The sequence below is a fragment of the Polynucleobacter sp. IMCC 30228 genome (assembly GCF_021395205.1).
GTDB lineage: Bacteria > Pseudomonadota > Gammaproteobacteria > Burkholderiales > Burkholderiaceae > Polynucleobacter.
The window spans coordinates 571610-629280 of sequence record NZ_JAJVCS010000001.1 but is presented as its reverse complement, the minus strand read 5'-3'; the positions used below and the strand labels follow the sequence as shown (position 1 = coordinate 629280).

Genomic DNA, 57671 nt, shown 5'->3' with positions numbered 1-57671 from the left:
CTGGGTGGCGGTATTGCTTACTATCTATTTGATAGTCATAGCGCTTTCTTAATCATGTGCGGTATTGCTTTGGTCTTGGGTGTGACACTCATCATTCCGATTGGTGGTGCCGATATGCCAGTTGTGGTTTCCATGCTGAATAGTTATTCAGGTTGGGCTGCAGCAGGCATTGGCTTTACGCTAAATAATCCCGTGCTCATCATCGCTGGAGCATGTGTAGGTTCATCGGGTGCAATTCTGTCTTACATTATGTGTAAGGCCATGAACCGCTCAATCTTAGCAGTCTTGCTCGGCGGCTTTGGCGCCGAAGTATCAGCCAGTGGCGATGATGATGGTGCCCCTAAAAATTATAAAACTGGCTCGCCAGAAGATGCAGCCTTTTTAATGAGTAATGCTGATACTGTCATCATTGTGCCGGGATACGGTCTAGCTGTGGCGCGTGCTCAACACGCACTGAAAGAGTTGACTGAAAAACTGACCCATCATGGTGTTACGGTTAAATACGCCATTCATCCTGTAGCTGGGCGGATGCCTGGCCATATGAATGTGTTGTTAGCCGAGGCTGAAGTACCTTACGATCAAGTTTTTGAAATGGAAGATATCAATAGCGATTTTGGTCAAGCCGATGTGGTGCTTATTTTGGGTGCCAATGACGTGGTTAACCCAGCCGCCCGTACTCCAGGAAGCCCCATTTTTGGTATGCCAATTTTGGAAGCGTTTAAAGCGAAAACCATTATTGTTAATAAACGCTCGATGGCGGCAGGCTACGCAGGCCTCGACAACGAGCTCTTCTACATGGATAAAACCATGATGGTCTTCGGGGATGCCAAGAAGGTCGTTGAAGATATGGTCAAAGCGGTCGATTAGGGCTAATTAATCTGCTATTTAGCGCGTATTTGAGGGTTTTCCCGAGGGTTTTTAACCCCCTAGAGGTCTTATACTGACTCTCTTGTAAGAAGATACAAGTTGTAAAAAAATAATATCTGGGAGAATTCCATGTCTGAAATTAAAAACCAAGTTCCACGTCGTAAATTCTTAAAAGGTGCTGCTGCTGGCTCCGTTGGCGCAGCTGCTCTCGGATTCCCAATGATTTCGAAAGCGCAACAAACTATTACTTTGCGCTTTCAGTCAACCTGGCCTACGAAAGATATCTTTCATGAATATGCCAACGACTACGCTGCCAAAGTCAATGCGATGTCGGGCGGTCGCCTCAAAATTGAAGTGTTGCCAGCTGGCTCAGTTGTTAAAGCCTTTGATCTACTTGATGCGGTTTCAAGTGGAACATTAGATGGCGGTCATGGTGTGTTGGCTTATTGGTACGGTAAAAGTGCTGCGTTGGCATTATGGGGTTCAGGCCCAGCTTTCGGTATGGATGCCAATACCGTTTTGTCATGGAACCAATATGGTGGTGGCCAACAACTGTTAAACGAAATTTATTCTGGCTTGAAATTGGATGTCGTGTCATTCCCTTATGGCCCAATGCCAACTCAGCCACTTGGTTGGTTTAAAAAGCCAATTGCTAAAACAGAAGATATGAAGGGCTTAAAGTACCGTACTGTTGGCCTCTCAATTGAAATCTTTACCGATATGGGCGCGTCAGTTCAGGCCCTGCCTGGTGGCGATATTATTCCCGCGATGGATCGTGGTCTCTTAGATGCTGCTGAATTTAATAACGCCTCTTCCGATCGCTTGCTAGGCTTCCCAGATGTTTCTAAGATCAATATGCTGCAAAGCTTTCACCAAAGTTCAGAGCAATTTGAAATCATCTTTAACAAAAAGAAATACGATTCATTAGCGCCTGATTTGCGTTCAATTCTCTCAATCGCCACCCAAGCTGCTTCAGCCGATATGTCTTGGAAAGCAATCGATCGTTACTCAAAAGACTTTGTTGAGTTGCAAACCAAAGATAAGGTGAAGTTTTATGCAACACCGAAATCCATTTTGGTAGCTCAGTTAAATGCTTGGGACAAAATTATTGCCAAAAAAGCAGCTGAAAATGCCATGTTTAAGAAAGTGCTTGATTCACAAAAAGCCTTTGCTCAACGTGCAGTGCGTTGGCAACTCTTGACGGATGTTGACTTTAAGATCGCCTACGATCATTATTTCAAAGACAGTCAACCTAAAGCCTAATGTTTATCAACTAAATGGTTCATGCTGATGCAAAACCGGACGGTTCACCGTCCGGTTTTTTTATAGTAATTTAAATAGTACTGTTATTTAGTCAAGTTTTATTGGGAGGTAATGAATGAATAAGCTCATGCTTAGAGTCGATGAGATCAGCACCTTTGTTGGCAAGGCGGCTGCGTGGCTCATCATTCTATTAATGCTGATGGTGTGTACCGATGTGGTTAGACGCTATGCGTTGAATTCTCCATCAGCATGGATTGGCGAACTGTCGGTCATGGCCTATGGCACGCTCTTTATGATGTGCGGGGCCTATACATTGGCACAAAATGGGCACGTACGGGGCGACTTCCTCTATGGCTCAATGAAACCACGCACCCAAGCCACTCTTGACTTAATTCTGTACATTACCTTTTTCTTGCCGGGCATAACTGCATTGGTATATGCGGGCTACACCTATGCGGCTGAATCATGGCGCATAGGTGAACACACCACCCAAATCGCCAATGGGCCGCCCTTGTATCCTTTTAAAACCATTATTCCAATTGCTGGTGCTTTTGTACTCCTCCAAGGTTTTGTCGAAATTTTGCGCTGCATTGTTTGTATCAAAACAGGTGAATGGCCAGCACGCTTAAAAGATGCGGAAGAAATTGATGTAATTGAGCAACAACTTGCGGCCTCAACCCACGTTGATGAAGAGGCTCGTCAAATGGGTATGAAAAATGCTAAAGCAATTGATGAAGCGGCACATCACCGCATTGGCCAAACGAAGGAAATAAACCATGAGTGATCCAATACTTGGCCTAAGTATGTTGGGCCTGATTATCGTGGTGATTATGTTGGGATTCCCAACTGCTTTTACCTTAATGGGGCTTGGCATGATGTTTGGTTTTGCCGCCTTTTATGACCCATCACAAAGCTGGACAGCTAATAAGGTATTTACCCTGATGGTGCAAAGAACATTTGGGGGTATGACCAACGATGTCCTGCTGTCTATTCCCTTATTTGTTTTAATGGGCTATGTAATGGAGCGAGGGGCATTAGTTGACAAAATGTTCTATAGCATTCAGCTTGCCTTTCGTCGCGTACCTGCATCGCTTGCTGTCGCAACCTTAATTGTTTGTACATTTTGGGGTATTGCCAGCGGTCTAGTTGGTGCAGTTGTAGTGCTAATGGGCGTTATCGCCATGAAGCCCATGATGAATGCGGGCTACGATACGCGCTTAGCAGCTGGTGTTATTACCGCTGGTGGTACCTTGGGTATTTTGATTCCACCTTCAGTAATGATTATTGTGTACGCAGCGGTCGCTGGTCAATCGGTGGTGAAACTGTATGCAGCTGCGATGGTGCCAGGCTTCTTTCTCGCATTTTTATATTTGGTTTACATCATCGGCTGGGCCTTAATAAATCCTAAAGTAGCGCCTAAACTGCCCCCTGAAAAACAACAGGTGCCTATTCCAGCCCCTATCCGTTTCTTGCGTGAACAGTATTCACCCAATATGTTTGTGGCAACTTTTAAAGCCCTATTTGCACCGGCGAAGTTTTTCGATGCACCTGTTGATGCACGCCTCTCCTTTGGCAAAATTGTCCAAAATGTACTGGCAGTCTTAACTCCATTTATTCTTGCTGCAGTCACTTTATGGGGAGTATGGTGGTACGTCATCATTCATCAGCAAGCTGAACGCGATGCACAAAATGTCCCTGTAGCTACGCAAGTTGCTAAGGTGGCTACAGCTGATAAAGCTGCGCCTGTAGAAGAAGGTTTAGTTTCACTGGATGCCACCTCCAACAACGTAAAAACCAAAGAGCTTGAAGAGGTAGATGTGCCATTAGTAGCGCTAGATGCAGCGGCGGGTGATGCGCCCACTGCTGGGGCTGCCGAGCCTGAAGCGGCTGCTGGGCCGCCGGAAAACTTTGAACTGTATTTTGGGCTTAGCTCTGTTCTACTACTCTTGCTGCTGATTTACTACTACATCAAACTCGATGAAGATCAGTTTGAAATTTTGAAACTGCTGATCGAATCCGTCATGCCCTTGGGTATTCTCACTATTTTGGTTTTAGCTGTGATCTTGCTAGGCATTACCACCGCAACTGAATCGGCAGCAGTGGGTGCTTTTGGTGCTTTTATTCTGGCGTTTCAAGCGGGCACATTAAATTTTGATCGCACCAAGCAGGCGGTTTTTCTTACTGCTAAAACTACCTCAATGGTGTGTTGGCTGTTCGTTGGATCAGCTTTATTCTCTGCTGTATTCACGATTTTGGGTGGTCAATCGATCATTGAAAAATGGGTGCTCATGTTAGATCTGACGCCGATTCAGTTCATGCTGCTTTCGCAAGCAATTATTTTCTTCCTTGGCTGGCCTTTGGAGTGGACTGAGATCATTGTGATTTTTGTGCCGATCTTCTTGCCATTGTTAGCGCACTTCCAAATCGATCCTTTGTTATGGGGCACCTTGGTCTTTGTGAATTTGCAAGCCGCTTTCTTATCGCCACCAGTGGCGATGTCAGCCTTCTATCTTAAAGGGGTATCACCGCCAAGTGTCACTCTGAATCAAATTTTTGCGGGCATGATGCCGTATATGTTCATCGTCATTCTATGTATGTTCTTTATGTATATATGGCCTGGTATGACTCTCTGGTTGCCTAAGTTTCTTTATGGGGGCTAGAAAGCTCGATTAAAAATACTTTTTTTGATAAATAAAAAAGCGCCTCAAAAAGGCGCTTTTTTATTGCTGCGCTGACACCGCCATATGGGTATAGGCCATCTTCACCAATGGGCACGACACCTTAATGCTCATCCCTTTTTGAATCATTTGACCCAAAATATGTTCGTGTTCTGTTTTTTGCTTAGCGATTAGGTCGCGTAACATCGAGGCCGTAAATGGGGAGCCTACCTGGGTCAATAACTCGATAGCTTTTTTACGTGCTTGCTCTGCTATTGAAAATCCGTTTGCTTGCGCTATTGCGCAACATTCTGCATACATCTCTAACGACAACTCTTGTCCATACGGCGTAGCAACTATTTGCCCAACTGAGCCCTGACAAAGGGTTGTCATACCAGCTAAGCTAGCTAAGAAAACCCATTTATCCCACATTGCCTGCTCAATTTGCTCACTATAAAAGTGATCGAAATCGGCTTTTTCACATAGCGCAAAAAATGCTCTCGCTATCGCCTCTTGCTCGGGCGCCCGATGCCCAACCGTCAGAATATGTAAATCGCTTAATTGCTTTACCGCACCTACTTCCGTAATCATTGCGGCAATATGTGCCACGCCCCCCATGACACGGGCTCTTCCAAATTGCTGGTCCAAGGCATCGAGATGCGTAAGGCCGTTTAAAAAGGGTAAGAATAGGGCTTTTGGGCCAACTTTTTCGAGTTCATTTAAACAATTGGCTAAATCAAATGCTTTTGGCGCCAAAATAACCAGATCATAAATAGGCTCTAATTGATCTAAGGTAATCGATTTTGGATGAAGAACAAAACTGCCTCGTGGAGTTTCAATCGTTAAGCCATTGGCTTGAATATACTCATGGCGTTTAGGGCGTAATAGATACGTAATATCGGCGCCCACCTGAATCAGTTTTGCACCAAAGTAGCCGCCAATACCACCTGCCCCAACAATTAATATTTTCATTTTTTTACTCATTTGGCACGCTTAATCCGCAATCTAAGCGTTTTGCTTCAGTAGCTCACTATTTGTTTTACCTAAAGCCAAAGTAAATAGGTTTTGCCAATATTGAAATGCAACGACTTCTTTTTCATGAATTTCCAGCTCAAGAAATGCCGGATGGCGAATTAATGAAAACCAAATACGAACAAACATCTTATCTTCAATTCGCCCTGGCTTAGCAATGAATGTGATTTCCTCTAAATCTGGAATCATTTCATACACCCCTTCTTTGGTAAGCATTTCTGGCTTATCTCTGCTCATGCGCATTAATTCCAGCATCACTCGACCCAATTGGTCGTAATGACCATCCCAACACTCAATCTCAGACTCGGCCAATTTGCGCTGGCCCAAAGATTTCCTTGCGAAATTACTCCAGGCTTGGGCTAAATCAAACTCGGTCTTCACCTTCGCATTCTGAATTGCACTCGGTAATGGCGCTACCTTCATCCGCTCTAATACTGTATCGCCCCCAAAACTGTAATCCACAATCAGCAGGGGTTTGGCCGTTTTTTCAAGTTTTAAGCGATAGTTTTGCGCTTGTTTTTCAGACTTATTCAACGATATCTTCCTTTAAGCAATAGTCTCAAGCGAAGTCTCTAAAGCGCTTGCTGGAACTCCATGCTCCCATGGCACATCAACTGGATAATCGGTTAACAAACAATCGTCCGGCAAACATACGATGGGCTCAAAATTACGATGGGCAATATATTCAGGACGTTTATGCCGACGAATATGATTCGACACCGCACATAAACTTAAATAGACGCTGACCCGATTCCATGGCGATAAATTACTTGTGGAAGCATGGACTAAACAACTGTGAAATAAAATCATTGAACCTGCAGGCCCAGTGGGACTAATAATGCCGCCGTTTTTGCCGCCTGCACGAGCTACTAATTGCGAAATTAAATCGTTGTCTACTGTCCATAATGGATAGCTGGTCGTAGTTAAATCATGTTTGGCAGCGATCACACCACGTTTATGACTTTCTGGAATAAACATCAGTGGGCCATTAAAGGCATTGACATCATCTAAAAAAATTGCCACGTTCATCGCCCGCGCGGTAGGCATCAAATCGTCGTTTAACCAAGTACCATAATCTTGGTGCCACTGCCAAACATCGCCATCGAAAGCCATCTTGCCGTTAATCTTAAATTGATGCATATATAACTGCTCGCCCAATAAATCTTCAATTGGTTGAATCATTCTGGGATGTTTTCCCAATTTAGCAAATGGCCTGCTAATTAGATGCGCGGCAAAATTGGTGCGCACCGATTCACTGTCTTTTTCACGGACGTTATAAGCTTCTTTTCGACTATAAAGCTCAGGGACGGCATCAGTCAGGGTTTTCACTTCACTAGGACTAAATAAGCTGGGAAAGAATAAATAACCTGCTTTATCAAACTGGGCTAGTTGTTCTGGAGATAAATGCATTTTTGACCTCGTCGATTCTTTTTAACAATAGGTGAAAGTGTAATCAATTAATCAGTTAGAGGGTTAAAAGTCAGGCCTGTAATCAACTACCATCAGGGAAAGCCCTAGGCTGACCCGACGCCCTACCTGAACTAAGTCTGCAATTGATAAACCTACGCCAACTAAAAAATGTGAAAATAGCAGCACTCTTATTGAAAGGTTTGTTATGTCCCTCATTCAACAACTCAAACAACGCGCGGCGGCAGGTAAGCCGGTACGAGTAGGCATTATTGGTGCGGGCAAATTTGGCTCAATGTATTTAGCCCAAGTGCCAAGAACCCCTGGCATTCATTTATTAGGTATTGCCGACTTAGTGCCGCAACGGGCGCGTGATTCTTTAGCCCGTGTGGGTTGGAACGCCGTGCAATACAACGCGTCTTCTTTTGAGAATGCGTATCAAACTGGCAAAACATTCATTACTGATGATGCTGATGGCATGATCGCCAATCCGCAAATTGAAGTCATTATTGATGCCACTGGAAGTCCAGCAGCAGGCATTCACCACGCCTTGAAATGCTGCGAACATGGTAAAGACATCATCATGGTGAACGTAGAGGCTGATGTACTTGCGGGCCCCTACCTAGCTAAAAAAGCAGCTGATGCTGGCATTATTTATTCAATGGCATCTGGCGATCAACCATCCTTAATTGCTGAATTAGTTGATTGGGCCGAAACGATTGGTATGGATGTGGTGTGTGCAGGCAAAGGCACTAAATATTTACCGATCTATCACCAAGCCACTCCAGACACAGTATGGGGGCACTATGGATTTACCCCAGAGCAAGTTGGTAGCGGAGACTTTAATGCCCAAATGTTTAATTCATTTTTAGATGGCACCAAGTCTGCCCTTGAAATGGCTGCGGTATCGAATGCCTGTGGTTTGCGACCCCCAAAAAATGGCTTGTTATTTCCGCCCTGCGGGGTTGATGATCTGCCTACCATCTTACGGCCAGAGGCTGATGGCGGCATCTTGCCCTTTAAAGGCACAGTTGAAGTAGTTTCTTCTGTTGAGCGTGATGGTCGCCCTGTCTTTCGAGATTTACGTTGGGGCGTTTATATTGTTTTTGAAGCGCCGAACGAATATGTGCGTAACTGCTTCTTGCAATATGGCCTGAAAACTGATGCGAGCGGCTGGTATGCGGCAATGTATAAACCATATCATTTAATTGGTCTTGAGTTAGGCATCTCGGTTGCGAGCGTGGCCTTGCGCAAAGAAGCCACGGGTGCTACTACCGCCTTTAGCGGTGACGTCGTAGCCACGGCTAAACGTGACTTAAAGGCTGGAGAAATGCTCGATGGCGAAGGTGGTTTTACGGTTTACGGTAAATTAATGCCTGCCACTGATTCCTTGGCAATGGGTGGCTTACCCATTGGGTTAGCACACCGCCTGACGCTCAAAAATGCTGTTGCTGCTGGCAAACCAGTATGCTGGAACGATGTCAATTTTGATATCAACAATGAAGCAATTCGAGTACGACGCGAGATGGAGTCCATGTTTAAAAAATGACTCGATAAATCAGTATTTTGTTACGGCAAAGGCAAAGCAGTTTTGTAAGAAACTTGCTTTAATGCAAAACTGGAGCGAATTTTTTCAATGCCGGCAATGGGAGTTAATTGCTCAAGAATAAATTTTTCTAAATCGCTAATATTGGATACAGCAACTCGAATTAAATAATCACAATCGCCGGTCATCAAATAGCACTCCATTACCGCATGTTGCTCGGCAATACACTGTTCAAATTCAGCGAGCGCAGTTTTTGACTGCTCTTTTAGGCTGATCGAAATAAATACATTTAAATCAAGTCCCAGGGCCTTGGGGTTAGCCAAGGCCACATAGCGCTGAATTACTTGGTTCGCCTCTAGCGCGCGCACTCGCAATAAACAAGGTGAAGGTGATAAATGCACGCGCTTAGCCAAGGCCACATTACTGAGTGAACTGTCTTTTTGCAGTTCTTGCAAAATTCTTAAATCAATGGCATCTAGTTGCATAAAGTTCTATAAAAATGGTTTATTTAGCATTTTATGCTTAATTTAATGGTATTTGACCATAATTTGCAATCCTATTTCAGAGCACTTTTTGTATATTAATACCTATGCAAAACCCTCATGATATCGATCCAACCGAAACGGCCGAGTGGGCAGAAGCGTTTATTAATTCCATTACTGCTAATGGCGAGGAGCGGGGCAAGCATTTGCTCGATATGCTCATCCGCACCGCCCACCAACAGCAAATTGGCTGGTCCCCTGAATTAGTCACGCCTCTTGTGAATACGATTACGGTTGCTAAGCAAGGCGTGTTTCCTGGTGATCTGGCAATCGAAGAAAAAATAGCCTCCCTGATGCGGTGGAATGCACTGGCGATGGTCGCCAAAGCGAATACGGCTTATGGCGAACTTGGTGGTCACATTGCTAGCTACGCTAGTGCAGCCGATTTGTTTGAAGTAGGATTTAATCATTTTTATCATGGTCGTACTTCCGAGCACAAGGGTGATTTAGTATTTTTTCAACCCCATAGTGCGCCGGGTGTATATGCCCGCGCCTATCTTGAAGGTCGCTTAAATGAACAAGATCTAGCCTATTACCGCCAAGAAATTGCCGCCGCAGAAATCGGGGTGCAAGGGCTATCGAGTTATCCTCACCCGTGGCTCATGCCCGATTTTTGGCAATTTCCAACTGGCTCAATGGGCATTGGCCCCATTAGCTCAATTTACCAAGCCCGATTTATGCGTTACTTAAGTCACCGTAATTTACTCGACTGTTCGCAGCGCAGAGTATGGGGTGTTTTTGGTGACGGCGAAATGGATGAGCCTGAAAGCATGAGCGCCCTCACCTTGGCAGCACGGGAAAAATTAGATAATTTAACGTGGGTAGTGAACTGCAATCTACAACGCTTAGATGGCCCCGTTAGAAGTAATGGTCGCATTATTGATGAATTAGAAAAATTATTTCGTGGTGCCGGATGGAATGTCATTAAATTAGTGTGGGGCAGTGATTGGGATGGCTTATTTGCACGTGATCATTCTGGTGCTTTGGTGCGCGCACTATCGAATACCGTTGATGGTCAAATGCAAACTTTTGCAGCTAAAGATGGGCGCTTTAATCGGGAAAATTTTTTCGGACAAAGCCCTGAGTTAGCAGAACTAGCTCAGGGTATGACAGATGAACAAATTGATCGATTAAAACGCGGTGGTCACGATATCGTCAAAATCTATGCTGCTTATGAGGCGGCAGTAAAGCATACAGGTCAACCCACGGTAATTCTGGCGCACACCAAAAAAGGCTATGGAATGGGTCATGCTGGTCAAGGAAAAATGACAACGCATAGTCAGAAAAAATTTGATGAGGAAGCGTTAATTGAATTTCGTAATCGCTTTAACTTACCACTCAGCGATGCCCAAGCAATGAATTTAGATTTTTATCGGCCAAGCGAGGATAGCAAAGAAATGCGGTATTTGCAGCAACGAAGGGCTGAGTTGGGTGGCTATTTACCTAAACGTGTTATCGACTGCGAACGCCTAGCGATTCCACCGCTTGAATCTTATGCCAGCTTTGCGATTACTCCTGACGATAAATCGATGTCAACTACCATGGTCTTTGTACGACTCTTAGGTAATTTACTAAAGACCCCAGCACTAGGTGCACGAATTGTGCCCATTGTGGCCGACGAAGCGCGAACGTTTGGTATGGCGAATCTATTTAAACAAGTGGGTATTTATTCTAGCGTTGGACAATGCTATGAACCAGAAGATATTGGTTCCGTATTAAGTTATCGCGAAGCGTTAAATGGCCAAATTTTAGAGGAAGGCATTAGTGAGGCGGGTGCTATTGCCAGCTGGACTGCAGCTGCTACTAGTTACGCTAATCATGGCTTTGCCATGCTACCTTTTTATATTTATTATTCTATTTTTGGTTTTCAGCGTGTTGGAGATGCTATTTGGGCAGCTGCCGATCAACGCGCACGCGGCTTCTTATTGGGTGGAACCTCAGGGCGCACTACTTTGGGTGGCGAAGGCTTACAGCATCAAGATGGCAGTAGTCATTTAGTGGCTGCTACCATTCCTAATTGCAAAGCCTATGACCCTGCCTTTGCTGGCGAATTAGCCGTGATCATTGATGCGGGGATGAGGGAAATGCTCACCGAACAGCAAGATGTGTTTTATTACATTACCCTCATGAATGAAAATTATGCCCAAACCAATTTGTTATCTGGTAAAGAAAAAGATATTCTAGCGGGTGCATACCTCTATCAACCAGCACCCCCTACGGCGAAAAAAAGAGTTACTCTATTGGGCTCTGGTGCCATCCTGCTCGAAGTAATCAAAGCTGCCGAAATATTAAAACGGGTAGATATTGAAGCTGATATATTTAGCATCACCAGTTGGAGTGAGCTGGCACGCAATGGTCACCAAAAATTGCAGGCCGCTTTTGCAGATGAGAATAAGGATATAGGAGTTGATGGCACCTCTGAATATGAAACTGCCTTTATTAGTTCGCTGTTATCGAATTCAGCTGGCCCGATCATTGCTGCAACCGATTATGTACGCGCAGTTCCAGAAAGTATTCGTGCCTACATCCCCAGCCAGCGCAACTACCTTACCTTAGGTACCGATGGGTTTGGCCGTAGCGATACTCGAGCAGCGCTACGAGACTACTTTCAAGTTGATGCTGCAAGTATCGCTAAAGCGGCACAATTTTGTCTTCATTCAAGCACAAGTGGCAAATTAAAGGCAGGCCTCTAAGAATGTGTTTAATTTTAAGCTTCCAGCAGTTGCTTAAAACTATTCAGCAATACTGCAGATGATTGCGCGCCTTCAATTAAGTGCTGATCATTTAAGATAAATGCAGGCACCCCATGAATTCCTAAGTTTTGAAAAGTCTGTTTTTGTGACTGAACTTCTTGGCTAAATTCATCGCTTTCTAATACTGCCTTAGCACGAGCTTGGTCTAATCCTGCGCGGCCAACTGCAGCAAGCACATTATCTACATCATCCATGCTGACTGCTAAACAAAAATAGGTATTTAATAATTCTTTTTTAAGCGCTGCTTGAGCAGGTAAACCACACTCTTTAGCTGCCCAATATAAAAGGCGGTGGGCGTTAAAAGTATTGTAAATTCTTTTCCTTCCGGCAGGATGAAAATCAAAACCAACTGCCGCAGCACGAGCGCGAATACGCGCTTGATTCACTTGCACTTGTTCTGGAGATAAGCCATACTTTTGCGTTAAGTGCTCTACTGCGTCTTGACCACCTGCTGGCATATGAGGATTTAGCTCAAATGGCTGAAAGTGAATTTCAAAGTCAGCCTCATCAGCCATTGCTTCAATGGCCTTATTAAGCTCGCCATAGCCAACTGCGCACCATGGACAAGCGACATCTGAAACAACATCAATTTTTATTTTTGGTTTCATTGTTTGAATCATTTTAATAATTGAATAATCATCAATATTACAGTCAAATTGAAAAACGCCTGATCTTTTGAACCAGGCGTTTTATTATTGCGGTTAAAGCTGAAAGGGACAGCAATTACATCATGCCGCCCATGCCGCCCATGCCGCCCATACCACCCATATCGCCACCTGGCATGCCGCCGCCAGACTCATCTTTAGGTGAATCACAAATTGCGCAATCGGTGGTTAACAAAAGAGCAGCAACTGAAGCAGCATTAACTAAGGCAGTTTTTGTTACCTTAGTTGGATCAATTACGCCCTGAGCAACTAAATCGCCATACTCGCCAGTAGCGGCGTTATAACCATTATTGCCTTTGCTCGCCTCAACAGCATTGACTACTACGCTAGCTTCGTCACCGGCATTGGAAACAATTATGCGTAATGGCTCTTGCATAGCCCGCAAGACAATACTGATACCAGCATCTTGATCAGCGTTATCGCCTTTCAAACCTTTAATGCCTTGCATAGCGCGAATTAATGCTACGCCACCGCCAGGCACAATACCCTCTTCTACAGCTGCACGGGTTGCATGCAAGGCGTCGTCAACGCGGGCTTTCTTTTCTTTCATTTCTACTTCGGTAGCAGCACCAACACGAATTACTGCAACACCGCCAGCTAATTTAGCCACGCGCTCTTGCAATTTTTCACGATCGTAATCGCTGGTTGCTTCATCGATTTGCACACGAATATTTTTAACGCGAGCTTCGATGGCTTTGGAATCGCCTGCGCCATCAATAATGATGGTATTTTCTTTGCCAATTTCAACCCGCTTGGCTTGACCTAAATGCTCAAGTGTAGTTTTCTCTAAAGTTAAACCTACTTCTTCAGCAATTACTTGGCCACCAGTCAAAATGGCGATGTCTTCGAGCATGGCTTTGCGACGATCGCCAAAACCTGGCGCCTTCACAGCACAAGTCTTCAAAATACCACGAATGTTATTCACAACCAAAGTTGCCAAGGCTTCGCCTTCAACATCTTCAGCAATAATCATCAATGGACGACCCGACTTAGCTACTTGCTCGAGTACTGGGAGCAAATCACGAATGTTGCTGATTTTTTTATCAAACAACAGAATGTAAGGGGTTTCTAAAATCGCCACTTGTTTTTCTGGTTGATTGATGAAATAAGGCGAAAGGTAACCGCGGTCAAATTGCATACCCTCAACGACTTCTAATTCATCTTCGAGTGATTTGCCATCTTCAACAGTAATAACACCTTCTTTGCCCACTTTTTCCATTGCCTCAGCTATACGCTGACCAATGCTATGGTCACTATTAGCTGAAATAGAACCTACTTGTGCAATTTCCTTGGTAGTGGTGCAAGGCTTACTAATTTTTTTCAATTCAATTAAAGCGGCGCTAACTGCTTTATCAATGCCGCGCTTTAAATCCATTGGGTTATGGCCGGAAACTACATACTTCATGCCTTCACGCACAATCGATTGAGCTAAAACGGTTGCAGTGGTAGTGCCATCACCAGCGATATCCGCGGTTTTAGAAGCAACTTCTTTCACCATTTGTGCGCCCATATTTTGCAGCTTGTCTTTTAATTCGACTTCTTTCGCTACGGTTACGCCGTCTTTAGTGATGGTTGGACCACCAAATGAACGCTCAATAACTACGTTACGGCCTTTAGGGCCTAGCGTTACCTTTACTGCATTTGCGAGAATATTTACGCCTTCGACCATTTTGGTCCGCGCGCTATCGCCAAAAACTACGTCTTTTGCTGCCATGATTAAATTCCTTTCGTAAAAGCTCGATTACTTTTGGACAACTGCCATGATGTCTTCTTCGCGCATCACGAGAAGCTCATCGCCGTCAACTTTGACGGTTTGACCGGCGTATTTACCGAACAAAACTCGGTCGCCAACTTTGACATCGGGTGGGTTTAACTTGCCGCTATCGTCGCGCTTACCGGCTCCAACAGCCAAAATTTCTCCTTGGTCTGGTTTTTCAGCGGCTGCATCTGGAATCACAATTCCTGAAGCAGTTTTGGTTTCTTGATCTAAACGCTTGATGATCACTCGATCATGTAAAGGACGCAGATTCATTCCTTCTCCTAAGTTAGTAAGTGTTAACTAAATAAAAACCCTATATACATCATGGAGTTATAATTGCTCTACAACTAAATATAAGCAGTAAAACCTGAATTCCACCAGATTAATGGCGAAACGACTGCTTTAGCACTCGTTTATAGAGAGTGCTGATTATATAGCTCCTTTTCTGGTTTTTTCAAGGGGGTGCTGTTTAAAAAGACTGTTTGTAGGTGAATTCCTACATAAAAATCAGTCTTACCTGCTTATCAACCCCTGCTGACCTGAATAGACTGGACAGTTACCGATTGGAGAACGCTGATGATCCCAAAATCCCGGCTGTATACGCTTGTTAAAAGCTGGAAGAATAAGCCCTTCCAAGCGGTTAACGATGCTAGTGGCTCTACCGTAGGAAGTGAGATCAACAACTCGGTAGGTTTTGAGGCTGAAGCGCTCTGGTCGAAAAGACAATCCATTAGCTATGAGCCCATTTTTAATCAATCTGGAAGCAAGCTTAGCGGAGCGCTTTTTCAGCCCTTGCTGCAGGCTAATGATTCCCAGGTGCTGCGACTCTTCATGGATGGACTCGATGCTATTCAATATTGGCAGAGCTTTAGTAAACCGGTGCCCACTATTCTGCCTATTGCTGCTAAAACACTCTGTCAACCCAGTCAGGTCGATGCGATTAGCGATTTGGTTTTAAATTCCCGTTTACCGGTTGGTCTGGTCGCGCTTGGAATCATGAATCTACCCCCAGCCCAGTTTTGGCATGACTACCAAAGTGGCTTAGCCCGTCTGCGCAGAATTGGCTTAATGCTGCACTTACTCCATTTTTCAGGTTCACCGCAAGAAATAAAACATCTCGATGAGATGCGCTTTGATGGTGTGCACCTATCTGCTCAGCAACTGCGATCCAATCTGCTTAAGCATCAATCTATCGTCGATCTTGCTAGCGTGTGCAAAAAAAACTATGGCGCGATCTATATCGGCGGAATTTCTCTCGTAAGCGATCTCACTGCAGCCCAAAAGCTTGCAGCTAACTTCTGCTACGGCGGCTTAATGATGCCGCCTGTAAGCCGTCATCAATTATTACAAATCAACGATAGTCGCCTGGCAAAAGCCATCTTTTCAGTAAAGCCCCAATAAAACCGTAACGGAGACAAGCTATGAGAAAAAGTGTGATGTTAGTCGATGACCATCCAGCAATGTTGATGGCATTAAAAAGTATTGTGCATGAAAAATTGTTATTTGAGGTTGCTGCACAAGCCCAAAATGGGGAAGAGTGCATGCAAATGATTAAGCAAACAAATCCCAATATTATTATTTTAGATTTAGATATGCCGAAGACCGATGGCTTTGATGTCATTCGGCGAATTGGCTTAATGTATCCCGAAATTCGCATTCTCGTTCTATCTAGCCTCGATGAAAGCGTATACGGTGGCCGCGTACGCTCATTAGGTGCACATGGCTTTGTTAATAAAACTGCGAACGCCGATATTATTATTTCAGCCTGTATAGCGGTTTCTCAAAACTATACGTTTTTCTCCCATGGCAGAAATGGCAATAGTGCATTAACTGATGGCGAGAAACTCAAACTGATTTCAGATCGTGAATTACAAATCATGAAGTATTTAGGTCGGGGTAGTAGCAATCAACATATTTCAGATGTATTACATATCAGCAGTAAAACCGTTGCAACCTATAAGGCACGGTTATATGACAAGCTTGGTATTAATAACATTGCCGATCTTATTTTGTTTTGTCGTAACAACAATATTATTGAAGGTTAATGAAAATTCAAGTATTAATGGGGCGTCAAGGGTTAGTCTGCTTAAGTGCTAACTACGCTTGGCTTATATCACTAGCCTTTCTTTTGCTGAGTAGCGTCACTAGTGCGCTAGCCCACGACCCCTTTAATACTGAGGAATTACAATGGCTTAAATTAAAACCGATTGTGCACTTTAGTATTCATGAGAAAAATGCTATGCATTTGCACCCAGGTGACAGCAAAGAACCTGCAGGCGCCTATCATCAACTTCTTATCCAATTACAGCAACATACCCAGCAGCAGTACTTAGCTGTTTGGCGCAAGGGCGATGATGATGGTCTGAAAGACATCTCCCAAGGCAAGGTCGACTTTATTATTGATCCACCTTATGCCTGGTTACTGCATCATTCTGCTAGCCCTTTTGATAGTATCTTGGCAAAAACAATCCACGGCCCTTTAGTCTCACATTCGGCTGCACCAGCATTTACTGATCAGGCCTTATTGATCGTTGGCTTTACCTTCGTTTTAATTAGTCTCACTCTAGTGTATTGGATTTGGAACCTCAAAAAACAACATCGAGGTCAAGCGGGCATCGTGCAAAATTTAGTAGATCAAAAAAAAATGGCAGAGCATGCGAATGCAGCTAAATCGGCTTTTCTTGCGACCCTAAGCCATGAAATTAGAACCCCAATGAATGCCATATTAGGGGTGCAAGAATTACTCTTAAAAAGTGCGCGCTTTCCTGCGAGCGAAAAGTCTTTATTAAAAAATGCGCATCGCTCAGCTGAAGGCTTACTCGGTATGCTTAATCAAGTGCTTGACTTATCTAAGATTGAGGCAGGCAAACTAATCCTAAACCCTCTGCCGCATTGTCTTAAAAATGTGATAACCGAAATTGATGCGACTTTTTCTACCTTGGCTAGTAAACGCGGCTTGCAATTAATCAGTCGTTTAGATCCGACAATTGCTGAAGTGTTGCTAGTTGATGCTATGCGCTTGAGGCAAGTTTTACATAATTTACTTAGCAATGCAATTAAGTTTACTGAAGTAGGAAGTATTTATTTTGCGGTTAATGTGCTCGCCGACGATCATGCGGGGCAATTAATAGAATTTAGAGTAATTGATACCGGCATTGGCATGACTGATGCAGAAATTAAACGTGCGCTGCAGCCATTTGAGCAAGTTTTACAAGCCACTAATACGACTAATATTAATGTCGACTACGGCAGTGGTTTGGGCTTAGCTATTTCCAAGCAATTAATTGCCTCAATGGGTGGCCACTTACATTTTGAAAGTTACCCCAAAATGGGTAGTGCAATTTATTTTTCCAGTGTTTTTCCGCGCACTACTCAAGCTGCGCAAAATTACCACTATCCTATTATTGAGCGACCGAATGCACCTTGTTTTACTAATTCAATGGGCCAAACGATTCGTGCCTTATTAGTTGAAGATCACCCTGCTAGTCGCGAAATTCTTTCTTTGCAATTGCAAGCACTTGGCATTCAGGTTACGGTTTGCACGAATGGTAAAAATGCCCTTACACATTTTCAAAACACACACTTTGATTTAGTTTTTACTGATCATTCCATGCCCGGTATGAAAGGGGAAGAGTTGGCGCAATTATTACGCCAACAAGGCTATCAAGATCTTATTATTATTGGTGTTACCGCTGATATTTATGCTCTTGAGGCCCGTCAGCGTTTTTTATCAGCTGGCATGAACGCTGTGCTCATTAAACCCATTAGTATTATTACCCTAGAAAGTAAATTAGCCGATTATTTCGAATCGGGTAACAATTTAATTGCGCAGAATTTAAATCGCACCAAACCTTTTTTTGCGCTTGGGCTTCAGCATGGCCATCACTCACCAACTGAATTATTAATTTTGGCTGAAGTACTAAAAGTTCATCAAGAATGTCTACGAATGTTGGATGAAAAAACTTTAGACACTAATGAATTAACTCATTATTTACACAAAATTAAAGGTGGTGCTTTATTGATTAATGAGTCTCAATTTGTTGCAGCCTGTACTCAGCTAGAGCGTGATCTGCAATTAGGTGCGCCAGATATCAACCAAAAACTACAACTTCTTCTGCAGCAGGAAAACATTCTTATCGAGTCCATTGGTCTTGCCCAGGCCGAAAGTCAATAAGTAAAAAAGCGGCCCTAAAAGGCCGCTTTTGATATCCACCATTGCCTTAAAGTAATCAGCGTTTATTTACAGCATCCTTAAAGGCTTTACCAGCTGCAAATTTTACTGTTTTAGAAGCGGCAATCTTAATTGCCTCGCCGGTTTTTGGATTCCGACCCATTCGTGCAGCACGTGAGCCCGCTGAAAAACCACCAAACCCAACTAACTGCACAACATCACCTTTCATAATGGCCATTTTAATGGCCTCTAGGGTAATATTTAATACCTCATCTGCTTTTGCCTTGCTCAGATCAGCGCCTGCTGCGATTGCATCAATTAAATCTGATTTAGTCATGCTATCTCCTCGAATATAAGTACAAATTCACAATTTGCAGGCTTATCAGCCTAATCTCTTTACATTGAATTCTTTATGTCAGTGCTACTGAGGTTTATCCTATCAAATAATTTACCCGAATACAGGAAATTAGCGCATTTTTTTTATTTTGCCCCTGCTTGTGCCAATAAACCACGCCCTCTTCGTCCGTCCAAATCCACTGTTATGGCGCAGAGGTGTTTTAACTCTATTTTTGCTAGTGTTTCTACTTACTATCATTATTTTGCTCTGCAACAATTCCTGGGCTGCCGAGGAAACTGCCGATCCCTCAATTTCTAAGCAAAAGTCAATTCAATTTATTCCCAAAGTAGTCTTAGTTGCTTTAGAAAAAAATCAATTGCCTTTAAGTGCTATCAGTATTGCAGTATCTGAAATACCTAAAAACCAGCAACTCAAGACCCCTGCACCACTTCCAATGCATGAGTTAGTTAATTGGCGGAGTGAGATTGCCATGAATCCAGCATCCACGATGAAAATCTTGACAACCCTGACAGCGCTTGATGTTCTAGGACCCAATTATCGCTGGCGAACGCTAGTTTATAGCGATGGCTTTATACGCAATAATATTTTGAAAGGGAATATTTATTTGCAGGGCACGGGAGACCCCAAACTCACTCCAGAATCTCTCGCAAAACTAATTAAGAATTTGCGGGATTTAGGAATCCAGAAAATAGATGGTAATTTAATTTTTGACCGAAGTGCTTATGACCCGGCATTACTCGACAGTAATTTAATTGATGGTGAAGCGCTACGTTCCTATAACGTTCAGCCTGACCCACTACTCTATGCCTTTCGTACCCTCTCGTTTCAATTGAGTGCGAATAAGGGAGCGCAAACTACAGAGATAAGCTATACCCCTGAATTGGCCCGCCTCAAGATTATTAACCAGTTAAATCTTCAAGCAGGGGCCTGCGAGGATTGGCGTAAAGAACTGAATTTGGATATTAGTCCCGATTCACCGCCAGCAAAAACTGGGGCTCTACCCGCGGACTGGCAAGCAACTTTTTCAGGCTCATTTCCTCATGCCTGCCAGAATGTGCTCTATAACGTCGTTGCTTTTGATCCCAATACTTTTCTTACTCTTGGCTTAACTGCAGCTTGGCAGTTAGCTGGGGGTGAATGGCTTAAGCCACCTCAGGGTAAAAGCGGTTTAGTGCCTAGTGCGTTTAACCCAATTGTGCAATATGAGGGTACTAAGCTCGTTGATGCGATATTTGATATCAATAAATATTCAAATAATGTCATGGCTCGACAACTTTTCCTAACGCTTGCTTTAGATCAAATGGGTAAACCAGCCACAGTAATGAAGTCTGAAAAAGTGATTCAAGGGTGGCTACAGCGACAAGGAATGCAATTTCCTGAGCTCGTATTAGAAAATGGTTCCGGCTTATCGCGCATAGAAGCGATCTCTGCAAAGCATATGAATGATTTATTAATTGCCGCGCGATCTTTACCAAACGGTGAATTATTTTTCAAAAGTTTGCCTATGGCAGGCAATGATGGCACGATGAGAAATCGTCTTTTGAATACCATACGGGGCTGGCTGCATTTAAAGTTGCGCCCAGAAATTCGCGTTAAAACCGGAAGCTTAGTTGATGTAAAAGCGATTGCAGGCTATGTGCTGAGTAAATCGGGGAAGCTGTATGCAGTCAGTTCTTTTATTAATCACCCGAATGCGTATCGCGGACAAGAAGCTCATGATCAATTACTAACTTGGTTAGCCGAGGATGGTCCTGACCCAAAGGCAGCACGCTGAAGTCGATCACGAACGCCGTCCCAAACCTCACCGGCTGGCGGTTCCGGCAATAAAATAATATCGTAGTGCTGCAGGTCCAAATCACGCAAGGTTCGATATAGGCTATTGGCAAAACCCACATGATCGCTTGGCAGGGTAAATGTTTCTAGTTGAATACCGCTTAGAGCGATATTGGGTGGCACAGTTGGTAAGCCTGTAATCGACCCCCAAATACCTAGTGCTATGCGTAGTTTACGAACGTGATTTTGTTTCGCTATTTGCGTATCGAATTCATGGAGAATAGTTTGCCAATTGTCACTTTGATAAAGCTGCAAAGGTGTATTCGGTGCGTAATGCGCCTTCAAACTACCTGATACACGCGGAACCTCAGTTTCCTGCTGTGAAGAATTAAAGGTGTCTATCTGTAAACCTGTTTTGGCATAAATATTTGATGGCGTAATCATGCCTGGCCTTAATAGGCGTATACCATCGGTAGCGCTTAAATCAACAATGGTAGATTCAATACCGAACTCACAATCGCCGCCATCCAAGACCAAGATGTCACTGTCATTACCAAACTCTGCATGCACATCGGCTGCGCGGGTTGGTGAAACTTTACCAAAGCGATTAGCAGAAGGAGCCACTAAAGCCCGACCAAATTCCATTAATAATGCTTGTGCTAATGGATGATTAGGCGAGCGAATAGCAACGGTAGATTGCCCACCAGTAATGACATCTAAAACACACTTATCCTTTTTTAACACCAAAGTTAAGGGGCCCGGCCAAAAAGCAAGAATCAGTTGCATCGCCGCTGGCGGCAAATCGCGCACCCAAGGGCTTACTGTTTTAAGCCACGCATCAGCAAGCACATCTGTGGTGGTTTTTGGATCGGCTAGCAATGTCATTGGCGCAGCAAGATGAACAATTAAGGGATGATCATTTGGGCGACCCTTGGCAGCGTATATTTTTTGAATTGCCAGATTATTGCTTGCATCTGCGCCCAAACCATAAACTGTTTCGGTTGGAAAGGCCACCAACTCGCCATTGTTTAAGCGCCGAACTGCCTCTACAATCAAGGCTCGATACCTAAATCGCCAGCAACAGCTGCAGCAATTTGGCGTGCCTCTACCGGACTAGCGCCAAGACAGTTAATGTGACCCATTTTTCGTCCAGACAACGGTACCGACTTGCCATATAAATGTAATTTCGCGCTATCGTGACTTAAGGCGCTCGCCCAGTCAGGCTCTTGGGGTAACTCGTCAATAGTGCCTGTCTTAAACCATAAGTCGCCTAATAAATTTAACATCGATACTGGGGTTAATAGACGGGTATCGCCTAAGGGTAGGCGTGCCATCGCCCTAACCTGTTGTTGAAATTGACTAGTGACACTCGCGTCCATCGTGTAGTGCCCAGAATTATGTGGCCGCGGAGCAATTTCGTTAGCAAAAATTTCTCCGCTCTTGAGTACAAAAAATTCAATGCATAAAATGCCCACATAATTCAGATGCCTGATTAAAGTCTTTGCTGCCTGTAGTACACGATTTTCTTGATCAGAATTTAGTGAGGGTGCTGGCACTGTACTGGTGTGCAAAATGCCATTGCGATGGATATTTTGCGCAATGGGATAGACCACCACCGCGTCATCGTAGCCGCGGACGACCAAAGCCGATACTTCAAAGGCTAAATCCATGCGCTTTTCAAGTACGCAGGGTACTTGAGCAAAATTATGCCAAGCTTGCTTCAGTTCAGCTAGGGAATCAACAGTAATCTGCCCTTTACCGTCATAACCCAGCCGCGCTATTTTTAAAATTCCAGGTAATAGGGTTTCATCTAGCGCATCGATTGCGGCTTGATTTTCAATCACGCAATAGGGAACCGGGCCAATATGCACTGCTGATTTCCATTTGCTTAAGAAGATTTTCTCTGCAATTCGATTTTGTGCAATCGAAACACTATCACTGCGAGGTGCGACATACACTCCTAAAGCCTCTAACTCATCTAATGTTTGGGCTGGTACATTTTCAAATTCGGTACTGACTGCCTGACAGATAGCAGCCATTTCTTTTAAGGCGGCACTATCAGTAAAGTTTGCTTCCAAGTGTTTTTCGGCAATAGCGCCAGCGGGGCTTAATGGGTCTGGATCAAGAATGCAGACTTTATAACCCATGGCTTGCGCTGCCTGAGTAAACATTCGGCCCAATTGACCGCCACCCAACATACCCAAATACGCGCCGGGTAATATCGGCGTTAAATACTCAAGCATATTGCGTCACCATCTTGCTTCACCATATTTAAGTGCTCCGCGGTAATGTCATTGCGCTTGCTTTTGCAGTTTGTTGAGCACGAAACTCGGTTAATTGTTGACTTAATTCAGGATGATCTAAAGCCAGAGTGGCAATTACATATAAAGCTGCGTTCGCCGCTCCTGCCTCTCCAATAGCAAAAGTGGCAACTGGAATACCTTTAGGCATTTGCACAATAGAATATAGTGAATCTTCGCCACGTAAATATTTACTCGGTACAGGAACGCCACAAATAGGTACCTGTGTTTTGGCTGCCAACATACCCGGCAAATGTGCGGCGCCGCCTGCGCCAGCAATAATGGCCCGTAAACCACGGGCTTGCGCTTGTTCTGCATAACTAAACAGCGCATCTGGCATACGGTGTGCGGAAAGCACTTGGCATTCAAAGGGTACAGCAAATAGCTCCAAAATTTGTGCCGCAGCCTCCATGGTGCTCCAATCAGAATCAGAGCCCATCACAATACCAATTAGTGGTTTTTTAGTGCTCATTTTCTTTCCTCTCGCCCAATACCCTCATCCATTTAGTAACATTAATTTAGTTTTTCTTAGTTACGCTGACTAAGCGCGCTAACACTTCTCGATATTTTTCTGCGGTTTGATTAATCACTTCATCGGGTAAATCGGGAGCGGGCGCTTGCTTAGACCAAGGCTTACCATCAATTGAAATTGCTTCGAGCCAATCGCGAATAAATTGTTTATCGTAAGAGGGCGGATTAATACCAAGCTGATAAGTTTCCGCGGGCCAAAATCGTGATGAATCTGCAGTTAAAATTTCATCCATTAAAACCAGTTGATTATTTGCATCTAGGCCAAATTCGAATTTCGTATCAGCAATGATGATGCCCCGCTCCGCTGCAAAAGCGGCAGCCTCTTGATACAGTTGAATACTTACCGCACGAATTTGCTCAGCTAAAGGTGCGCCAATGCGCTTAACCATTTCAGCAAAAGTTATATTTTCGTCATGGTGACCAGCAGCTGCTTTTGCAGCAGGAGTAAAAATGGGTGCCGGCAATTTCTGGGCATTCTGTAAGCCTGCCGGTAAAGCAATGCCGCACACACTACCGCTCGCCTGATATTCTTTCCAGCCACTACCTGCTAAATAGCCTCGCACTACGGCTTCGACCAAAATAGGTTGTAGGCGCTTTGCAACTACCGCCCTCCCCTGTACCTGGTCTACCTCATTTGGGCTAACGACGGATTCCGGATTGATGCCCGTTAAATGATTTGGAATCAGATGCGCAAGCTTTTGAAACCAAAAATTGGCCATTTTATTGAGCACAATTCCCTTTTCAGGAATCGGTTTACCCATGATGACGTCAAAAGCCGATAAGCGATCAGTCGTAATCATCAGTAATTTATCGTCGCCAATTGCGTATACATCTCGAACCTTTCCTTTGGACAGCAAAGGTAAAGATTGAATCGAACTAGTATAGAGAGCAGCCATGTTATTTAACGATCTGCGCCAACTCACCAGCTCGATAGCGCGCGGCCATTTTTTCCAAGGAGATGGGTTTAATTTTACTGGCCTGCCCTGCGGAACCAAACTCGGTATAGCGTGCAATACAAATCAGTTTTGCAGCTTCACGGGCAGGCTTTAAATAATCCCGTGGATCAAACTTACCCGGGTTTTCAAATAAATAACGGCGAATGGCAGCTGTCATCGCCAAACGAATATCAGTATCAATATTGATTTTGCGTACACCATTTTTAATACCAATTTGAATTTCTTCAACTGGCACGCCATAAGTTTCTTTCATCTCACCACCAAATTCACGAATGATCGCTAATAACTCTTGCGGCACGCTAGATGAGCCATGCATCACTAAATGGGTATTCGGAATGCGCGCATGAATTTCGCGGATACGCTCGATCGCCAAAATATCACCAGTAGGTTTCTTAGTGAACTTATAAGCGCCATGACTAGTACCAATTGCAATAGCTAAGGCATCGCATTGGGTCGCTTTAACAAAGTCAGCCGCTTGCTCAACATCAGTAAGCAACTGTTCGCGGGTCATCGTGCCATCGGCGCCATGACCATCTTCTTTATCGCCTTTCATGGTCTCTAAAGAACCTAAAACACCCAATTCAGCCTCTACGGTAACCCCAATCGCATGTGAGAGCTTAACTACTTCTTGAGAGACAGCAATGTTGTACTCATAACTAGCCACTGACTTACCGTCAGCTTCGAGTGAGCCATCCATCATCACACTAGTGAAGCCACTTTCAATGGCAGCAATACAGACTGCTGGGCTTTGCCCATGATCTTGATGCATCACAATAGGAATATGGGGATAGGATTCAACTGCGGCTGAAATTAAATGCCGTAAAAATGCCTCGCCTGCGTATTTTCTGGCGCCTGCTGAAGCCTGCATGATGACTGGTGAGCCAACCTCGTCAGCCGCGCTCATAATGGCCTGTACTTGCTCCAAATTATTGACGTTAAATGCAGGCAAGCCGTAGTTGTTTTCAGCAGCATGATCTAATAATTGACGCATTGATACCAAGGGCATAGCAATCCTCTAAAGAAAAAATAAAAACAGTGAATGCAGTTTACTCACTTCACCTTAACAATTTTTAATGTATTACTACCGCCGGGTTCACCCATCGGCTCACCAATGGTTAATACGATAGTATCGCCAGACTTGACCGCCCCACTCTTTTTTAATCGTTCTTCAACTTGGCGCAATGCAGTTTCACGGTCTTTGCTGACTTCAATGCTAATTGGAGTGACATTACGATAGGTGCTTAAAGCTCTTTGGGTTGATACCTTAGAGGTCAGTGCAAAGATGGGTACATGAATATTATGACGACTCATCCAAATCGGGGTTGATCCTGACTCAGTTAACGCCGCTATCGCAGCTGCATTTAAATGATGGGCTGTAAATAAAGCCCCTAAGGCGATAGATTGATCAATGCGGGTAAAGGTTTGATCCAAAAAGTCGGTATCTAATCGTACCGATTCTGATTTTTCAGCCTCGATACAAATTTCGGCCATTTGCTCAATGGTTTTTACTGGATAAAGGCCTGTAGCAGACTCGGCTGAAAGCATGACGGCGTCTGTGCCATCGAGAACGGCATTTGCAACATCGCTCACTTCTGCGCGAGTGGGTACGGGGGCACTAATCATCGACTCCATCATTTGGGTTGCGGTAATCGTAAATTTATCCGCTTCGCGAGCTAAACGAATCATTCGTTTTTGTAGTGCTGGTACTGCCGGGTTGCCAACTTCAATCGCCAAATCACCGCGGGCTACCATAATGCCATCGCTCTCATGAATAATGCTAGCCAAGGCCTCGGGCACAATTGCCTCTGCCCGCTCCACCTTAGCAATTAACTTCACTTTGCCAACGCCATGCTTGACGCTAGCTGCATCTGCCAACTTACGGGCGATTGCCATATCGGCGCCATCTTTAGGAAAGCTAATAGCGATGAAATCGACGCCCATCGCAATCGCTGCATCTAAATCTTGAATATCTTTTTCGGTTAGGGCCGGCGCTGTTAAGCCACCACCAGCGCGATTAATTCCCTTGTTATTCGACAGCGGACCACCGAGCTCAACTAGAGTATGAATCTCCTTACCCTGCACGCTAACTACACGTAAAACTATCAGGCCATCATTTAACAATAGTCGATCACCAGCTTTAACATCTTGAGGTAAATTTTTATAATCAAGACCCACTCGCTCCTCATTACCTAATTCGCAAGCGACATCTAAAATAAATGGTGCACCCTCTTGTAGTTGCACTTTGCCATTCGCAAACTTACCAACGCGAATTTTAGGGCCCTGTAAATCAGCCATAATGCCAACTTCACGGCCTATTTCCGCTGAAATCGTACGCACTAAATTATGCCGCGCCAAATGATCGGCAACGGTACCGTGAGAAAAATTAAGCCGCACGACGTCGAGGCCCGCTCGAATCATCTCGCGTAATACCTCGGGCTTTTCTGAAGCAGGGCCGAGGGTGGCAATAATTTTTGTAGCTCTTAACATGCTGTCCTTTAGGGTTATTCTTTATTATTTTCTTTGGCTCGTTCAATCAATACTGCAAAAGCTGGTAGCGTTTTCCCCTCAAGAAATTCGAGGAATGCGCCACCACCCGTAGAAATATAGTCGACTTGTTTTTCAATGCCATATTTCGCAATGGCCGCTAGAGTATCGCCGCCGCCAGCAATTGAAAACGCAGGTGAATGGGCAATTGCCGCAGCTAACATTTTGGTACCACCACCAAATTGGTCAATTTCAAATACCCCTAAGGGGCCATTCCAGACAATCGTGCCAGCATTAGCTAACATAATCGATAATTTTGCTGCTGCTTTTGGACCAATATCAAGGATCATATCGTCGGGTGCAATCTCGCTAACTGCTACTCGATTGGCTCTGGCTAAAGGTGAAAGCTCATTTGCGACCACCACATCTTCGGGAAGCGGTACATGCGCACCGCGCTTTTCCATTAACTCCATGATGTCGCGTGCTTCTTGCACTAAATCGGGCTCAGCTAACGATTTGCCAATTGGCAAGCCTTTGGCCAACATAAATGTATTAGCAATTCCGCCACCGACAATTAATTCATCAACTTTGCTCGCTAATGATTTTAAGATGGTTAACTTGGAAGAAACCTTGGATCCAGCCACAATTGCCACCAGCGGGCGCTTTGGATTGGCCAGCGCACGGCTAAGGGCATCTAATTCTGCCGCCATTAAAGGGCCGGCGCAGGCAATGGGGGCAAATTGGGCAACCCCATAAGTGGTGGCTTCGGCACGGTGTGCAGTGCCAAATGCATCATTAACGTAGACATCGCATAATGCGGCAATCTTCTTGGCTAAGACTTCGCTATTTTTCTTTTCGCCTACATTGAGACGGCAATTTTCTAAGAGTACTAATTCACCTGGTTTCACTTCAAAGCCACCATCAACCCAGCCACTAATTAGCGCAACCTTGCGATTTAATAATTCCGCAATACGGCGAGCCACTGGCGCCAAACTATCTTCTGGCCTAAATTGCCCTTCAGTAGGCCGACCTAAATGCGATGTAACCATTACCGCCGCACCCGCATCGAGGCACATTTGTATTGCGGGCATCGAGGCCCTAATGCGGGTCTCTTCGGTGATCTTTCCGGTTTCATCTTGGGGTACATTCAAATCAGCCCTAATTAGTACTCGCTTGCCCTGCAGTTGACCCGTGGTTACGAGGTCGCTAAGGCGCTTAACATTAAAAAGGGTGGCAGGCATAGAAGGCAGCTGAAATTAAGGGAAATGGCCTCCATTTTAATGAAAACTCACCTCTCCCACCACCTTCTTTACTGGCACGCTCAATAAAGAGCTTACCTGCTCTACAATAAGTGCTTTAAATGCCTAGCCAGCTTGGCTCATAGGCTTCAAAGGGCTTTTTCTTAAACTGCTACAAAGGGTAAAAACATGTCGATGTCTGACCGCGATGGCTTTATTTGGTTTGATGGGAAGATGGTTCCCTGGCGTGATGCCAATATTCATGTACTCACCCATTCCCTGCATTACGGTATGGGGGTATTTGAGGGTATTCGGGCTTATAAAACTCCTGATGGCCCAGCGATTTTTCGCCTTAAAGAACACGTTAAGCGCCTCTTTAATGGCACGAAAATTTTCCAAATGCCAATTCCCTATAACGAAGCGCAAATTACCCAAGCCATTATCGATGTCGTTAAAGATAATAAATTAGCGGCTTGCTATATTCGGCCAATTGTTTTTATTGGCTCAGAAAAATTAGGGGTTTCGCCCACCGGCAATACCATTCATACCTCCATTGCCGCTTGGGAATGGGGAGCATACCTTGGGGAAGACGGCTTAAATAAAGGAATTCGCGTAAAGACATCCTCCTTCACGCGCCACTTTGTGAACTCTTCATTAGTTCGCGCAAAAGCATCAGGCTACTACATTAACTCTATTTTGGCGCACCAAGAAGTCGCTGCCAACGGCTATGATGAAGCGCTACTTCTAGATACCGAAGGATATGTTTCGGAAGGTTCGGGTGAAAATTTCTTTATGGTGCGTAACGGTATTGTGTATACCCCTGATCTTGCTTCGTGCCTAGATGGCATCACCCGCGACTCAATTATTGATATTGCTCATGACCTAGGGCTTAAAGTCAAAGAAAAGCGTCTCACGCGCGATGAAGTTTACACCGCCGATGAAGCGTTTTTCACGGGCACTGCAGCTGAAGTAACACCGATTCGTGAGCTTGATGATCGGATGATTGGCGATGGCCTAAAAGGACCTATTACCAAGCAAATTCAAGATGTATTTTTCTCTACGGTCTATGGGAAAAATGAGCGTTATAAGTCATGGCTAACCCTAGTGAAGTAATGACAATGCAAGTGACTACCGAATCCTCAGCAAACTTAAAGCCCATCATGATTGATGGTAAAGATTTGCCTTTACACTGCCCTCCTGGCGCAAGCCCTAGCTGGAATTTACATCCGCGCGTTTTTCTCGATATCGTCGATACGGGTCAAGCAAAGTGTCCTTATTGTGGAACAGAATATCGCCTCATTCCCGGAACCGCGCCCCACGGCCATTAACTCGGTTACTCGTATCCTCATCATCGCCCCAAATTGGATTGGTGATGCGGTGATGAGTCAGCCGTTCATTGCGGCCATTAAGCAGGCACTTCCTACTTGCCATATTGATGTGCTCGTAACGCCTTGGGTGGCGCCTATTTATCGCGCTTGCGCCGAAGTGAATCAGGTAATTGAGGTGCCACTTCAGCACGGCAAATTACAGTGGCGTACGCGTTTGCAACTAGCACAACAATTCCGTTTGGCTCATTACACGTCCTGTTTTATCTTGCCGAATAGTTTAAAAGCTGCCCTCATCCCTTGGTTGGCAAAAATACCTGTTCGAATTGGCTATCGTGGAGAAATGCGCTGGGGATTAATCACCCATGCTTTAGCTAATCCACCGCAAACCGCGCGCGGGCCGATGGTGGAACACTACGCCAAATTATTGCATTTGCTCCCCAAGTTAGCCTTACCTATAGGCGAGTTGGTCTCCAGTAAGCCAGCGCGTTTATTTATTCCTGATCAGGATCAAACTGAAATTCAGCAACGCTTAGCCAAAGAAAAAATTGACGTTGCGGCGCTCTATGTTTTGGCACCCGGCGCAGAATTTGGCCCAGCAAAACGCTGGCCAAGTTCACACTTTGCGGCCCTTGCCGCGATGATTTTGCAACACAATATGCGCGCCCACATCATCATTTTAGGCAGTGCTAGCGATCATGAAATAGGTCAATCTATTCAGGAACAAGCAAAAAATTCGGGGATTAACACCGCCCGTTTACATAATTGGTGTGGCACCACTAGCCTTAATCAGGCACTTGCTACCATTGCAAATTGTCAAGCAATGGTGAGCAATGATTCAGGCCTAATGCATATTGCGGCAGCTTTAGAAATTCAGCAAGTGGCTATTTTTGGTTCAAGCGACCCACACCATACTCCCCCCCAATCGATTAAAGCTAGCGTCATTTGGTTACACTTACCTTGCAGTCCTTGCTACCAGCGCACCTGTCCGCTTGGCACCTTAGCCTGTTTACAAGAAATTACTCCAGCGCAGGTTTTTACTGCCTTGAATCTTTAGGAAATCGAGATGCCCAGCCTTGCTCGCCTGTTTCAAAATGCCGATGAATTAGTAGATGCCTGGCGAAATACCTTGGCTCACCGAAATGTACAAGGTGCACTTGATCTTTGGTTAGACGATGACAACATTACTTGTGTTCTGCCTGAAGGGCAACGCTTAAGTGGCCACGCTGAAATTCGCAAGGGTTTAGAGCGGCTCTTAGCGACCCGAGCTCTATTTCTTGAGCCCATTTACAGCATGTCCCATGCGACATTAGGTACTGCCATTTATGACACCACTGAAGCGGTTCATTTTCAGCCCGATCAAATTGAAGCCGAATTTTTCTTAAATATTACTTTGGTTATTTTGCAAGATAGCCAAGGATGGCGCATTGCTCATTTACATGCAAGCCGCTCAACTGAAGAAAATTTTCCTCTACCTACTAAACATCACGGCCTACACTAAGTCCCTACACTAAGTCATGGGCTTAACTCGGTTGGCGCCCTGGTCTGCCTTCATCTTGCTGTTGCTCGCGAAACATCCGCTGATAATCACGAATGCGAGCATCAATTGTAGAGGCTTGATAAAAATCACTACCCCCAATTGAGCGAGCGATTTTTAATTGATCTATTGCGTATGGTAAAGCACCTTCTAAAGCAAATTTTTCTGCCAAAGCGTAATGATGTAACGCCAGTTTATTATCTTGCCGATAGGCGGTGGCTAACAAAGACCACCATAAAGGCTCTGAAGCTTGTAATTTAGTGCGATTTTTCAGCCAAGAAATCGCTTCAGCATTGCGCCCGAGTTTTAATTCAGCATTAATCATTGCTACAGGCGCCGCATACGACTGTGGAAAGGCTTTCACACTGGCTTGAGCAATCTGCAAAGACTCCGCTAATTTTCCTTTGGCCATGGCCAGCTCAGCAGTTGTAACATCTAAAGAAATGCTTTGGCGCTGAATAGGCGAGCCTGGGGCAATGACGGCCTGGGTCAGGTTTCGGACCTTCTGTAAAAACCCTTCTGCTTGATCAATTTTGCCCTGCCGTTGAGCTACTAAAGCTAAGCCGTAATAGCCCTCTAGCTGTTTTTCTGCTTGAGATTGCTTACTCAAGCCATCAAAGATTAAGCGTAAATCGTATAAACCACTCGAACTACTTTGTTGTTCAACTCGGGCGCGCGCTTTAATTAAATAAAACTCAATTGATGGGGGTATATTGCGTGGGGGCACGACCCGAGCTCGATCTTGCATATCGGCAATACGATCAGTCGTTAAAGGATGGGTGCGTACATATTCTGGAATACCTTTATCCATAATGCCAGTGGCTTTTTGTAAGCGCTGGAAAAATAAAGGCATTGCATTCACGTCGTAACCACTGCCTTGCAAAATTTCAAAGCCAATACGATCTGCTTCGCGCTCGGCATCCCGCGAATACGATAATTGATTATTAATTGCTAAGGCTTGCCCGCCAGTCATTAAGCCTTGGGCTGCTGCCGGATTTTTTGCTGCCGCTAATGCACCCAACAAGGCGCCCGCTAAAGCAATCATAGTGTTGGTGGTTTGCTTGTCCATTTGTCGTGCTAAATGCCGCTGCAACACATGTCCAGTTTCATGTCCCATCACCGATGCAACCTCAGACTCACTTTCTGCTGCCACGATTAGGCCAGTGTGAAAACCAATAAACCCGCCTGGTAAAGCAAAAGCATTTATTGAGGGGTCTTTTACTAAGAAAATTTCATAGTTATAAGCTGCGCTACCTTGATTATTTGCTCCGCCCAATTGTAATTTTTTGGCAGTTTGCAATAGGCGTCGCTCCATTTCATTTAAAAAATCATAAATTGGTAAATCGTCTGAATAATCAGGGTCAGGACGAATTTCACGCATAATCCGTTCGCCCATCTTTCGCTCTTCTAATGGGCTCAATGCATTACCACCAGGATCGCCCATGTCGGGCAATAACAAGGTGGGCCGCTCTGTAGTTTGCGATCGCGGCGGCAGATTACTCGAGCGTGCATCCGGCGATTGCACAGCTCTCCCTAAATTTTCTAAAATAGCCGAATTACCCTGCACCGACACATCGGCAGCCCGTGCTGTTGAAATCATCAAGGGCATGGGTAAAGCAAGTGCAGCAATTAAACTAAGCGTAATCCATTGCCGCAGACGGCGGTAGCAAATTTGACCCAATTTATCCAAAATTTCGATTTCCATCCCTCTATGGTAAAACTTATCCTATGAATAAACTCACACATTTTGATGATAGCGGTCAAGCCCATATGGTTAATGTGGGAGATAAGGACCATACCCAGCGCTTAGCAATTGCTACTGGCTCTATTTGCATGCTGGCCGAAACCTTTGCCATGGTTGAGGCAGGAAGCCATAAAAAAGGGGATGTTTTAGGAATCGCCCGCATTGCAGGAATTCAGGCGGCCAAAAAAACAGCTGATTTGATCCCCCTTTGTCACCCCCTTGCCCTAAGTCACGTTAGCGTCAATTTTGAAGCGGATGCTAAAAGCCATACCATTCACTGCCAAGTACGTGCCGAGACTACGGGCCCTACCGGTGTCGAAATGGAAGCCCTCACCGCAGTCCAAGTCGCCCTCCTCACCATCTACGATATGTGCAAAGCAGTAGACCGTGGCATGGTCATGAGTGATATCAAGCTCTTAGAAAAGAGTGGCGGTAAGAGCGGGGAGTGGAAGGCTAAGTAGGAAGCAATTAAGATAGGGGATATGACCGCATTTTTCCGTTCCCTATTTTTGTGCGCTGTTTTGCTTTTAACTGCTAGTTGTTCCAGCTTGCTTGCGCCTTTTTTTCCCGGCTACACAGCTACAGACAAAAAAAATACCCAAACACCCTTAAAGCCATTTACTTTTAACGATTGGGCCTATTTGGTAGATTCGGCTAATCTCGAATGGTTTTATGACCCCACCACCCTTAAGCAGAATGATGAGGGTGTAATTAGCTTAGAAGTACTCACTAAAGCTAAGGGTCAGCCTTGGCCCAAAATTGGTATTCCGGCAAATGCCAAGGAAGCTGCTCTAGATGCACCCCCAGTGGGCATTTCTCATCCAGCGAACCCACCGGAAGTTATTGAAGTAGTTGTAGAGCCAAAGCTTGATCCTAAGCTAGAACAGAAGTTATCTCCACCGGCAGATATGGGCTCTAGTCAGATGGCGGAAAAGACGGTTGATCTGAAGTTAGACCCAAAGCTTGTCAAAAAAGTAGTGCCTATCATTATTTTGCAGCCTGCTTTGATTGAAATTGACTGCGCTCTGAATATCTTTAAAGCTCAAATTTCCGAAGTCTATGCGCCTTCAATCCCCTTCGTACCTGTTGTTCCTGGAGAAAAACCAGCGCCACCGCCAAAAACTCCTGCCATCTCAAGCTTAAATGATCTGGGCGTCAGCCAAGGAGAATGGAAAGACATTAAAGGTAATACGGCGATGCATTGGGTTAAGGTAAGGCTGTGTGGGCGCACTGTTTTTGGCAACCCTGCGCGTTATTATTTCTTATACCAAGACCCGCCAATAATTAAGCCGCCATTACCAGAGGTTAAATTAACTCCTGCAAAAGCTCCTGTACCAATTAAACCTGATCCTTTACCGCCTCCGCCAGTGGTATTCGATATTCTGTATAAGCAACTTGTAGCTGATAAGAAAACAGGCAATAAAGAGATGCGCTTAATTTCATATAAGCTAGATACATTGTTAAGCGATGAAATTCTCTGGACTTATCGTGCTGATTGCCAAAATAAAAAATACCAACTAAATAAGTTGAATGAAGCAATTACGGGCCAATGGCTGCCCATTGGCAATGCGATTTCTTTCTCTGGGGTAGCCTTCAATCGAGCCTGTGGAAAACATGGTGATTACATGAATACCGTAAATGAGTTCACTAAGTAGTAAATACTAAGCTGACTCACTTACGGCATTTCAAGGTCTGCAGCTAGGCTTACCTTATTTGGTAGAGCGACATTCGGCCGGCAACAATTGTTGTGGCAGCGTTGACTCTTTAGATCGACAAGACCATCCGCCGGCCCAATTCATGCCTGCAGGCTTTGATAAATCAACCTCGCTTGGCATTGATGCATCGGGATCATTGGTTGGTATTAAAACTAAAGCATTTTTACCATCAACAGAAACAGATTGCTGAAAATCGATAGCAATTGCACCGCTTGGCAAAATTTCTATCAGCTTAACGCTGCGCGTTGGTACAAATGAGAAAGCGCCTTTCGTAGCTTCATCCATAGCAATAGTACCGCGGCTGGCAAAGACTTCAGTAACAGCCAGTTTTGCGCTTGACGATAAATTCATGCCTTCAACAATGCGACTTCGTGCAATATAGTCTTGGTATTGAGGTACAGCTACCGCCACCAAGATGCCAATGATGGCTACAACAACCATCACCTCAATTAAGGTAAAGCCATTACGTTTTTTCATGTTCAACTATCCTTTTCGAGTGGAAAATAGGATGATCAACTCATATGCTCAAGTACTCAAGCCGTTTAGGCATAAGAAAAAGCCGACTTTGTTTGTCGGCTTTTCAGATTAAGTGGTAAATCACTTATGCTTTATGGGCTCGTTTGCGTCTATTTTTTCTTTTAAGCCAAGTGCCCAGCAATACCACAAACACGACCCCTACCATTTCAAAAGTGGTATGTGCATCCTCCATTGCCACTTGAATCGTTTCTTTAATAGCAGGATCTTCAACAAACATACCACCAGCTAACAAGCCCAATAAGCCTGCGCCTAGGGTGATTACTACAGGGAAACGTTCCATTACTTTTAATAGCATGGTGCTACCAAAAATAATCAATGGAATGGATAAACCCAAACCAATGATGAGTAGTAATAGCCGCGTTTCTTCAGGGCCTTTTTGAGCCGCTGCAGCAACCGCAATAACGTTATCTAAACTCATGACTAAGTCGGCGATCAAGATCGTACGGATTGCTCCCCAGATATTTGACTCGGCCTTCATTTCGGGATCTTCATCGCTATCAGCTAGTAATTGCACGCCGATATAGAGCAATAAAATTGCGCCAACGATTTTTAAGTAAGGTAAGCCCAGCAGTTGCACTGCGGTAATGGTTAAAACTACCCTGAGAATAATGGCGGCGGCACTACCCCAGAAAATTGCGGTCTTTTGTTGTTTTGGTTGCAAATTACGTGAGGCCAAAGCAATTACCACTGCGTTATCGCCTGATAACAAAATATTTGCCACAATAATTGAGCCCAACGCCAACCAAAACGATGCATCTGAAAATGCTGCCATTAATTCCATAAAATCTCCTCAGTTCCTATTTTTTTATCATCTTTTTATATGCTGCTTTGCTTGAGTCTACGCACTTGCTTTTTATAGCATTGCCTTTAATAAAACCGCCATTTCCGATGGGTTGCGTGTGACCTTGAAACCACATTCTTCCATAACTGCGAGTTTTGCGTCGGCCGTATCGGCACCGCCTGAAATCAATGCACCAGCGTGACCCATACGCTTACCTGCAGGGGCTGTAACCCCAGCAATAAAGCCCACTATGGGCTTTTTCATATTCTTTTGGCACCAGCGAGCTGCATCTGCTTCGTCTGGGCCACCGATTTCACCAATCATAATGACCGCATCGGTCTCGGGATCATCATTAAATAACTTCATGATGTCGATATGCTTTAAGCCATTGATGGGGTCACCGCCTATACCTACCGCAGTTGATTGACCTAAACCAATTGCGGTTAGTTGCCCTACTGCCTCATAGGTTAAGGTGCCCGAGCGACTGACCACACCAATGCGGCCTTTCCGATGAATATGGCCTGGCATGATGCCAATTTTGATTTCTTCAGGGGTAATAATTCCGGGGCAATTTGGGCCTAACAAGAGGGTTTTTTTGCCACCTTGGGCTTCCTTAGCGCGCATTTTATTGCGTACTTCCAACATGTCGCGCACTGGAATACCCTCAGTGATGCAAATTACAAAATCTAAATCCGCTTCGACCGCTTCCCAAATAGCAGCAGCGGCACCAGGTGGGGGTACATAAATAACCGATACGGTTGCACCCGTTTGTTGTGCAGCCTCTTTTACCGTGCCAAAAATGGGGATATTGAAAATCGATTCGCCCGCTTTTTTTGGATTGACTCCTGCCACGAAGCAATTTTTACCATTCGCGTATTCCTGACATTTTTCAGTATGAAATTGACCGGTCTTGCCCGTGATTCCTTGGGTAATCACTTTGGTATTTTTATTAATCAAAATTGACATAATCTAATTCCTAATTATTGAGATAACTAAATGAGTGGCTTTAACTAACGAGTTTGTATGGGTATGAAGTAGTACTAAGCAGCCTTTACTGCAGCCACTACTTTAGTTGCGGCTTCGGCCATCGAGTCGGCGCTAATGATGGGCAAGCCTGAGTCGGCCAAAATCTTTTTGCCTAAATCTTCGTTGGTGCCTTTCATTCGCACTACTAATGGCACTGAAAGGTTAACGGCTTTGCATGCTGTAACAACACCCTCAGCAATGACGTCGCATTTCATAATGCCACCAAAAATATTCACCAAGATGGCCTTCACACTTTTATTTTTTAGCATGATCTTAAATGCTTCAGTGACTTTTTCTGCATTAGCGCCGCCACCAACATCTAAAAAGTTCGCTGGTTCACCGCCAAATAATTTGATGGTATCCATAGTTGCCATGGCTAAGCCAGCACCATTAACTAAACAGCCAATATTGCCGTCAAGTGAGATATAAGCCAAATCAAATTTAGAGGCTTCAATTTCTGCGGGATCTTCTTCATCCTCATCACGATAAGCCACGATTTCGGGATGACGATATAAGGCATTGGCATCAAAATCAAACTTGGCATCGAGCGCTTTGATATTGCCGTTTCCTTCTAATATCAAAGGATTAATTTCCACCAATGAAGCATCGGTATCCCAATAGGTTTTATATAAATTCTTAAATACTTCACGCGCCTGAGGTAACGAACTAGCAGGAATACCAATACCATTGGCAATTTCGTCACATTGAGTATCGGTTAATCCTACCAAAGGATCGACAAAGACTTTAATAATTTTTTCTGGCGTTTTAGCGGCAACTTCTTCAATATCCATGCCACCTTCACTCGATGCCATGACCACATTTTTTTGCGTGGCTCGATCGGTCAAGATGCTGAAGTAGTACTCTTTTTTGATGTCGGCTCCATCTTCAATTAATAGTCGCCGTACTTTTTGGCCGCTGGGGCTGGTTTGATGGGTAATCAGTTGCATACCCAAAATTTCACTGGCAAAGGTTTTTACTTCCGCCATATTTTTTGCCAACTTAACCCCACCTCCTTTACCGCGTCCCCCAGCATGAATTTGTGCTTTTACGACCCATACTGGACCACCCAATTTTTCTGCAGCCTGTAAGGCCTCATCTACGCTAAATACAGGCATGCCATTGGGTACTGGAACATGAAATTGGCGCAAAATTGCTTTGCTTTGGTATTCGTGAATTTTCATAACTACTCCTGAAACGGGATTTGACTGGGCTTAACTGCGTAAGTCTAGCATTTTGCCGTGTCGAGGCAGCGTTTTATGCCCCGAGGGTAGTTACTGCTTATTGGGCTTACCGCTGATAATTCTAGCCACTAGATCAGCATTAAAGCCTTTGGAGACTAAAAATCGGTATTGCCGGGCACGTTCTTTGGGTTCAGTAGCGATAAGGTCAAACTTTCTCTCCCACAGCTCTTTAGCGCGGGTAAATTCGCTTAACTTCAATTGTTCAAGTAGTTCAGCGCTATGCTCGGAACTGACCCCTGCTCTATTTAATTCGCCTTGAATTTTTCGCATCCCATAGCGCTCGCTACGGCGGCGCACTAAAGCTTCGGCAAAACGGGTATCAGACAACCAACCACGTTGCTCAAAATCATCGAGAATGCTTTCGATCGTGAGCATGTTATCGCCTTCGACTAGGTCTATTTGAGAGGCGTATTCACTTAATTTACTACCTAGGTCTTTACGGCTGTACTCGCGCAAAGATAAAAGTCGCAAAGCCCGAGCTTTGAGACTCGGGCTTTGCGACTTACGGGCTTTTAGAACATCACCTGAATCAGGCATCAGCCGACTCGAGTTCCTCATCACTCAGCACACTGGCAACCACTTGTGTGCCCGACTTAACGCCTAATTTCTCCCGAATTTTGGCTTCAATTTCTTTAGCAATTTCTGGATTTTCTTTTAAGAATTCGCGCGCATTATCTTTGCCTTGGCCAATGCGCTCTGTGTTATAGCTATACCAAGAGCCTGATTTTTCGACGATGTCGGCCTCAACGCCCATGTCGATAATTTCTCCCTCGCGCGAAATACCCGTGCCATACATGATATCGAAGATCGCTTCACGGAATGGGGGCGACACTTTGTTTTTTACCACCTTCACACGGGTTTCATTGCCAACTACTTCATCGCCCTTCTTGATACTGCCAATGCGACGAATATCTAAACGCATAGTGGCATAAAACTTTAAGGCATTACCGCCTGTAGTCGTTTCTGGGGAGCCAAACATCACGCCAATCTTCATCCGAATTTGATTGATGAAAATGACCATTGAATTGGTTCGTTTGATAGTGCCAGTTAATTTACGAAGCGCTTGGCTCATTAACCGTGCCTGTAGTCCAGGTAATGAATCGCCCATATCACCTTCGATTTCAGCACGAGGCACTAATGCAGCTACGGAGTCGATCACAATTAAATCGATTGAACCTGAGCGTACTAATGCATCAGCAATTTCAAGTGCTTGCTCACCCGTATCTGGCTGAGAAATTAAGAGGTTATTTACATCTACTCCCAAGCGGGTTGCATACTGCACATCTAAGGCATGTTCAGCATCAATGAATGCGCACGTGCCACCAATTTTTTGCATCTCGGCGATGGCATGCAGTGTGAGTGTAGTTTTGCCCGATGCTTCAGGACCGTATATTTCTATTACCCGGCCACGCGCTAAGCCCCCAACGCCTAAGGCAACATCGAGCCCTAAAGAACCGCTTGATACAACTTGTATATCGCGATTGATTTCAGCATCGCCCAATCGCATGATCGAGCCTTTACCAAATTGTTTTTCAATTTGCGCTAAAGCTGCTGATAGCGCCTTTTGTTTATCTCCGCTCATGCCGTCAAACTCGGATGAGGCTGATTTTTTCTTGTCTTCCATGGCTATCCTTTTCGCTTTTAACTGGGCTTGGCCCGTGTCCTGTTTCTTTGTTACTAACAACTTAGGAGTTACTGTATATAAAAACAGTAGTCTTTGCAAGCACTCAATTTATTTAGGGCTATTTTTTTCTGTGAGGGGTGCTATTTTTGGCACTTGTTTAGCCCAAAATAGAAAAATAGGCATGCCAATTGCCCAAATAAGTCCAATTAAAACAATGGCTTGGGTTTGATTACCCCAAGTTGCCGCACCCATTTCAACGCCAGCTATGTAAGAAAGTGGGCCAAAGATACTTCCCAATAAGGCGGCTATTAGAGGTTTGCCCTGCAGCCAGGCCATCGACTGATTGAGGGTGGTGGCAAATAAAACCCATAGGGTCCACATCCAAATGGGCGAAAGAAATGGCCAGGGTACTGGGGATTTAAAGTGTAGAAGCCCTAAGTGCTGTAGCAGCGTATCGCCAACAAGTCCATACAGCCCAATTTTAAGGAATAAGCTGATTTCTGCCTTTTTAAAAGGTGCCTGCCAGACTGAAACGGCTACCAAGGCTAGGGAAAAAATTACGGCACCCATGACATAGCCAAAGGCACCCCCAAAAATACAAGCAAACCAGCCTACCTGAAATAAAACAAAATTAGCAATTTTTTGTCGCACAGTGAACTGTTTGCGCTTAGCGCTTATAAAAAGCGAGTGTAACTTCACCGAGATAAATACCAAACTTACTCATTTTGGCTTTATTTAACATCACCTTATCGGTCATTAAGTACATCCAGTCTTCAAATTGCACGTGATAAATTGAGCCATCGACGGGCAGCGCCAAGGTGTACTGCCAATTCAATGCATTGCCAGCAACCTCGCCTAGCGCCTCGCCTACCACATCGCTCGCTGTCCCTGAATAGCGCCCTGGAGCAGTTTCTACTAAAGTCCAAATACGTCTTTGTTTAGTGCCATCTGAATAAGTGAAATCTTCATCGAGTGTGCCCACATTTTTGCCATCCTTAATAACCCAATTGGCTTTTATCACGACAGTAAAACGTTTGACTACTGCGTCGCTGCGATCAGTGAACAAACCATAAGCATCAAGCGTCCCATTAAAATATTCAGGCAACACCAACTTGGGTTGTTGTGCAGCATAAAGCGACACGGACGTGCTTGAGCAGCCCACTAGCGAAACCAGCACTGCGGCAATGAGTGCGATGGAAGAAAGTAGGAATGAAGATCTTAATTTGGTGATTGGCATTTTGATAGCATACTGAATAAACGAAAAAATGGTGACTTAGCTTGTAGTTTTACTGAATTTCTAATAATTGTTTTATTTTTTTCGCAAAATCAGTATTGTCTAGATAACCATTAAATATTTTGGCCCCCGGACCAATAGCAGCAACAATTACTGGCTCGCTGGTATGCCCAGAAGTGCCCCAATAGAAACCTGTCTGCCTGGCAATTGCCATGCCTAAGGAATTGGCGGTCGAGTAATTGAAATTGAGTCCCAAGGATTGATTCAACAAAATCTTTTCCCGCAGGTCAGCATCTAAATTTAATTCGGGGAAATTTTTTAGCAACTGCTCTGATAAAAATTCACTCAATTTTTCTTTGCTATAGCCCTCTTTCCGCTTGAGCGCTAACTGATCTGTGGCTTCCTGCAAGGAAATTTTATACTCCGCAATTTGTTTAAGCTCACTAGCCGTTACATTTAAATAATTATTTGCCCCTGACGGACCATTATTTTTACGGCCATAGGTAGGAGAAAATCCACCCGTCTCATGATCGCTGGTAACGATAATTAAGGTATCTGGTGATTTTTTTTGAAACGCGATGGCCACTTTTATAGCATCATCGAAACTCCATAAATCGCGCATTAGTGCCGCCACATCATTACGATGCCCTGCCGAATCGGTGTTTTCATTTTCAACAAAAAGAATAAAGCCGTTTGATCTAGGCGTTAATTGGCCCGCTAGTGCTTGTAATGCAGCACCTAACATTTGTGCCAAACTAGGTTGTAAAGCTGTGTCACGATCAATTTCAAAATCTAGGTCTTCATCAGAAAATAGGCCTAAAACTTTGCCTGGTTTTATTCCTGCCAGCTGCTTTGTATCCTGTACCACTTGATAATTTTTTGCTTTGAAAAAATCAATCATATTTCTACCGTCTTGGCGTTTACCGCCGATTTCATTTTTGGGTTTGAAGTAGTCTGCGCCACCGCCCATTAATACATCAGGCATTAGCTCTGCATATTGATTCACAATATGCTCACTATCTCGGCGAGATTTAGCATGTACCGTAAAAGCAGCGGGGCTCGCGTCGTAGATAGCTGCTGTAGAAATAATGCCAATTTTTTTGCCCTGCTGTTTTGCTAGCGCAAGAATAGTGCTTGGCGACCTCCCATCAGGTGTGATTGAAATTACTCCGTTATTTACCTTTTGCCCAATTGACATTGCAGAACCAGCAGCCGCAGAATCAGTTACATAAGCAGTTGCCGACTCGGTATGCATTAGCCCAAAACTACCTTGATTCATCACGATTGAGGTTAATGCGAACTCCTGTTGGCGTAATAGTTCGCTTGAATACCGACCAAAGTCTATTTGAGTTCCGGCCACCCCATCAGCAAAAAGAATAATAATATTTTTAGGTTTATCAATGGCAGGCTTTTTTTGCGCCAGGGCAATCCCACTGCCCGCTATCAATGTAATGGCAAAAGCTAGCCAACATAGTTGGTTGTTAAAACTTGTTCTAGGGTTATGTCTCATTCTTGGCGCACCATTAAACCTTTTACATAGACAATCTGATTCAGTAAAGCGGTATCTAAAACTGGACATCAGTGAATACTGGGCTCGGTTTAACTACGCATTGATGTGCAAAAATGGTGGCGAATCAGGGATTTGAACCCCGGACCTGCGGATTATGATTCCGTCGCTCTAACCAGCTGAGCTAATTCGCCGAACTGATAATTATAAATGATCGCGATAATGACGTCTAAATCCACGCTTATTTAGTATTGCCCGCAGCAATCAGGTAAATTGAACGTAAAAATAGGGAGCAATCATGCATTCAATAGGTTTCAGTAGTATTTATCGACAACTTCTTTTAAGCCTGATTGCGCTTGGGGCTTTGCATGGGGGTATGGCATTAGCTGCCTATCCCGATAGGCCTATAAAGTTTGTCATCCCATTTGCGCCCGGCGGGGGCACAGATATGCAAATGCGCATCATTGCGCCCAAGCTGACTGAATTATTAGGTCAGCAAATTATTCTGGAAAATCGCCCTGGCTCGGGCAGCACAATTGGCACGGAAATGGTCGTGCGCAGCCAGCCCGATGGCTACACTTTTGTGGTTGTTGACACTGCCTTTACTTCAAATCCTGCGCTCTTACAAAAAATACCCTATGACAGTATTAAGGATCTTACTGCTGTCATTTTGCTGACCTCGGGAGCGAGTGCACTCGTCGTCAATCCGGCTGTACCAGCAAAAACTGTTAGTGAATTAATTGCGCTTGCAAAAACGAAAAATGGCGCCTTAGCTTATGCTTCTGCTGGAGCGGGCACCTCCTCACATCTCACCGGTGAATTATTTAAACTTACTGCAGGAATCGATATGATTCATGCTCCATATAAGGGGGCGGGACCAGCAGTAACAGATACGGTTGCGGGTCAGGTTGCGGCAACTTTTACTAACATTAGCTCTAGCAAAGCCTTTATTGATAACGGTCAACTGCGCGCCCTTGCGGTCACTGGCTATACCCGCTCACCCGCTTTACCGAATGTGCCTACTTTTAGTGAAGTAGGTTTAGCTGCGGTTAGTCAAGCTAGTTCATACTGGGGCGTGCTGGCACCAGCAGCTACACCGCGCGACATTATTCTGAAGATAAATCAGGAAATGAATAAAGTACTGCAAATGCCTGAGATTCGTACACGCCTTACTGAGCTTGGTTTTAATGTGGTTGGCGGCACGCCTGAGGAATATAGTAAATACATTCGAGACAGCATTATCAATTGGCGCCGTGTAGTAAAAGATGCAGGTATTAAAATCGATTAATTAGCGCTGTATTGAGTTGCATTTTAAAGAGGTCTGTACATGATAGAAATGTCTGAAAAGCGGCTCATTGGGCCCATTATTCGGCTACACCCACACGATAATGTCGTTGTTGCGCGAGTTGATATTGGCATTGGCACTGCTGTGCCCAGCGAAGACTTTACTAGCCGTAGCCAAGTACCTGCGGGTTACAAAATAGCGGCCAAAAAAATTCTCAAGGGTGAGCCCATCCTCAAATATAACGTAACCGTTGGCTTTGCCAATACCGATATTGAAGCAGGTACGATGGTACACAGTCACAATACCGATTTTAAAGAATTTGATCGTGACTACGCCTACGCGAGTGAATATCAACCTATCGCTCTGCTGCCTGAAGCTGAGCGCGCAACTTTTCAAGGGTATGTCCGTGCCAATGGCAAAGTGGGAACGCGCAATTACATTGGTATTCTGGCAACGGTTAATTGTTCAGCAACGGTAGTCAATAAAATTGCTGAATGGTTTACTCCCGAACGTCTTGCGGAGTATCCAAATGTGGATGGCGTGGCTGCTTTTAGTCATTCGATTGGCTGCGGCATGGAAATGTCTGGGGAGCCCATGCAACTATTACGCCGCACTATGGCGGGTTATGCACGCCATCCGAACTTAGCTGCAGCATTGGTAATTGGCCTTGGGTGTGAACGCAACCAATTAAAAGGTTTAATGGAACAAGAAGATTTACATGAGGGCTCTACCCTACATACTTTTATCATGCAAGAAAGTGGTGGCACAAGAAAAACCATTGAGGCAGGTATTGAAGCTGTGAAAGCCCTGCTACCGGCGGCAAATCAGTTTAAGCGGCAAACAGTTTCGGCAAGTCATTTAAGTGTTGGCTTACAGTGTGGTGGGTCTGATGGCTTTTCGTCAATTACGGCTAATCCCGCCTTGGGGGCGGCAGTAGACATCTTGGCCCGTCATGGTGGTACTGGCATTCTCTCAGAAACTCCAGAAATTTATGGGGTTGAACATACCTTAACGCGACGCGCTGTTAGCCAGGCTGTTGGGGAAAAACTCATTGAACGAATTCGCTGGTGGAAAGATGAATACTCACCTGGTCGTGATGTACAAATTAATGGCAAAGTAAGCCCAGGCAATCAAATTGGCGGGCTTGCCAATATCTTTGAAAAATCACTTGGCTCGTCGATGAAAGGTGGTACCGGACCCTTGATGGAAGTGTATAAATATGCCGAACCTGTAACCACGAAGGGCTTTGTTTTTATGGATACCCCCGGTTTTGATCCGGTGTCAGCAACTGGTCAAATTGCTGGTGGGGCTAACCTGATTGCTTTTACAACAGGTCGTGGCTCGATGTTTGGCTCAAGACCTGCGCCCTGCTTAAAATTAGCAACCAATACGCCGATGTATAACAAACTAACTGAAGACATGGATATTAATTGCGGTGAAATTTTGGATGGCACCGTCTCGGTTCAAGAAATGGGTCAACGTATTTTTGAACTTTTTTTACGTACTGCCTCAGGCGAGGAGTCTAAGAGTGAATTACTTGACTTAGGTAAGTATGAATTTGTACCATGGCAAATTGGCATCATGAGCTAAGATTAGCTTGATGACGCAAGCAAGCACTTCTTGGCATCAACTTCTTACTGAAATTCAATTAGTTTTAATTGATGATTCTCAAGGATTAATTCAGAAGCCGCCCCGCCATGCTTTGCCCCTAAAAGATGATGGCGTTCTATTGGTGATGCCAATTGCCGGACCCGATATAGCCGCCGTCAAATCGATTTCGGTTTGCCCGCTTAATCTTACTAAAGGCCTACCTGCCATCCAAGGAGAGATCTTGGTTTTTGATGCGGCTTCCGGAGCTGTACTGGCTACGCTCGATGGCGCTCTCATTACCGCTCAACGCACGGCTGCTGTCTCTGCTTTAGCTGCACAACTCGCAGCACCAAATCCTGACGGTGACTTACTTATCATTGGAGCAGGTGTACAGGGTAAAAATCATTTGGAGGCTTTTCATATCCTTTTTAGCACCCAACGGGTTTGGGTGCAGTCAAAAAGCATGGCTTCGGCAGTTGCCCTAGTTGAGTACGCTAAAAAGTTAGGTATTGATGCACACTATTTACCACCTAAAGCGCCTTATCCTGCATCGATTCAAAACATTGCAACTTGCACGCCAGCACACGAGCTAGTGCTATTGCATTTGCAAAACTTGGATTTTGATAGCTTGTTTATTACTGCAATTGGCTCATTCAAAGCGCATTTAGCCGAAATATCGGCAGATATTTGTCAGCGCTTCGCTATGTACGGCAACATCATCTGCGATACCCCTGAAGTAAGTCATGAAGGGGGTGACTTATTGCTAGCAAAATTAGCTCCGGCTGATTACCCAACTTTAGGTGAACTTGTCTCGAAGAAAAAATCAATTGATCCTCATAAACCGACACTCTTTAAATCATGTGGCTCGGCTTTATGGGATTTAGCGGCCGTGCGAGCGGTAATCAAAAACACCTGATGTTATTAATAATTGCGCGTTATTGTTTAAAGTAAAACTCGCCCACTACTTGATCATAAATAGCAGGTACTTGGTCGTGGCCTACTGACTTAGCCAAAGCCACCACCTCAGTGCGAACATTGCGTACAACTCGGTCGACTGATACACCCGCTTTTTGCATTTCTTTTACAAATACTCGCGTAAAAAGACCATTTTTACTTTTATCGTTTGGCCCTAACTTGTCTAAGGCTTGTTGGCCTGTGCCAGCAGAAAAGACAATCATTTGCCCTGTAGCTGCCGTCGTGGGGGCCAACCCCCTGCCGCCAACGCTTCTGCCTGAACTTTTGAAGGGATTATCACGACATGCATCAATCATTGCCAAAGTAAATTTGGCATTCTTCTCGGTCATATCATCCAGCAATCTTTGCAATGAAATACCCTCATCTTTTATTTCTTCCTCGTTTTGACCGCCAATATCTACTGGTAATAAATAATTAGTTGAGGCAATCTGCACTCCGTGTCCAGCATAAAAGATAGCGACCTCATCGCCCGACTGAATTTGGCCTTTAAAAGTACGCAACTCTGATTTAAATTGCTTTTCAGTGACATCCAACTTTAAAGAAACTTTATAACCCAGCGAGGTAAGGCTTTCAGCGACCACTTTTGCATCTTCCCTAGCATTTACTAAGGGAGTCACTTTTTGGTAAGAATCATTACCGATCACCAATGCCTTACGATTGGCAAAAACGAGAGGGGCTTGTTTGGCCTTAGAGGCGCCTGGCGAAGCTGCCGACTCATTTTGAATGCTCGCTCGGATTTCTTTTTCTAACTCTTTGCGCAAAGCTAAGATACGGGCTTCATCATTCGTTGGCTTGGCAGCTGCAGCTTTTTCACGGGCATCTTTTTCTTGCTGCAGTTTTGTAATTAAGTCTGCCTTTTCTTTTTCTAAAGCCTGTACTTTTGCTAATTCTTGGGCAATACGTTTTTCTTCTGCAAGCGATTTCTCTTTTTCAATGCGGGCTTTGTTAGCCGCCTCTTTATCTAATTGGCCCTTTTGGGCAATCTCTTGAGCAATGCGCTTTTCTTCTGCAAGCGATTTCTCTTTTTCAATACGGGCCTTTTCAGCTAAATCCTTTTGCTCTTTATCAAGCTGCAGTTTCTTGGCCAACTCATCTTGCAATTTTTTATCTGCCGCTGTATTGGCTTGTTGAGTAGCAGGAGAGGCGACTGGTCCACCATTTAACTGCTTTAAATAGTCAGCAAGAAAAAGTGTATTGGCTTTTTTCTCTTCTTCGGTAAATTGGTCATGAAATTGATTTCCATTTTGAGCGTACGCGAGCCAAGCGCGAGACCTAGATTCAAATGCAGTTTTTGACATCGTGATATTAGCAGTAGCATGAGAGTTGTACACAATTTCACACTCGCAACTAGCGGGGCTTTTATTAAGTACCGTAACTACTCTTTTAATAACGGCATCTTCACATTTATTTAAGACTTTTGCTGAAGTGAGGAAAAAGCCTCCCCAATCAACCGTAGCCCAATCAGTAGGGCAAATATTTGGATTTTTTACCCATGCCACATAGAACCTATCTTTACCTGCTACCGTCTCGGCAATAGAGGTCTTGCCATCTGCGAAATTGCGCTGAACATTAAAAAATTTATATTCAGACATGCACCCTTTAGATCCATCCTCAAAACGTAATATTTGCGAAGATGGGCATTCAGTCTGAGCTTGAGCGACGCTCATAAATAAGCTTACAACGAAGGGGATTAGTAGCTTAAGTAAGTGTTTCATACACGACATCAATTAGTGAAATATTAAAGCAAGATCAACTGCGTGCTACTTAGAGAAAGGCTTTCGCCCTTATCCAAGATCACACAAATTAAGTTCTTTATTTATCCAACTTCACCGACACACCGCTCGCACTTAAATTCAACTGAATGCCTTGCGAAGTGCTGGTTAAGCGCATGATCACGCCATTTTCATTCTTTAATACAGAGCCGCCAACGCCACCGCCCAAAGTAATACTGCCATCTAATTTTGTAAAGGTGCCTGCAAATTTAGAAATATCGTTTAAGTCATACACTTCACCAACTGCGGAAAGTTTAGAGACGCCAATGTTTGCACCCAAGCTAATACCTGTTATTTTGAATGGATATTGCTTGCCTTTATAGGTCAAGACACCGCCGCCTGTACTACCACCTACGATCAGGGCAAACTGAGTTTCATTAATGGTCACCGAACCAGAAGGCGGTTTTGCCGCATCTGCAGCCATTACGCTGGTGCTGATTACTGCGCAGCCAAGAAAAAAGGCATTAATATATTTACGTAAATTCATTTTTGATACTCCATGGCTTTTTAAGCGCTAAGGTAAATGTTATAAAAATTATATTAGATATTATTATTTAATATAAGGCAATTAGCTTATTAATTAATACTATAATGAAAGCTTACATTAAATTATAAGGCTTTTTTAAGCTTAAAAATTAATCAATATATTAATATTCAGGGGAATCAGATGAGCAACCGCACAATCATCATCGTTGTACTTATTTTAATTGGACTTACTGGCTGGCTTATGATGAAAGGCGACGGTAATATTGACATGGGTGGCGAGAAGCATGGCGCTGAAGCTACTCATATCGAAGAGGCAAAAAAAGAGGCTCAACCTGCCGCTGTTCCTGCCGCTACACCAGCTGCTGCTGAAGCTAAAAAATAAACTTGAACTTATTGCGTCGTTAACGATACTGGCGTGAAAAATTAGAGATCGAAGAAAATCCTAGAATTACTAACATAAACGCAAATATATATTCCTGCGTTGTGTTTAGTAATTCAGGGACTGCAGGCACTAGCAGCGTAACGAGGGTCGCAACAAGAGTTACCCCAAGGACATACCAATAATCTTTCATGAAGATGCCAATGGCTATGGCGATAATAACCAAAATGATATTGCCGGTTAACTGGTCAACTTGCTTAAAAATTTGCAGGATGATTGGCACATTTAAGGTCCTGCCCAAGACAAATAAAATAAGCAAACTTCCTAGGCCGAGCAAATTAGGAATAATATTTTTAATTGGCATTTGTCTCTTCTCTTAGGGCTCACAGAAGCTCATCTTAGTTAGCTTACTTTTGATGAATCTGCTTTATAAATTATAGTATTGCCATTATGCCGAATTTTTCTTTTGAACTACTCATTTCGTATTTAGTTTGCTATTGCTTTATGGCGCAGCAACTGGGTTATGTGCTTAAAAATTATCATCAGGGCATACCCGAACGAATTGCAGAAAATGATTTAGTTGCTCGCCTAGGTGATAAGCGAGGAAGAAAGCTGGCGCGCGACTTAGCGCTTTTCTTTAAATACCTCTTTCCCAGTTATGTCGTAATTGAGGCGCTCATTGGTGTCGCCTATCTTCTTATTTTAGGAATTGCCAAAGGCTGGCTATTGCCGCTAATACTTTATGGGATGGGTTTGTTGATGCAATTTGGCATTCTTAAATTAGAAGCGCTTTTTCCTGCGCCCAATCGTGCTTGGATTATGAGTTTACTAGGCTTACTAGTATTACCTCTTATGCTGACTTATATGATGCGCTTTATTTATTAAGCGCCTTCTTGGGCTAACTAATCGCCCACCACGACAAATGGCGCCCAAAATAAAGGATGGGCGTAACTGTACTTCATCGTTGCTCCCTCTTTAACACCACCTAAATCAATTTGTGCCAACATGGCTTGACGTAATGCCTCTGACTTGATAAGACCCTGAGTTTGTTGTTGGCGTTTAAATAAATCTGTCATCAATTGCCGTGATGCGACAGAATCTACTGGCCAATTAGATACTAGTAATGCTTTAGCGCCTGCAAAAAAGAAAGCTCTGCCTAAGCCTGAAACGGCCTCACTACCCGAACCCTCTCCAGCAGCAGTATTACAAGCGGATAAAACCACCCAATCGGCATTGAGTTTTAAGGCAATCACTTTATCCATTGTCAAGAGACCATCATCTTTATCGCCCGTTACTTCAGGTGAAGAAAGTGCCAGTGCGGGTTGCGTTAAGCCATTGAGCTCACCCGGCACCAAGCCATGGGTAGAAAACATCACTACTTTACGATTTGATAAATCCATCGTCGTAACTTGCTTAAGCGTTGCTTGCTGATGAAGAAAAATATCACCAGGTTCTGCACCTAATACCTTACCGACCTCTTCAATTTCTTGACTAGTATCGGGTAGTCTAGGTAAGAGCGATAGCTCGGCTGAGCTGACCCCAGTAGTTTTGGGCGCGCTACGTAATTTTAATGGCGCTCCTCGCGTGGCAAGTTGGGTTGGCGCGATATTCTTCTTGGCACTTTTTTCTTGCGCCATACTAAAGTATGGATCGCCAAAGCCGATAAAATTTTTACGACTATCACTTCCTGCGGGTAAATTACGCAAAGCTGCTAAGGCGGTAACCGAGGGAATTTGTGCAATGGCAATATCCCGACTTAACCAAGGAATCGCCTTGTAACCTGCAAATGGCACGCCAGCTTTACTGGGTTGGGCCGTTGCTTTGGTAACAAGTAATGCAAGCGGTAATTGGCCTAATTCAGCATGCGGTACAACTAGCATCACTTTTTTACCCTTTAAGCTAGATTCAACGGGGGCCAAAATTTGTTGATACAACTGATACGCTAGGGCAATATCGAATGCAGGGATTTCATCAATGGTAGCCACTCCGGGATCGAGGGCTTTGCGCAATTGGGTAATTTTTTTAGCCATTTGCGCCCTGCCTAGAGGTATTTGCACAAACTGGGGAGGTGTATCTTTACTAATAGACCAAACATAGCCTACGTTTTCTGCAAAATACCAAGAAACTAAGACCTCATCAGCCCGTAATAAGCGCTGCGTACCCGCAATTGTTGCAGGCTTTGGCTCAACTAGTTCAGCATATTCAGGGAAACGTTTTTCAATTTCCTTCTTTAAATTCTCACGCTGTATTTTAAATTTATCGATGTCTGTCCGAATTTGCACTTGGACAGCAGGTAACTGTTGATCGGGGGCTGCAGATAATAAGCCGGTAAGCAGTTCCGACAAAGTATTAATGCGACGCTGCAAATCCTGCTCTTGCCGCGCCAATTGTGCTAATTGGGGATCTTTAATGCTAGCTCGCGCTGCACTTGCGGTGAGCGCTCTTTGTACGCCACTGCCCCGGGCAATATCGGCAATTTGAAATGCTTCAGCAGCTGCCGAACTAGCCTGTGCTGGCTCAGTTTTATAGATGTGCGCTAATTCAGCTAGGTAATTTTCTAAAATAAAATTCATCCGTTGCAACTGCTTCATACTACTAGTATCGTTTTCAGCATCATTACGTGATTGGTCAAGGAGCGCGGGTATAGCATTTTTATATAACGAATTTGCTTCACTCCATTTGCCCTGAGCTTGTAATGCAGTTGCCTCAAATGCGCGTACTAAAGCGACTCGCGCAGAATTTTTTATTCCTGCCGCCTCAAACTGACGCAATATCTCAGCAGTCATCTGTGCCGCTTGGCTAGCCTTACCTGTTTTTAGTAAGGCTAGAACCCAGTCTAAGTCACCACTACGGTAATTTTTAGCTAAATCGGGATCGCGCTTAATGCCCACTACCATTTCGTTAAAAACAGTATCTGCTTGAGCATATTTGCCATCAGCAACTAATGCCGAGCCTAGTGCTTCTCTTGCTTTAACGAGGACGATAGAATCATCTGGAGCCCCTGCCTCTCTGGCGGAGTTTAGGGCTGCCTGGGCAAGTAATACTGCTTCTGCTGAGCGTCCTTGCTCGTCAATGATCGTAGCTAAGCTTGCTAAAGCGCGACCCGCATCTGCAGAATTACGCCCAAATTTTTCTAATGCAAAAGTAAGCGCTTTTCTGGCGTAATACTCTGCATCAATTAACTTTCTTTGCTGCCTCAGTACAAAAGCTAAATTAATTTGCCGTTGAATAATTTGTGTAATATAACCACGCGGGCTATTACTTGCATCTGCAACTACTCGAGTAGCGTTTTCAGAATCTTCTGCTTTGACTACTATGTTATTGACCTTGCTATAGTTTTGCTCAAGTAAATGAATGGCTTTACGCAGCGCGCGTTCGCTCTCGACCCACTGACCCTGATGACTAAAATAAATACCGCGGGCGCTCTCAAATTGTGATTCCCAATAACTTCCTATCTCGCCATATGAGCGCGAAAAGGTCTTGAGGCGCTTGATATTATTATCTAGCTCATCTAAAGTTTCTTGAGCAGCCGGAAAGTTGCCTACTGTAGCATAATAGTTAACCAATAACCTTCCCATAGTCATTCGGATGCCCATCAGTTTTGGTAAAGTTTGCTTCTGATAAGCCAGGGCTTTTTCCATAGTAGAAATTGCCGTAGTTAACTTTCCACCTAGCCCCTCAAGAACACTTAAATGCGTTAAATCTCCAACATACAGTCTAGGATTTTTCGATGGGTAATCATTTGCCGCTCGCTGAGCGGCCTGAATTGCCTTACTCATTAGTCCTAAATCTTGATAGGCCTCTGCCTGCTGAGAGTAAAAACGGTTTAATTCTTCTTTGTCTTGTGTATTTGGTAATGGCTTAGCAATAATTTCTTTATTTTTTGCTACCGTTGCTAAATCGGGCTTACTTTGTTCTAGTGCACGTAAAATATCTTTAACATCACGTGGGGGTGCCTTAATATTTTCGGTGTTAACGGACTCATCAGACGCAACATTAAGCGTAGTTTGGGCATTAACGGATAAATGACATCCCAAGATCGTCAGCACAATGACGATATTAAAACGCAATTGAGGCCCCAGTCCCATTAGCTTCACTTTGTCTCCTTTTTTGCGACCTATATTATTCTAATTTTTATCTGTAACGATCATATTAATCCATCTAATTATTTCATTAATCGACACGGTTGGCGCCTCTAAATGACTGGCAATAGGCTCATATAATTCATTTTTAGGGTTGGGTGGCAATTGGGCCCAGCGTGCTGCTTTAGCGCGCCTAAGGAAAGGGTAATCATTGGTTGGGACAATGTACAGTACTGGTATATCTGTTCTTACGCGTTTAAAGGCATTACTAGCATTCATCACACTATCTTTGCTATACCAAGAAACATAGGCTTTAGCTGGGGTCAAGGTCGTATAGTCTCCCCTTGAATTTTCATAATTTGCAAAATTTTCTTTCTGATCGCCGCGGCCCTCAGCAATTAATTGACGGGCATGATTGAGGGAGTTGGCAATTTTGCTTTGGTAAAAATCAGAATCGACCCCACCGGGTGCAATTGCAATAACTCCATCCACTAAATTTACACCGGCGTAATAAAGCGCGAAAGTACCTCCAAAACTATGTCCTGCTAAAAAGATCGCCTTAGCTCCCTTTTTTTGTAATTGCATAATCGCCTGGCCTAATTCCTCTAAACCTACCTCTGCCGTTACATCAGCTGCCCTTCTTCCAGACCAAGGCATCTCTAGGTTTGTTACCAGATAGCCCTTGCCTTCCAATGCAGTTGCCAAATCGTATACATATCCCGTTGGCTTTCCGCCGCTACCATGCATTACCACGATACCTATCTGCTTGGCATCAATTTGACCATTAGCACTGTGAATGCTTGCAAGAAAAACAAAAAAAATAAATATTCTTAATAATTTATGAAGAGTGAAAAACCATTTCATAATTTTATGCGCGCGCTCTATTTAGGTAATGGAGCTGCCAACTATTGAATATTGCGCTCTTCAATCACTTGCATGACTAGCGGAAGCATGTTTTCTGCCCAAAGTTCGCAGCCCGCGCCAGACATATATTTTTTTGCGCCCTTTTCCTGTGGGCCAGCTGGAATTGGTCTTGCTGCATCGATTTTATATTTCCAGTATTTATCGTCCAGAGGAACATTTTTAGCATAACTGCCATAGTCATAGGCGCCATATTTAGCGACTAATGCATCCGTCTTTTGGAGAAAAGCGCTATCTGGAGTTAATGATTTCTCCGGCAAGACCACAATTGTCGCAAGATTTTTTTCTTGAGCAAATATTAATACCTTTTCAATGTACTGCAACTGCTGCCATTCGGGATGTTTATAGCCGCCGCCGGGAGATACATAAATTATTATTCTTGTTTTGGAATTTACTGACTCCGTTAAGCGCTGAAATAAAAGCGGTAAATAGTCTTGACTAGAGCCCCCATCAATTACATAAGCATTAAGCCCTTTGGCTTTTAATAAATTCGCTAGATCGGTAGTAAATTTTTCTTTGCTGGGGGCTTTAATGCAGGATTCAATACTGCCGCCGGTTGAATAAATGTTAAACGCATATGAAAAAAAGCTGCAGTTAAAAAGAGTGATGCCAATAATTATTTTGATCATTGCAACCCTTACATCTTTATATTTTTAAATTAGAGAAAATCCTTTAGACCCGTATAGACTGAAACAGAAGTTGATACTGCTGCAAATGCCATCCCAGCATATTTATGCAGATTTTTCACTAAATGCTTTAAGGCTTCGGGCGAGAGCTTATCTTCTCCCAGCGCCCCTACAACTGCCATTACCCAAGGGTTCTCCGCGGCTGATTTACTTTTTTTACTCGTGTAGGTGATCTTACCAATCAGCATGCCAGTTAAAAAACTAAATGCAATACTTGCGGAATACGCTAATGATTCACGCCATTCAAAAAGATTTTGCGGCCAAATGGGTGATTTATCGACCAGGCTGGTAATCCCACTCATGCCAATAACCGATGCAATAGCTAGAAAAAGGATTGCTAAAAACCAAGGAAAAATATGGTGATGCACCCGTTTAAAGAGAAAGTAACCAAAAGGTAATGGCAAGCAAATTGAAATAATGCGGAGATATAACATCTTGGTGTCAAACACTACCGTTATTAATGCATGCGCCGCTAATAACAATAAAAGTGGGATGAAAATAAAGATCACTGTATCGAAAAAAATTTCCCTAAAGCCCCGCCTTGACAGTGCTGCACTCTCACTCTCTTGTAGTAATCCCTCTAATTTTGCAATCTGCTCTTCGTAAGCTTTCTGATTTGGCATCTCTTCAAGTTGCTTTTCTAATTCAGCAACCTTAGCCATCATGGGCTTAAAGAGGTATAAATCGCGAGTACAAACTTTACATACAAATGCCTCTTCAGCAACTTCAGAAAGGCAATAAGGGCATTGCATTACTTATTAACCACCAAAGTTTGCACTGAGTTAGTTTCTCTGCCTTCGGTGTCTTTAACAGTAATACGAATAGTGTGGGTGCCTGGGGGTACTTCTGCTTTTGGAAAATCAATGCCGTTTGCTGAGATAGCATTTTTTAAGCGCGGGGTTAAATCAACAAAAGGTGACTTCATATAAATGACTTTTACTGAATTCGGATCAATTTTTTCACCCCCACGCGCTTCAAATACGACCTTAAAATCGAGCGGCGAACTGACTGCAACATCTGGCTCAGGCGAAGCCATTTTGACTGAAGGCCCACGCGAAATACCACGGGTGGCAAGAACGCCGGCTGCTGGAGGTAAGGCCGCTTCTTTAGCAACGATGAGTGGCGCTGCTATTACAGGGGCACAGATTATTAAGGAAATTAACAAGGTCAGCATGCGCAGTAAGGATTGCATAACGTTACGTCCTTTTCAATAATGGTCTATTTCTTTTGGTTATCGTAGTCTACCAAGAAATTAAGCCTTTTAAGTTTATCAAAGTTAAAATAAAACTACTTTTAATGGAGGCTTACTCTTGCGTATTCTCACCATCTCAATTGGCAAAGTGGCTCCATTACCTGGGGTACATCACCCCGAATTTACAGTGGTGCCCTCAGCGATTAATAAGATACCAGTTAGCCAAATCGCTAACCCAAAGCCTATTTTGCTTGGGGTGCTAGGGCTTGATGGCGATGAACAAGCTGACCTTACAGTGCATGGTGGCATCGAAAAAGCGGTTTATGCCTACCCTAGTGAGCATTATGATTTTTGGAATACGCTCTTAGGCCAAGAGCGCCAACAAACAATTGCTTTAAGCCATGGTGAGCTCGGAGAAAATCTAACCATTACTGGCCTGCTTGAAGCAGACGTATATATCGGTGATCGCTGGCGCATTGGGGCTGCTGAACTTGCGGTAGTGAAGTTACGCGAACCCTGCTTTAAATTCAATGCCAAGCTGGGGTTTAACGGCGCAGCTAAGGCCATGCTGAAAAATGCTTATTCTGGTTGGTATTTGCGGGTACTAAAACCTGGCTTAATCAGTGCTGGTAATTCAATTGATGTAACGCCAGGCCCGCGGGAGATTTCAATTGCGCAGCAAAATAAACTACTCATTAATAGGTAGTTTATTTACGGCTGTGCCAAAAGAAAAAACCCGATTGTTTTTGGCAATCGGGTTTTTTACTTAACTAGTTCAATACCCTAGTCACGAGCATAAATATCGATATCTTTTGTTTCTTTTACAAAAAGAACACCGATCACTAAAGTAGCAGAGGCCACAATAATGGGATACCAAAGGCCGTAATAAATATTGCCGTTTTGGGCTACTAAAGCAAAGGAAATAGTTGGCAAGAGACCACCAAACCAACCATTACCAATGTGATACGGCAATGACATTGAAGTGTAACGAATACGGGTTGGGAACATTTCAACTAAAGCAGCAGCAATTGGACCATACACCATTGTTACCAGGATAACCAAGTAAACCAACAGTAAGACCACCATTGGTATATTGATATCCGCAGGATTTGCTTTCGCAGGGTAACCAGCGGCATCTAAAGCACTACGAATTTCTTTTTTGAATTTTGCATCCGCTGCCTTCGCATCGGCTGGAGCCATTCCCTTGGCGGCATAGCCATCAATGACAGTTTCACCAATCTTCACCTGCGCCACCGTTCCTGGGGCTGATGGAATAGTAGTGTAACTTGCTGAGTTAGTTGCCATCACCTGCTTAGCAATATCGCAAGAACTGGTGAACTTAACCGTACCTGTTGGATTAAATTGGAATGAGCACTCTGCAGGATCAACTGTAATTGAGGCAGGTGAAGTTGCCATTGCTTTTTCTAATGCAGGGTTAGCAAAGTGGGTGAGGCCATTAAATACCGACACTGGCGTATTGGGTATATATGTAATAACTGCCAATAACAGTCCAGCCATAATGATTGGCTTGCGGCCAATTTTGTCAGACCACGAACCAAATACAATGAAAAACGGGGTGCCCAATATTAATGCGCCTGCAACCATTAAATTAGCGGTTTTCCCATCGACTTTCAGAACCTGGGTAAGGAAAAACAACTCATAGAACATGCCGCAATACCAAACTACAGCCTGGCCAGCAACCAAACCGAATAAAGCCAAGATTACGATCT

General features: G+C 44.1%; 56 protein-coding genes and 1 tRNA gene (2 of these 57 running past the window's edge). 22 read left to right on the top strand and 35 right to left on the bottom strand.

The window, feature by feature from the left end:
• The 4 genes from LZT21_RS03325 to LZT21_RS03310 all read left to right on the top strand — a co-directional run.
• A protein-coding gene (locus LZT21_RS03325; RefSeq protein ID WP_233937494.1) for an NAD(P)(+) transhydrogenase (Re/Si-specific) subunit beta crosses the window boundary here: on the top strand, window positions 1-867 show its 3' portion. It extends 501 nt beyond the left edge of the window; only the last 867 of its 1368 coding nucleotides appear in the window; the start codon falls outside the window, past its left edge; the stop codon is at window positions 865-867.
• Window positions 868-996: 129 nt separating this feature from the next.
• Window positions 997-2130: a TRAP transporter substrate-binding protein gene (locus LZT21_RS03320; protein WP_233924651.1), complete on the top strand. Its 1134-nt coding sequence runs from the start codon at window positions 997-999 to the stop codon at window positions 2128-2130.
• Window positions 2131-2245: 115 nt separating this feature from the next.
• On the top strand, window positions 2246-2914 hold the full coding sequence (locus LZT21_RS03315) for a TRAP transporter small permease subunit (protein WP_233924650.1): 669 nt from the start codon (window positions 2246-2248) through the stop codon (window positions 2912-2914).
• Window positions 2907-4790 carry a TRAP transporter large permease subunit gene (locus tag LZT21_RS03310; protein WP_233937495.1) on the top strand — a complete coding sequence of 628 codons (1884 nt, stop codon included), beginning with the start codon at window positions 2907-2909 and terminating at the stop codon, window positions 4788-4790. Before LZT21_RS03315 ends, LZT21_RS03310 begins: the two co-directional genes overlap by 8 nt.
• Window positions 4791-4850: 60 nt before the next feature.
• Here the strand turns inward: LZT21_RS03310 and LZT21_RS03305 are convergent, their stop codons facing one another.
• Genes LZT21_RS03305 through LZT21_RS03295 form a run of 3 tightly spaced genes read right to left on the bottom strand, consistent with a single transcriptional unit; the run spans window position 4851 to window position 7229 of the window.
• Entirely contained in the window at window positions 4851-5771 is a 921-nt protein-coding gene (locus tag LZT21_RS03305) for a 2-dehydropantoate 2-reductase (protein ID WP_233924648.1), read from the bottom strand.
• 21 nt (window positions 5772-5792) lie between these two features.
• Window positions 5793-6353 carry a hypothetical protein gene (locus LZT21_RS03300; RefSeq protein ID WP_233924646.1) on the bottom strand — a complete coding sequence of 187 codons (561 nt, stop codon included), beginning with the start codon at window positions 6351-6353 and terminating at the stop codon, window positions 5793-5795.
• A gap of 12 nt (window positions 6354-6365) precedes the next feature.
• Window positions 6366-7229: a phytanoyl-CoA dioxygenase family protein gene (locus tag LZT21_RS03295; RefSeq protein ID WP_233924644.1), complete on the bottom strand. Its 864-nt coding sequence runs from the start codon at window positions 7227-7229 to the stop codon at window positions 6366-6368.
• 205 nt (window positions 7230-7434) lie between these two features.
• Here LZT21_RS03295 and LZT21_RS03290 point away from each other — a divergent pair, with 205 nt between their 5' ends.
• A complete protein-coding gene (locus LZT21_RS03290) occupies window positions 7435-8775 on the top strand; it encodes an NAD(P)H-dependent oxidoreductase (protein WP_233937496.1) in 1341 nt (446 codons plus the stop codon).
• A gap of 20 nt (window positions 8776-8795) precedes the next feature.
• Here the strand turns inward: LZT21_RS03290 and LZT21_RS03285 are convergent, their stop codons facing one another.
• Window positions 8796-9257 (bottom strand): Lrp/AsnC family transcriptional regulator, encoded by a 462-nt coding sequence (locus tag LZT21_RS03285; protein ID WP_233924641.1) that lies wholly within the window; start codon window positions 9255-9257, stop codon window positions 8796-8798.
• 104 nt (window positions 9258-9361) lie between these two features.
• Between LZT21_RS03285 and aceE the strand changes: the two genes are divergently transcribed.
• Complete coding sequence (aceE, locus tag LZT21_RS03280; RefSeq protein WP_233937497.1) at window positions 9362-12007, top strand: pyruvate dehydrogenase (acetyl-transferring), homodimeric type; 2646 nt, start codon at window positions 9362-9364, stop codon at window positions 12005-12007.
• Between the two features lie 14 nt (window positions 12008-12021).
• Here the strand turns inward: aceE and LZT21_RS03275 are convergent, their stop codons facing one another.
• The 3 genes from LZT21_RS03275 to groES form a co-directional block, all read right to left on the bottom strand.
• Entirely contained in the window at window positions 12022-12675 is a 654-nt protein-coding gene (locus LZT21_RS03275) for a DsbA family oxidoreductase (protein WP_233924639.1), read from the bottom strand.
• A 115-nt stretch (window positions 12676-12790) separates the two neighbouring features.
• Window positions 12791-14446: a chaperonin GroEL gene (gene groL / locus LZT21_RS03270; RefSeq protein ID WP_233924638.1), complete on the bottom strand. Its 1656-nt coding sequence runs from the start codon at window positions 14444-14446 to the stop codon at window positions 12791-12793.
• Between the two features lie 27 nt (window positions 14447-14473).
• Complete coding sequence (groES, locus tag LZT21_RS03265; protein ID WP_233924637.1) at window positions 14474-14764, bottom strand: co-chaperone GroES; 291 nt, start codon at window positions 14762-14764, stop codon at window positions 14474-14476.
• A gap of 303 nt (window positions 14765-15067) precedes the next feature.
• Between groES and LZT21_RS03260 the strand changes: the two genes are divergently transcribed.
• From LZT21_RS03260 to LZT21_RS03250, 3 genes are read left to right on the top strand one after another with little or no spacing between them, the layout of a single operon-like run.
• Window positions 15068-15892, top strand: coding sequence for a diguanylate phosphodiesterase (locus LZT21_RS03260; protein ID WP_233924636.1), 825 nt, complete (start codon window positions 15068-15070; stop codon window positions 15890-15892).
• Window positions 15893-15912: 20 nt separating this feature from the next.
• Window positions 15913-16536, top strand: a complete 624-nt coding sequence (locus tag LZT21_RS03255) for a response regulator transcription factor (RefSeq protein ID WP_233924635.1) — start codon at window positions 15913-15915, stop codon at window positions 16534-16536.
• Window positions 16536-18665, top strand: a complete 2130-nt coding sequence (locus LZT21_RS03250) for a response regulator (protein ID WP_233989220.1) — start codon at window positions 16536-16538, stop codon at window positions 18663-18665. The genes LZT21_RS03255 and LZT21_RS03250 overlap by 1 nt, the downstream gene beginning before the upstream one ends.
• 55 nt (window positions 18666-18720) lie before the next feature.
• Here the strand turns inward: LZT21_RS03250 and LZT21_RS03245 are convergent, their stop codons facing one another.
• Window positions 18721-18999, bottom strand: a complete 279-nt coding sequence (locus LZT21_RS03245) for an HU family DNA-binding protein (RefSeq protein WP_233989219.1) — start codon at window positions 18997-18999, stop codon at window positions 18721-18723.
• Window positions 19000-19261: 262 nt separating this feature from the next.
• On the opposite strand from LZT21_RS03245, the gene dacB reads away from it, so the two are divergent.
• Window positions 19262-20794, top strand: a complete 1533-nt coding sequence (dacB, locus tag LZT21_RS03240) for a D-alanyl-D-alanine carboxypeptidase/D-alanyl-D-alanine-endopeptidase (protein ID WP_233989218.1) — start codon at window positions 19262-19264, stop codon at window positions 20792-20794.
• Here the strand turns inward: dacB and LZT21_RS03235 are convergent.
• From LZT21_RS03235 to LZT21_RS03205, 7 genes are read right to left on the bottom strand one after another with little or no spacing between them, the layout of a single operon-like run.
• A complete protein-coding gene (locus LZT21_RS03235) occupies window positions 20740-21849 on the bottom strand; it encodes an L-threonylcarbamoyladenylate synthase (protein WP_233924631.1) in 1110 nt (369 codons plus the stop codon). The two genes, dacB and LZT21_RS03235, sit on opposite strands and share 55 nt — an antisense overlap.
• Window positions 21846-23036 carry a 5-(carboxyamino)imidazole ribonucleotide synthase gene (locus LZT21_RS03230; protein WP_233989217.1) on the bottom strand — a complete coding sequence of 397 codons (1191 nt, stop codon included), beginning with the start codon at window positions 23034-23036 and terminating at the stop codon, window positions 21846-21848. Before LZT21_RS03230 ends, LZT21_RS03235 begins: the two co-directional genes overlap by 4 nt.
• A 28-nt stretch (window positions 23037-23064) precedes the next feature.
• Entirely contained in the window at window positions 23065-23565 is a 501-nt protein-coding gene (gene purE, locus LZT21_RS03225; RefSeq protein ID WP_233924629.1) for a 5-(carboxyamino)imidazole ribonucleotide mutase, read from the bottom strand.
• A 46-nt stretch (window positions 23566-23611) separates the two neighbouring features.
• Window positions 23612-24520, bottom strand: coding sequence for a phosphoribosylaminoimidazolesuccinocarboxamide synthase (locus LZT21_RS03220; protein WP_233924628.1), 909 nt, complete (start codon window positions 24518-24520; stop codon window positions 23612-23614).
• A gap of 1 nt (window position 24521) precedes the next feature.
• Window positions 24522-25586, bottom strand: a complete 1065-nt coding sequence (gene fba, locus LZT21_RS03215) for a class II fructose-bisphosphate aldolase (RefSeq protein ID WP_233924627.1) — start codon at window positions 25584-25586, stop codon at window positions 24522-24524.
• A 44-nt stretch (window positions 25587-25630) separates the two neighbouring features.
• Entirely contained in the window at window positions 25631-27067 is a 1437-nt protein-coding gene (gene pyk, locus LZT21_RS03210; RefSeq protein WP_233924626.1) for a pyruvate kinase, read from the bottom strand.
• A 14-nt stretch (window positions 27068-27081) separates the two neighbouring features.
• Window positions 27082-28305, bottom strand: coding sequence for a phosphoglycerate kinase (locus LZT21_RS03205; RefSeq protein ID WP_233924625.1), 1224 nt, complete (start codon window positions 28303-28305; stop codon window positions 27082-27084).
• Between the two features lie 186 nt (window positions 28306-28491).
• Here LZT21_RS03205 and LZT21_RS03200 point away from each other — a divergent pair, with 186 nt between their 5' ends.
• Genes LZT21_RS03200 through LZT21_RS03185 form a run of 4 tightly spaced genes read left to right on the top strand, consistent with a single transcriptional unit; the run spans window position 28492 to window position 31128 of the window.
• Window positions 28492-29415 (top strand): branched-chain amino acid transaminase, encoded by a 924-nt coding sequence (locus LZT21_RS03200; protein ID WP_233924624.1) that lies wholly within the window; start codon window positions 28492-28494, stop codon window positions 29413-29415.
• Window positions 29416-29420: 5 nt separating this feature from the next.
• Window positions 29421-29630 carry a zinc-finger domain-containing protein gene (locus tag LZT21_RS03195; protein WP_233924672.1) on the top strand — a complete coding sequence of 70 codons (210 nt, stop codon included), beginning with the start codon at window positions 29421-29423 and terminating at the stop codon, window positions 29628-29630.
• The gene (gene waaF, locus LZT21_RS03190; RefSeq protein ID WP_370634758.1) at window positions 29581-30684 is read left to right on the top strand and encodes a lipopolysaccharide heptosyltransferase II; all 1104 of its coding nucleotides are present in this window, start codon (window positions 29581-29583) and stop codon (window positions 30682-30684) included. Before LZT21_RS03195 ends, waaF begins: the two co-directional genes overlap by 50 nt.
• A gap of 9 nt (window positions 30685-30693) precedes the next feature.
• Window positions 30694-31128, top strand: a complete 435-nt coding sequence (locus LZT21_RS03185; RefSeq protein ID WP_233924623.1) for a nuclear transport factor 2 family protein — start codon at window positions 30694-30696, stop codon at window positions 31126-31128.
• Window positions 31129-31150: 22 nt separating this feature from the next.
• Here LZT21_RS03185 and LZT21_RS03180 read toward each other — a convergent pair whose 3' ends face one another.
• The gene (locus LZT21_RS03180) at window positions 31151-32869 is read right to left on the bottom strand and encodes a M48 family metalloprotease (RefSeq protein WP_233937506.1); all 1719 of its coding nucleotides are present in this window, start codon (window positions 32867-32869) and stop codon (window positions 31151-31153) included.
• Between the two features lie 23 nt (window positions 32870-32892).
• Between LZT21_RS03180 and moaC the strand changes: the two genes are divergently transcribed.
• Together moaC and LZT21_RS03170 are read left to right on the top strand one after the other, a co-directional pair.
• Window positions 32893-33369, top strand: a complete 477-nt coding sequence (gene moaC, locus LZT21_RS03175; protein ID WP_233924621.1) for a cyclic pyranopterin monophosphate synthase MoaC — start codon at window positions 32893-32895, stop codon at window positions 33367-33369.
• Between the two features lie 21 nt (window positions 33370-33390).
• Window positions 33391-34563: a hypothetical protein gene (locus LZT21_RS03170; RefSeq protein WP_233989216.1), complete on the top strand. Its 1173-nt coding sequence runs from the start codon at window positions 33391-33393 to the stop codon at window positions 34561-34563.
• Window positions 34564-34617: 54 nt separating this feature from the next.
• On the opposite strand, the gene LZT21_RS03165 is transcribed toward LZT21_RS03170, so the two are convergent.
• The 10 genes from LZT21_RS03165 to LZT21_RS03115 form a co-directional block, all read right to left on the bottom strand.
• Window positions 34618-35100 (bottom strand): pilin, encoded by a 483-nt coding sequence (locus LZT21_RS03165; RefSeq protein ID WP_304610427.1) that lies wholly within the window; start codon window positions 35098-35100, stop codon window positions 34618-34620.
• Window positions 35101-35224: 124 nt separating this feature from the next.
• A complete protein-coding gene (locus LZT21_RS03155) occupies window positions 35225-35932 on the bottom strand; it encodes a TerC family protein (RefSeq protein WP_370634772.1) in 708 nt (235 codons plus the stop codon).
• 81 nt (window positions 35933-36013) lie between these two features.
• Window positions 36014-36907 (bottom strand): succinate--CoA ligase subunit alpha, encoded by an 894-nt coding sequence (sucD, locus tag LZT21_RS03150; protein WP_233924616.1) that lies wholly within the window; start codon window positions 36905-36907, stop codon window positions 36014-36016.
• Between the two features lie 74 nt (window positions 36908-36981).
• Window positions 36982-38148, bottom strand: a complete 1167-nt coding sequence (sucC, locus tag LZT21_RS03145; RefSeq protein ID WP_233937656.1) for an ADP-forming succinate--CoA ligase subunit beta — start codon at window positions 38146-38148, stop codon at window positions 36982-36984.
• A gap of 90 nt (window positions 38149-38238) precedes the next feature.
• Entirely contained in the window at window positions 38239-38745 is a 507-nt protein-coding gene (gene recX / locus LZT21_RS03140) for a recombination regulator RecX (RefSeq protein ID WP_233924612.1), read from the bottom strand.
• A complete protein-coding gene (gene recA / locus LZT21_RS03135) occupies window positions 38738-39832 on the bottom strand; it encodes a recombinase RecA (protein WP_233924610.1) in 1095 nt (364 codons plus the stop codon). The genes recX and recA overlap by 8 nt, the downstream gene beginning before the upstream one ends.
• Window positions 39833-39940: 108 nt before the next feature.
• A complete protein-coding gene (locus tag LZT21_RS03130) occupies window positions 39941-40483 on the bottom strand; it encodes a DUF2878 domain-containing protein (protein ID WP_233937657.1) in 543 nt (180 codons plus the stop codon).
• A 16-nt stretch (window positions 40484-40499) separates the two neighbouring features.
• A complete protein-coding gene (locus LZT21_RS03125) occupies window positions 40500-41069 on the bottom strand; it encodes a DUF3833 domain-containing protein (RefSeq protein WP_233937658.1) in 570 nt (189 codons plus the stop codon).
• Window positions 41070-41118: 49 nt separating this feature from the next.
• The gene (locus LZT21_RS03120) at window positions 41119-42576 is read right to left on the bottom strand and encodes an alkaline phosphatase (RefSeq protein ID WP_233937659.1); all 1458 of its coding nucleotides are present in this window, start codon (window positions 42574-42576) and stop codon (window positions 41119-41121) included.
• Between the two features lie 114 nt (window positions 42577-42690).
• Window positions 42691-42767, bottom strand: a tRNA-Met gene (locus LZT21_RS03115).
• Between the two features lie 104 nt (window positions 42768-42871).
• Between LZT21_RS03115 and LZT21_RS03110 the strand changes: the two genes are divergently transcribed.
• Genes LZT21_RS03110 through LZT21_RS03100 form a run of 3 tightly spaced genes read left to right on the top strand, consistent with a single transcriptional unit; the run spans window position 42872 to window position 46364 of the window.
• A complete protein-coding gene (locus tag LZT21_RS03110; RefSeq protein ID WP_233924602.1) occupies window positions 42872-43861 on the top strand; it encodes a tripartite tricarboxylate transporter substrate binding protein in 990 nt (329 codons plus the stop codon).
• Window positions 43862-43900: 39 nt separating this feature from the next.
• Window positions 43901-45448, top strand: coding sequence for a UxaA family hydrolase (locus tag LZT21_RS03105; protein ID WP_233989215.1), 1548 nt, complete (start codon window positions 43901-43903; stop codon window positions 45446-45448).
• 10 nt (window positions 45449-45458) lie between these two features.
• The gene (locus LZT21_RS03100) at window positions 45459-46364 is read left to right on the top strand and encodes a delta(1)-pyrroline-2-carboxylate reductase family protein (protein ID WP_233989214.1); all 906 of its coding nucleotides are present in this window, start codon (window positions 45459-45461) and stop codon (window positions 46362-46364) included.
• A 19-nt stretch (window positions 46365-46383) separates the two neighbouring features.
• Here LZT21_RS03100 and LZT21_RS03095 read toward each other — a convergent pair whose 3' ends face one another.
• Both LZT21_RS03095 and LZT21_RS03090 read right to left on the bottom strand, forming a co-directional pair.
• Window positions 46384-48090 carry a caspase family protein gene (locus LZT21_RS03095; RefSeq protein ID WP_233989213.1) on the bottom strand — a complete coding sequence of 569 codons (1707 nt, stop codon included), beginning with the start codon at window positions 48088-48090 and terminating at the stop codon, window positions 46384-46386.
• Window positions 48091-48235: 145 nt separating this feature from the next.
• On the bottom strand, window positions 48236-48682 hold the full coding sequence (locus LZT21_RS03090) for an EipA family protein (RefSeq protein ID WP_233924598.1): 447 nt from the start codon (window positions 48680-48682) through the stop codon (window positions 48236-48238).
• Between the two features lie 180 nt (window positions 48683-48862).
• On the opposite strand from LZT21_RS03090, the gene LZT21_RS03085 reads away from it, so the two are divergent.
• On the top strand, window positions 48863-49063 hold the full coding sequence (locus LZT21_RS03085) for a hypothetical protein (protein ID WP_233989212.1): 201 nt from the start codon (window positions 48863-48865) through the stop codon (window positions 49061-49063).
• Window positions 49064-49082: 19 nt separating this feature from the next.
• Here LZT21_RS03085 and LZT21_RS03080 read toward each other — a convergent pair whose 3' ends face one another.
• Window positions 49083-49424 (bottom strand): hypothetical protein, encoded by a 342-nt coding sequence (locus LZT21_RS03080; RefSeq protein ID WP_233924596.1) that lies wholly within the window; start codon window positions 49422-49424, stop codon window positions 49083-49085.
• Between the two features lie 86 nt (window positions 49425-49510).
• Between LZT21_RS03080 and LZT21_RS03075 the strand changes: the two genes are divergently transcribed.
• On the top strand, window positions 49511-49945 hold the full coding sequence (locus LZT21_RS03075) for a hypothetical protein (protein ID WP_233924595.1): 435 nt from the start codon (window positions 49511-49513) through the stop codon (window positions 49943-49945).
• Window positions 49946-49962: 17 nt separating this feature from the next.
• On the opposite strand, the gene LZT21_RS03070 is transcribed toward LZT21_RS03075, so the two are convergent.
• The 5 genes from LZT21_RS03070 to LZT21_RS03050 are packed head-to-tail and all read right to left on the bottom strand — an operon-like array spanning window position 49963 to window position 55941.
• Window positions 49963-53148 carry a CHAT domain-containing protein gene (locus LZT21_RS03070; RefSeq protein ID WP_233989211.1) on the bottom strand — a complete coding sequence of 1062 codons (3186 nt, stop codon included), beginning with the start codon at window positions 53146-53148 and terminating at the stop codon, window positions 49963-49965.
• Window positions 53149-53187: 39 nt separating this feature from the next.
• Window positions 53188-54006 (bottom strand): alpha/beta hydrolase, encoded by an 819-nt coding sequence (locus LZT21_RS03065; RefSeq protein WP_233989210.1) that lies wholly within the window; start codon window positions 54004-54006, stop codon window positions 53188-53190.
• 41 nt (window positions 54007-54047) lie between these two features.
• A complete protein-coding gene (locus tag LZT21_RS03060; protein WP_233989209.1) occupies window positions 54048-54692 on the bottom strand; it encodes a hypothetical protein in 645 nt (214 codons plus the stop codon).
• A gap of 29 nt (window positions 54693-54721) precedes the next feature.
• A complete protein-coding gene (locus tag LZT21_RS03055) occupies window positions 54722-55501 on the bottom strand; it encodes a hypothetical protein (RefSeq protein WP_233989208.1) in 780 nt (259 codons plus the stop codon).
• Complete coding sequence (locus LZT21_RS03050; protein WP_233924592.1) at window positions 55501-55941, bottom strand: hypothetical protein; 441 nt, start codon at window positions 55939-55941, stop codon at window positions 55501-55503. Before LZT21_RS03050 ends, LZT21_RS03055 begins: the two co-directional genes overlap by 1 nt.
• Window positions 55942-56059: 118 nt before the next feature.
• Here LZT21_RS03050 and LZT21_RS03045 point away from each other — a divergent pair, with 118 nt between their 5' ends.
• Complete coding sequence (locus LZT21_RS03045; protein ID WP_233924590.1) at window positions 56060-56647, top strand: MOSC domain-containing protein; 588 nt, start codon at window positions 56060-56062, stop codon at window positions 56645-56647.
• Window positions 56648-56724: 77 nt separating this feature from the next.
• Here LZT21_RS03045 and LZT21_RS03040 read toward each other — a convergent pair whose 3' ends face one another.
• On the bottom strand, window positions 56725-57671 hold the 3' portion of the coding sequence (locus LZT21_RS03040; protein WP_233989207.1) for an MFS transporter. It continues 721 nt past the right edge of the window; 947 of the gene's 1668 nt are visible here — the last part of the coding sequence; the start codon falls outside the window, past its right edge; it ends in the stop codon at window positions 56725-56727.

Bases quoted from the DNA above. Each gene is read 5' to 3' on its own strand.
- LZT21_RS03260 (WP_233924636.1), top strand. From the start codon at position 15,068: ATGATCCCAAAATCCCGGCTGTATACGCTTGTTAAAAGCTGGAAGAAT.
- LZT21_RS03255 (WP_233924635.1), top strand. From the start codon at position 15,913: ATGAGAAAAAGTGTGATGTTAGTCGATGACCATCCAGCAATGTTGATG.
- LZT21_RS03120 (WP_233937659.1), bottom strand. From the start codon at position 42,576: ATGAGACATAACCCTAGAACAAGTTTTAACAACCAACTATGTTGGCTA.
- LZT21_RS03245 (WP_233989219.1), bottom strand. From the start codon at position 18,999: ATGACTAAATCAGATTTAATTGATGCAATCGCAGCAGGCGCTGATCTG.
- LZT21_RS03110 (WP_233924602.1), top strand. From the start codon at position 42,872: ATGCATTCAATAGGTTTCAGTAGTATTTATCGACAACTTCTTTTAAGC.
- LZT21_RS03085 (WP_233989212.1), top strand. From the start codon at position 48,863: ATGAGCAACCGCACAATCATCATCGTTGTACTTATTTTAATTGGACTT.
- LZT21_RS03070 (WP_233989211.1), bottom strand. From the start codon at position 53,148: ATGGGACTGGGGCCTCAATTGCGTTTTAATATCGTCATTGTGCTGACG.
- LZT21_RS03285 (WP_233924641.1), bottom strand. From the start codon at position 9,257: ATGCAACTAGATGCCATTGATTTAAGAATTTTGCAAGAACTGCAAAAA.
- LZT21_RS03170 (WP_233989216.1), top strand. From the start codon at position 33,391: ATGACCGCATTTTTCCGTTCCCTATTTTTGTGCGCTGTTTTGCTTTTA.
- sucC (WP_233937656.1), bottom strand. From the start codon at position 38,148: ATGAAAATTCACGAATACCAAAGCAAAGCAATTTTGCGCCAATTTCAT.
- LZT21_RS03295 (WP_233924644.1), bottom strand. From the start codon at position 7,229: ATGCATTTATCTCCAGAACAACTAGCCCAGTTTGATAAAGCAGGTTAT.
- LZT21_RS03100 (WP_233989214.1), top strand. From the start codon at position 45,459: ATGACGCAAGCAAGCACTTCTTGGCATCAACTTCTTACTGAAATTCAA.
- LZT21_RS03065 (WP_233989210.1), bottom strand. From the start codon at position 54,006: ATGAAATGGTTTTTCACTCTTCATAAATTATTAAGAATATTTATTTTT.
- LZT21_RS03075 (WP_233924595.1), top strand. From the start codon at position 49,511: ATGCCGAATTTTTCTTTTGAACTACTCATTTCGTATTTAGTTTGCTAT.
- LZT21_RS03290 (WP_233937496.1), top strand. From the start codon at position 7,435: ATGTCCCTCATTCAACAACTCAAACAACGCGCGGCGGCAGGTAAGCCG.
- sucD (WP_233924616.1), bottom strand. From the start codon at position 36,907: ATGTCAATTTTGATTAATAAAAATACCAAAGTGATTACCCAAGGAATC.
- LZT21_RS03220 (WP_233924628.1), bottom strand. From the start codon at position 24,520: ATGGCTGCTCTCTATACTAGTTCGATTCAATCTTTACCTTTGCTGTCC.
- LZT21_RS03275 (WP_233924639.1), bottom strand. From the start codon at position 12,675: ATGAAACCAAAAATAAAAATTGATGTTGTTTCAGATGTCGCTTGTCCA.
- LZT21_RS03200 (WP_233924624.1), top strand. From the start codon at position 28,492: ATGTCGATGTCTGACCGCGATGGCTTTATTTGGTTTGATGGGAAGATG.
- LZT21_RS03055 (WP_233989208.1), bottom strand. From the start codon at position 55,501: ATGCAATGCCCTTATTGCCTTTCTGAAGTTGCTGAAGAGGCATTTGTA.
- LZT21_RS03050 (WP_233924592.1), bottom strand. From the start codon at position 55,941: ATGCAATCCTTACTGCGCATGCTGACCTTGTTAATTTCCTTAATAATC.
- recA (WP_233924610.1), bottom strand. From the start codon at position 39,832: ATGGAAGACAAGAAAAAATCAGCCTCATCCGAGTTTGACGGCATGAGC.
- LZT21_RS03230 (WP_233989217.1), bottom strand. From the start codon at position 23,036: ATGCTTGAGTATTTAACGCCGATATTACCCGGCGCGTATTTGGGTATG.
- LZT21_RS03205 (WP_233924625.1), bottom strand. From the start codon at position 28,305: ATGCCTGCCACCCTTTTTAATGTTAAGCGCCTTAGCGACCTCGTAACC.
- LZT21_RS03315 (WP_233924650.1), top strand. From the start codon at position 2,246: ATGAATAAGCTCATGCTTAGAGTCGATGAGATCAGCACCTTTGTTGGC.
- LZT21_RS03155 (WP_370634772.1), bottom strand. From the start codon at position 35,932: ATGGCAGCATTTTCAGATGCATCGTTTTGGTTGGCGTTGGGCTCAATT.
- LZT21_RS03185 (WP_233924623.1), top strand. From the start codon at position 30,694: ATGCCCAGCCTTGCTCGCCTGTTTCAAAATGCCGATGAATTAGTAGAT.
- LZT21_RS03125 (WP_233937658.1), bottom strand. From the start codon at position 41,069: ATGCCAATCACCAAATTAAGATCTTCATTCCTACTTTCTTCCATCGCA.
- LZT21_RS03195 (WP_233924672.1), top strand. From the start codon at position 29,421: ATGCAAGTGACTACCGAATCCTCAGCAAACTTAAAGCCCATCATGATT.
- LZT21_RS03305 (WP_233924648.1), bottom strand. From the start codon at position 5,771: ATGAGTAAAAAAATGAAAATATTAATTGTTGGGGCAGGTGGTATTGGC.
- LZT21_RS03310 (WP_233937495.1), top strand. From the start codon at position 2,907: ATGAGTGATCCAATACTTGGCCTAAGTATGTTGGGCCTGATTATCGTG.
- groES (WP_233924637.1), bottom strand. From the start codon at position 14,764: ATGAATCTGCGTCCTTTACATGATCGAGTGATCATCAAGCGTTTAGAT.
- recX (WP_233924612.1), bottom strand. From the start codon at position 38,745: ATGCCTGATTCAGGTGATGTTCTAAAAGCCCGTAAGTCGCAAAGCCCG.
- LZT21_RS03320 (WP_233924651.1), top strand. From the start codon at position 997: ATGTCTGAAATTAAAAACCAAGTTCCACGTCGTAAATTCTTAAAAGGT.
- purE (WP_233924629.1), bottom strand. From the start codon at position 23,565: ATGAGCACTAAAAAACCACTAATTGGTATTGTGATGGGCTCTGATTCT.
- LZT21_RS03090 (WP_233924598.1), bottom strand. From the start codon at position 48,682: ATGAATTTACGTAAATATATTAATGCCTTTTTTCTTGGCTGCGCAGTA.
- pyk (WP_233924626.1), bottom strand. From the start codon at position 27,067: ATGTTAAGAGCTACAAAAATTATTGCCACCCTCGGCCCTGCTTCAGAA.
- aceE (WP_233937497.1), top strand. From the start codon at position 9,362: ATGCAAAACCCTCATGATATCGATCCAACCGAAACGGCCGAGTGGGCA.
- LZT21_RS03080 (WP_233924596.1), bottom strand. From the start codon at position 49,424: ATGCCAATTAAAAATATTATTCCTAATTTGCTCGGCCTAGGAAGTTTG.
- moaC (WP_233924621.1), top strand. From the start codon at position 32,893: ATGAATAAACTCACACATTTTGATGATAGCGGTCAAGCCCATATGGTT.
- groL (WP_233924638.1), bottom strand. From the start codon at position 14,446: ATGGCAGCAAAAGACGTAGTTTTTGGCGATAGCGCGCGGACCAAAATG.
- LZT21_RS03095 (WP_233989213.1), bottom strand. From the start codon at position 48,090: ATGAGCGTCGCTCAAGCTCAGACTGAATGCCCATCTTCGCAAATATTA.
- LZT21_RS03180 (WP_233937506.1), bottom strand. From the start codon at position 32,869: ATGGAAATCGAAATTTTGGATAAATTGGGTCAAATTTGCTACCGCCGT.
- fba (WP_233924627.1), bottom strand. From the start codon at position 25,586: ATGCCCTTGGTATCAATGCGTCAATTATTAGATCATGCTGCTGAAAAC.
- LZT21_RS03105 (WP_233989215.1), top strand. From the start codon at position 43,901: ATGATAGAAATGTCTGAAAAGCGGCTCATTGGGCCCATTATTCGGCTA.
- LZT21_RS03060 (WP_233989209.1), bottom strand. From the start codon at position 54,692: ATGATCAAAATAATTATTGGCATCACTCTTTTTAACTGCAGCTTTTTT.
- LZT21_RS03165 (WP_304610427.1), bottom strand. From the start codon at position 35,100: ATGAAAAAACGTAATGGCTTTACCTTAATTGAGGTGATGGTTGTTGTA.
- LZT21_RS03250 (WP_233989220.1), top strand. From the start codon at position 16,536: ATGAAAATTCAAGTATTAATGGGGCGTCAAGGGTTAGTCTGCTTAAGT.